Source organism: Nostoc sp. CALU 1950, from assembly GCF_051172895.1.
In the GTDB taxonomy this organism is placed as follows: domain Bacteria; phylum Cyanobacteriota; class Cyanobacteriia; order Cyanobacteriales; family Nostocaceae; genus Nostoc; species Nostoc edaphicum_A.
The window spans coordinates 1-52255 of sequence record NZ_JBDNJQ010000038.1 but is presented as its reverse complement, the minus strand read 5'-3'; the positions used below and the strand labels follow the sequence as shown (position 1 = coordinate 52255).

46 protein-coding genes are annotated in these 52255 nt (G+C 41.6%); 15 read left to right on the top strand and 31 right to left on the bottom strand.

Features of this window, described 5'->3' with window-relative positions; translation table 11 throughout:
- The 14 genes from ABF638_RS13170 to ABF638_RS13105 form a co-directional block, all read right to left on the bottom strand.
- A partial coding sequence (locus ABF638_RS13170) for a caspase family protein (protein WP_435023134.1) occupies positions 1-3061 on the bottom strand: 3061 nt, incomplete at its 3' end.
- Positions 3062-3188: 127 nt separating this feature from the next.
- Positions 3189-4109 carry a hypothetical protein gene (locus tag ABF638_RS13165; RefSeq protein WP_435023133.1) on the bottom strand — a complete coding sequence of 307 codons (921 nt, stop codon included), beginning with the start codon at positions 4107-4109 and terminating at the stop codon, positions 3189-3191.
- Positions 4110-4118: 9 nt separating this feature from the next.
- Entirely contained in the window at positions 4119-4499 is a 381-nt protein-coding gene (locus ABF638_RS13160; RefSeq protein WP_435023132.1) for a hypothetical protein, read from the bottom strand.
- 832 nt (positions 4500-5331) lie between these two features.
- Positions 5332-6162: a dienelactone hydrolase family protein gene (locus tag ABF638_RS13155; protein ID WP_435023137.1), complete on the bottom strand. Its 831-nt coding sequence runs from the start codon at positions 6160-6162 to the stop codon at positions 5332-5334.
- Positions 6163-6591: 429 nt separating this feature from the next.
- Positions 6592-7761, bottom strand: a complete 1170-nt coding sequence (locus ABF638_RS13150; RefSeq protein WP_435023131.1) for a PAS domain S-box protein — start codon at positions 7759-7761, stop codon at positions 6592-6594.
- A 1171-nt stretch (positions 7762-8932) separates the two neighbouring features.
- Positions 8933-10096 (bottom strand): DNA polymerase III subunit beta, encoded by a 1164-nt coding sequence (gene dnaN, locus ABF638_RS13145; RefSeq protein WP_435023130.1) that lies wholly within the window; start codon positions 10094-10096, stop codon positions 8933-8935.
- A gap of 160 nt (positions 10097-10256) precedes the next feature.
- The gene (locus ABF638_RS13140) at positions 10257-12095 is read right to left on the bottom strand and encodes an ABC transporter ATP-binding protein (protein WP_435023129.1); all 1839 of its coding nucleotides are present in this window, start codon (positions 12093-12095) and stop codon (positions 10257-10259) included.
- A gap of 112 nt (positions 12096-12207) precedes the next feature.
- The gene (locus tag ABF638_RS13135) at positions 12208-12717 is read right to left on the bottom strand and encodes a GNAT family N-acetyltransferase (RefSeq protein ID WP_435023128.1); all 510 of its coding nucleotides are present in this window, start codon (positions 12715-12717) and stop codon (positions 12208-12210) included.
- A 101-nt stretch (positions 12718-12818) separates the two neighbouring features.
- Positions 12819-13868 (bottom strand): aliphatic sulfonate ABC transporter substrate-binding protein, encoded by a 1050-nt coding sequence (locus tag ABF638_RS13130; protein ID WP_435023127.1) that lies wholly within the window; start codon positions 13866-13868, stop codon positions 12819-12821.
- Between the two features lie 52 nt (positions 13869-13920).
- Entirely contained in the window at positions 13921-14919 is a 999-nt protein-coding gene (locus ABF638_RS13125; RefSeq protein WP_435023126.1) for an aldo/keto reductase, read from the bottom strand.
- Between the two features lie 215 nt (positions 14920-15134).
- Positions 15135-16673 carry an amidohydrolase family protein gene (locus ABF638_RS13120; RefSeq protein ID WP_435023125.1) on the bottom strand — a complete coding sequence of 513 codons (1539 nt, stop codon included), beginning with the start codon at positions 16671-16673 and terminating at the stop codon, positions 15135-15137.
- A 154-nt stretch (positions 16674-16827) separates the two neighbouring features.
- Positions 16828-16953 carry a hypothetical protein gene (locus ABF638_RS13115; RefSeq protein WP_435023124.1) on the bottom strand — a complete coding sequence of 42 codons (126 nt, stop codon included), beginning with the start codon at positions 16951-16953 and terminating at the stop codon, positions 16828-16830.
- Complete coding sequence (locus ABF638_RS13110; protein WP_435023123.1) at positions 16950-18314, bottom strand: LLM class flavin-dependent oxidoreductase; 1365 nt, start codon at positions 18312-18314, stop codon at positions 16950-16952. Before ABF638_RS13110 ends, ABF638_RS13115 begins: the two co-directional genes overlap by 4 nt.
- A gap of 840 nt (positions 18315-19154) precedes the next feature.
- Entirely contained in the window at positions 19155-19919 is a 765-nt protein-coding gene (locus ABF638_RS13105; RefSeq protein ID WP_435023122.1) for a methyltransferase domain-containing protein, read from the bottom strand.
- A 440-nt stretch (positions 19920-20359) separates the two neighbouring features.
- Between ABF638_RS13105 and ABF638_RS13100 the strand changes: the two genes are divergently transcribed.
- The gene (locus ABF638_RS13100; protein WP_435023121.1) at positions 20360-21148 is read left to right on the top strand and encodes a PEP-CTERM sorting domain-containing protein; all 789 of its coding nucleotides are present in this window, start codon (positions 20360-20362) and stop codon (positions 21146-21148) included.
- A gap of 117 nt (positions 21149-21265) precedes the next feature.
- On the opposite strand, the gene ABF638_RS13095 is transcribed toward ABF638_RS13100, so the two are convergent.
- The 7 genes from ABF638_RS13095 to ABF638_RS13065 form a co-directional block, all read right to left on the bottom strand.
- Positions 21266-22216, bottom strand: coding sequence for a DMT family transporter (locus ABF638_RS13095; RefSeq protein ID WP_435023120.1), 951 nt, complete (start codon positions 22214-22216; stop codon positions 21266-21268).
- An 880-nt stretch (positions 22217-23096) separates the two neighbouring features.
- Entirely contained in the window at positions 23097-24008 is a 912-nt protein-coding gene (locus ABF638_RS13090; protein ID WP_435023119.1) for a TauD/TfdA dioxygenase family protein, read from the bottom strand.
- 77 nt (positions 24009-24085) lie between these two features.
- Positions 24086-24874: a CmcJ/NvfI family oxidoreductase gene (locus ABF638_RS13085; protein ID WP_435023136.1), complete on the bottom strand. Its 789-nt coding sequence runs from the start codon at positions 24872-24874 to the stop codon at positions 24086-24088.
- A 106-nt stretch (positions 24875-24980) separates the two neighbouring features.
- Positions 24981-25652 carry a glutathione S-transferase family protein gene (locus ABF638_RS13080; RefSeq protein WP_435023118.1) on the bottom strand — a complete coding sequence of 224 codons (672 nt, stop codon included), beginning with the start codon at positions 25650-25652 and terminating at the stop codon, positions 24981-24983.
- Positions 25653-26192: 540 nt separating this feature from the next.
- On the bottom strand, positions 26193-26858 hold the full coding sequence (locus tag ABF638_RS13075; protein WP_435023117.1) for a glutathione S-transferase family protein: 666 nt from the start codon (positions 26856-26858) through the stop codon (positions 26193-26195).
- Between the two features lie 74 nt (positions 26859-26932).
- Positions 26933-28054, bottom strand: coding sequence for an aryl-sulfate sulfotransferase (locus ABF638_RS13070; RefSeq protein ID WP_435023116.1), 1122 nt, complete (start codon positions 28052-28054; stop codon positions 26933-26935).
- A 60-nt stretch (positions 28055-28114) separates the two neighbouring features.
- On the bottom strand, positions 28115-29152 hold the full coding sequence (locus tag ABF638_RS13065; protein WP_435023135.1) for an NADP(H)-dependent aldo-keto reductase: 1038 nt from the start codon (positions 29150-29152) through the stop codon (positions 28115-28117).
- Between the two features lie 323 nt (positions 29153-29475).
- On the opposite strand from ABF638_RS13065, the gene ABF638_RS13060 reads away from it, so the two are divergent.
- On the top strand, positions 29476-30510 hold the full coding sequence (locus ABF638_RS13060; protein ID WP_435023115.1) for an isopenicillin N synthase family dioxygenase: 1035 nt from the start codon (positions 29476-29478) through the stop codon (positions 30508-30510).
- Here the strand turns inward: ABF638_RS13060 and ABF638_RS13055 are convergent.
- From ABF638_RS13055 to ABF638_RS13045, 3 genes are all read right to left on the bottom strand, one after another.
- Entirely contained in the window at positions 30478-30630 is a 153-nt protein-coding gene (locus tag ABF638_RS13055; RefSeq protein WP_435023114.1) for a hypothetical protein, read from the bottom strand. The genes ABF638_RS13060 and ABF638_RS13055 overlap by 33 nt on opposite strands.
- Before the next feature lie 107 nt (positions 30631-30737).
- Positions 30738-31961: a glutathione S-transferase family protein gene (locus ABF638_RS13050; protein ID WP_435023113.1), complete on the bottom strand. Its 1224-nt coding sequence runs from the start codon at positions 31959-31961 to the stop codon at positions 30738-30740.
- A gap of 3 nt (positions 31962-31964) precedes the next feature.
- Entirely contained in the window at positions 31965-32621 is a 657-nt protein-coding gene (locus ABF638_RS13045; RefSeq protein WP_435023112.1) for a class I SAM-dependent methyltransferase family protein, read from the bottom strand.
- Between the two features lie 286 nt (positions 32622-32907).
- Between ABF638_RS13045 and ABF638_RS13040 the strand changes: the two genes are divergently transcribed.
- The 4 genes from ABF638_RS13040 to ABF638_RS13025 all read left to right on the top strand — a co-directional run bounded on the left by ABF638_RS13040 (position 32908) and on the right by ABF638_RS13025 (position 39052).
- Complete coding sequence (locus ABF638_RS13040) at positions 32908-34020, top strand: precorrin-8X methylmutase (RefSeq protein ID WP_435023111.1); 1113 nt, start codon at positions 32908-32910, stop codon at positions 34018-34020.
- A gap of 151 nt (positions 34021-34171) precedes the next feature.
- Complete coding sequence (locus tag ABF638_RS13035) at positions 34172-36493, top strand: ATP-binding protein (protein ID WP_435023110.1); 2322 nt, start codon at positions 34172-34174, stop codon at positions 36491-36493.
- A gap of 52 nt (positions 36494-36545) precedes the next feature.
- Positions 36546-37019: a response regulator gene (locus ABF638_RS13030; protein WP_435023109.1), complete on the top strand. Its 474-nt coding sequence runs from the start codon at positions 36546-36548 to the stop codon at positions 37017-37019.
- A 290-nt stretch (positions 37020-37309) separates the two neighbouring features.
- Positions 37310-39052: an ATP-binding protein gene (locus ABF638_RS13025; RefSeq protein ID WP_435023108.1), complete on the top strand. Its 1743-nt coding sequence runs from the start codon at positions 37310-37312 to the stop codon at positions 39050-39052.
- 131 nt (positions 39053-39183) lie between these two features.
- Here ABF638_RS13025 and ABF638_RS13020 read toward each other — a convergent pair whose 3' ends face one another.
- Positions 39184-40197 carry an alpha/beta hydrolase gene (locus tag ABF638_RS13020; protein WP_435023107.1) on the bottom strand — a complete coding sequence of 338 codons (1014 nt, stop codon included), beginning with the start codon at positions 40195-40197 and terminating at the stop codon, positions 39184-39186.
- 273 nt (positions 40198-40470) lie between these two features.
- Positions 40471-40980 (bottom strand): hypothetical protein, encoded by a 510-nt coding sequence (locus ABF638_RS13015; protein WP_435023106.1) that lies wholly within the window; start codon positions 40978-40980, stop codon positions 40471-40473.
- A gap of 259 nt (positions 40981-41239) precedes the next feature.
- On the opposite strand from ABF638_RS13015, the gene truB reads away from it, so the two are divergent.
- Positions 41240-42124, top strand: coding sequence for a tRNA pseudouridine(55) synthase TruB (gene truB / locus ABF638_RS13010; protein ID WP_181929929.1), 885 nt, complete (start codon positions 41240-41242; stop codon positions 42122-42124).
- A gap of 216 nt (positions 42125-42340) precedes the next feature.
- On the opposite strand, the gene ABF638_RS13005 is transcribed toward truB, so the two are convergent.
- The 4 genes from ABF638_RS13005 to ABF638_RS12990 form a co-directional block, all read right to left on the bottom strand.
- The gene (locus tag ABF638_RS13005; RefSeq protein WP_435023105.1) at positions 42341-43120 is read right to left on the bottom strand and encodes a hypothetical protein; all 780 of its coding nucleotides are present in this window, start codon (positions 43118-43120) and stop codon (positions 42341-42343) included.
- Positions 43121-43286: 166 nt separating this feature from the next.
- Positions 43287-44123, bottom strand: a complete 837-nt coding sequence (locus ABF638_RS13000; RefSeq protein ID WP_435023104.1) for a CheR family methyltransferase — start codon at positions 44121-44123, stop codon at positions 43287-43289.
- Between the two features lie 615 nt (positions 44124-44738).
- Positions 44739-45269, bottom strand: coding sequence for a hypothetical protein (locus ABF638_RS12995; protein WP_435023103.1), 531 nt, complete (start codon positions 45267-45269; stop codon positions 44739-44741).
- Between the two features lie 185 nt (positions 45270-45454).
- Positions 45455-46021: an HD domain-containing protein gene (locus ABF638_RS12990; protein ID WP_435023102.1), complete on the bottom strand. Its 567-nt coding sequence runs from the start codon at positions 46019-46021 to the stop codon at positions 45455-45457.
- A gap of 806 nt (positions 46022-46827) precedes the next feature.
- On the opposite strand from ABF638_RS12990, the gene ABF638_RS12985 reads away from it, so the two are divergent.
- From ABF638_RS12985 to ABF638_RS12970, 4 genes are all read left to right on the top strand, one after another.
- Positions 46828-47568 (top strand): LmeA family phospholipid-binding protein, encoded by a 741-nt coding sequence (locus ABF638_RS12985; RefSeq protein ID WP_435023101.1) that lies wholly within the window; start codon positions 46828-46830, stop codon positions 47566-47568.
- 33 nt (positions 47569-47601) lie between these two features.
- The gene (locus ABF638_RS12980) at positions 47602-48153 is read left to right on the top strand and encodes a DUF2231 domain-containing protein (protein ID WP_435023100.1); all 552 of its coding nucleotides are present in this window, start codon (positions 47602-47604) and stop codon (positions 48151-48153) included.
- A gap of 206 nt (positions 48154-48359) precedes the next feature.
- Positions 48360-48776 (top strand): DUF2809 domain-containing protein, encoded by a 417-nt coding sequence (locus ABF638_RS12975; protein ID WP_435023099.1) that lies wholly within the window; start codon positions 48360-48362, stop codon positions 48774-48776.
- Positions 48754-48981 carry a DUF167 domain-containing protein gene (locus ABF638_RS12970; RefSeq protein ID WP_435023098.1) on the top strand — a complete coding sequence of 76 codons (228 nt, stop codon included), beginning with the start codon at positions 48754-48756 and terminating at the stop codon, positions 48979-48981. Before ABF638_RS12975 ends, ABF638_RS12970 begins: the two co-directional genes overlap by 23 nt.
- 126 nt (positions 48982-49107) lie before the next feature.
- On the opposite strand, the gene ABF638_RS12965 is transcribed toward ABF638_RS12970, so the two are convergent.
- Positions 49108-49719, bottom strand: a complete 612-nt coding sequence (locus tag ABF638_RS12965) for a glutathione S-transferase family protein (protein WP_435023097.1) — start codon at positions 49717-49719, stop codon at positions 49108-49110.
- A gap of 200 nt (positions 49720-49919) precedes the next feature.
- Between ABF638_RS12965 and ABF638_RS12960 the strand changes: the two genes are divergently transcribed.
- The 4 genes from ABF638_RS12960 (at position 49920) to ABF638_RS12945 (ending at position 52187) form a co-directional block, all read left to right on the top strand.
- Positions 49920-50621, top strand: coding sequence for an SOS response-associated peptidase (locus tag ABF638_RS12960; protein ID WP_435023096.1), 702 nt, complete (start codon positions 49920-49922; stop codon positions 50619-50621).
- Between the two features lie 145 nt (positions 50622-50766).
- Positions 50767-51288 (top strand): photosystem I assembly protein Ycf3, encoded by a 522-nt coding sequence (locus ABF638_RS12955; protein ID WP_069070822.1) that lies wholly within the window; start codon positions 50767-50769, stop codon positions 51286-51288.
- A gap of 77 nt (positions 51289-51365) precedes the next feature.
- Positions 51366-51656: an Asp-tRNA(Asn)/Glu-tRNA(Gln) amidotransferase subunit GatC gene (gatC, locus tag ABF638_RS12950; RefSeq protein ID WP_435023095.1), complete on the top strand. Its 291-nt coding sequence runs from the start codon at positions 51366-51368 to the stop codon at positions 51654-51656.
- A gap of 270 nt (positions 51657-51926) precedes the next feature.
- Positions 51927-52187, top strand: coding sequence for a MoaD/ThiS family protein (locus tag ABF638_RS12945; RefSeq protein ID WP_012412483.1), 261 nt, complete (start codon positions 51927-51929; stop codon positions 52185-52187).
- The last annotated feature ends 68 nt before the right edge of the window (positions 52188-52255 follow it).

Genomic DNA, 52255 nt, shown 5'->3' with positions numbered 1-52255 from the left:
GCCCGACAAAGGGTTGACCAATGGGCTGACCATTCACATCCCACAACCGTACTGTGTTGTCACCACTGCCACTGACAATCCACTGACCATCGGGGGAAAACGCCACTGAATTAACCCCATTTTCATGCCCCTGAAGGAACAATAAGACTCTGCCAGAGGATGCTTCCCAAACTTGTACAGTCCCTTTACTATCTCCAATCACCAATTTTTTGCCATCAGCACTAAATGCCACCGACAAGACCGCTCCGAGAATTGGCGCAAAGACCGAATTCGTGAGATCCGCTCCCATCAAATTTATCCACCGCAAGCTGGCATTAGCAAAGTTTACGTCTGTAATAACAGTATGGCTGAAATCAGATTTTTCCAGACTATAAGGATTTCTTGTTAGTAGTAATTTCACCAGGTTGCCACCCATATAACCCACCTGAGTCTGGTTTTTGCCACGGGTTGACTGAATTTGTGCGAGCAACCGTTGTTTAAATACTTGCTCATCTAACATTGGCACAGCTAAATCCAGCAAAGCTTTTGCCAAGGGAGCCGTACCAAAATAATTAGATAATTTTTCTAAAGATGCTTTGGCGAATGAATTTAGCGGTGTTATTGAGAGCGGTTGCCTATCTTCCCCGCACTGTCGTTGAAAGTATTCTGACCAAGTGTAATCTTGTGGTGGAACAGTATTTAAATGAGACTGTGCTTGAGCCAGTTCTGTGAAATCGTTGGCTAAAACGCCTAACTCTGCCACCAGCTTGTAGGCAGCAAAAAACTCCAATAATGAACGATGGGCAGGGCTGTAGTCTCCTTCGGCATTACGAATTAGCATTGTTTGCCCCATCATGTCGTAATGCCAGTGGTCTAAATCTTTTTCTTCTTGGACTACAGCAGGAAATAAACGCCGAATCCGGTCGGGAAATTCTTTGTAGTTCATGCTCATCTGGTCTGTTGAGAGCATTTCCCAGGACAACTCACACAAAAAATAGAGCTTATCTGCCAATGAGGTAAAGGTACGGTTGGTTTTGATATCTCTCTCCATCTTGTGCCGCACAGCATATAAATATACCCGTGATATATCTACTGGCTTGCCCGCTTCAATCTCTGGCAAGGCTTCTATAATCAGTTCCGTCATTACAGGACGACGGGCCAAATCCCGCAATGTCGGATTACTCATTATCTGTTCTACTGTCTCTGGTTCAGCACGAAACGCTAGTACCTGCCGAATTTGCTCGTCATCAAATTTTTCTAATTCCAGCACTTCAAAGCGCGGTGTCTCTAGAGGCAAGTTAATTGTAGAAGCTTGCAACTCTGCACTTAGCAAAGCCCTGCCTTCTTTAGCTTCGGGGAAATGTTCGGTGCGACAGGTGAGAATTACCTTTGCCCCTGGTACTACTACTTTGGCTAGTTCCCAGAAGTTGTTGATCATCTCTTGGCGATTGACTCTAGCTGCCATTTCATCAAAGCCATCAAAAATCAACAACACTTTACCCATGCGGTTGAGTTGTTCAAAGGCAGAATAACCAGGCAGTGGGATTTCATGCTTGCGGAAAAAGAATTCTGAAAATAGCGATTCTACACTGACTGCTTTGGCATAGTCCCGTAAAGGAATGACTAATGGTAGACGTGGGCGTTCTACTCCCCGGCGTTGAGCATCACGATAGCGTTGCAGGGCAGTCCAGGCATAATGCAACCCAAACCAGGTTTTACCAGTGCCAAATTCACCCAAAATAGAAAGGTGTTCTTTGGCAGGATCATCAAGCCAGCGCTCAACATAACCATCAATCCAACCATCAGCTTGAGCGTAATGGCTCATGCCCATTTTCTGCTTTGAGATGGGATCAAATTCCTCTTTGGTACAAGCTAGGGGTACATAAGTGCGGTCAATTCCCCGTTGCTTGATTTCATTTTCTAGCCATTTGAGGTAGCCACTAAAATCGGCATCTCGATCCAGCAGATCATCAAGGGTGTAGCAGAATAAATCCTGGTTTTCTTGCTTGCTCACCTCATCTTTGGCAGCGCGACTGACACGGCGATTGGTGATTAGCCAACCTATATCTGTTTTTCGAGTATTTACTGACTGTCGCAAGGCAGCAACATCTGCCATTCCGGCTTCTCCTGTGATGCCGCGTATCAAAACTCGGTTATATCCCTTTTTCTCTACAGGGTTATTGACATTAATAATCCACTCAAAATAATTTTCATTGTTAATTTCATACTTTTCAAAGCCATAGCGCAAGGCAGTGAACCAAGCCTGTAATTGCTCTGCTAATTTATTCGTCTGATTTGGTGGACTCGAAGTTTGTACAGGCGCAGATTGAACAGCTTGCTTATTCTTTGTTTCTTTCCTAAAAAAGAGATTAATACACCCCAAATTGTTGGAGATGAATTTTTGGGGTGCTGTTTCTAATTCCTGCCGTAAGAATGCTACTAGGGTTTCGTTGGTGACCCATTGGTTAGATAGTTCAGCCAAGTCAAATCCGCGCAAAATCGCGCTAGTGAGTACACTACTGGCTGTACGCACATTTTCATTGGCTAGCTCAAATTCTCTGCAAGCAGCAATAAAACAGCGATCGCGTGTATTTCCGCGATCGCCCGGATCAGCGTCTGTAAAATTGAGTAGTTCCCCACTGTAACAACAGTCCAACAAGATAATCTGCTGCCGTACTGGGCTGTCTTGCAATAAATCACGCAGCCACTTTAATCGCAGTCCCCAGTTCCCATCACAATCGGTATCACTAGTAGCTAGAAAACCTTCTTTGCGCCGACCTTTACGAAGACCATGCCCAGAAAAATAGAAGAGGGCTGTATCTGGAACGCTTTTACCTTCAGGATCAAATAGTTGCTCTAAAGCCTTCTCTAAATCTGCAACCTTGACTTCCTGATTCTTTGCGATGCGCGGTGCATGATCTTCACGCTGATCTAGGAATTCTGGCAATCGCTTGACATGAAAATTTCCAGCTTCACTGAGTCGCTTGGCGATCGCTTCTGCATCGTTAGCAGGCGATCGTAAGGCTGATGCTCCTGGAAAATTATACTTATTAATGCCAACAACTAAAGCATCTCTACTCATTTAATATGCGACTTTTTATAAAAATTCGGGAAAATTTCTCAAAATTCTAGCTATTGTTTGATTTTAATCGTATTTTCACAGGCAAGAATCGAGTAAATATTCCTGACTAAATATTTACCCATGAGAGTCACTTTTCTTTTAGAGGCGTAAATATTGGTCTGTCGCCATCTAAACCTCGTAATAAATAAGTTGTCAATTGCTGACCTAACTCTTGTTCTTGCTTAGGATTAATAGGTATTTGCCAACGAAGAGATTTGTAAAGTTCTAAGCGATACAAATCAAACGCAGATTCCAATAAGCTACAGTAAATACTTGCGGCATCAACTGCCCAATAATAAGCAAAGATTGCCCCCACTAACCCAGCAGGGATAGCCCACCAAGCCCAAAGAGTCCAAACGATAAACAGCAAACTCCACACCCAAAAACGGGCTGCTGTATTCAGATTTGACCGTGCTTCTTGTAATTCTTTCTTCACTCCATCCGGTAATAGTAGCCAGAGGCGAGACCAGCAAATTACAGCATCCAAGCCATATTTATCATAAGGGCGGCTTTCAGCGGCTCTGAGGATATTACCTAACTTTGTAGGCATTAACCTATTAGGTTGAGATGGAAACTGCATAAGTTGTCCATCCAGCGTTACATATTCCTCTAATTCCTCGTTAGTTATAACTTGTTGATCTTTTTTATCAGCCAGGGTTTGCCAACGCTTATCTTTTCGTTTCAAATCACGCTCTTTTTGCTGTATCATCCAGCGTCGTAAAGGTAGCAACCAAGCAGACCAATAGCCTTCTAAAAATCTTAAAATAAATAAATCGAACCTTTGAACCACAAAACCTGAGACAGCAATAATCAGCAAACCACTTACCATGACAACAATCAGCAAAGATTCTGGTTGCTGTTTAAGCCAGTCTTCCAAAGGTTTTCGACCAAAACGCCATACCCAAGCTAGTAGTCCCCCAATCCAGAAAACAAAGGCTGGTGTTAGTATGTTCGCAGCCCAGTTTTCTGCCAGCTTTCCACCCAGACTTTCCAAAAATTTGGTTGGCATATTTTGTAATTAATCAGCAGGTATTAACGGGACATTATGAGTAGGACAGTTTGGTATAGCTGTTCCGACAGAGCGACGATACCAACTATAATCATCCCCTTGAGGACATCTATATTTTGAAGCAGATATTGGTTGACCTTTACCTGGAAGTGGCTCAAAACCTTTTGTTATCGGTTTTTCACTCAGAAACTCAGCCATCCAGTCGTCAGTATCTGGGTAACTTTTGAAGATTTCCAAAATCTGGTCATGGACTTGCTGTCCAGCTTTAGCTTGTGCCAATAGTTCAGATAATTGTCGGTCTACTTGAACCGCATCATCTCCTAAAAGTTCTGGAAGAAAAGGACGAATCAAACGCGTTCCCTCCAGAATATCTTCAGGTTCAAACACCACAACTTAAAACCTCATTATGTAAGATTAATGGCTAATTATTTTATATATACACTGAAATAGATTAACATAATTAATTTTTGAGCATAGATGGAGCTTCTGCTAACATTAATGAATTTTTTACCCTTCTATAGAAATCATATAGAAATCCGCTTTGATTTCTGAACTAATTTGCGTAGGCAGGCAATCAATACTGCTCGCTTTGTGCATTTTTAACTCGGAATAGGGTTTGGGAAAAGGTTAAAGGTTAAAGGTTAAAGGTTAAAGGTTTTTTCTTTCCCCTTTCCCCCGCCCCTTATCCCCAGAGGGGGCCCCACCTTCCCCTTTTCCCCAAAACCCGACAAGTATTGGGCAGGCAATAGGCAATAGTCAAGAAGGCTTCTTAGTTGTTACCTGTTGCCTGCCTATCGCGCTTGCGCTGCGACACGATCCGCGAACGCACACCACGCAAATTCGTTCAGAAATCAAAGCCCCTATATCATTAAGTATTGTGAGCTTTCTTTGTGATATGAAGACTTGTACTAATAAGAAAGCGACATTAAATTTGTAAAGTTGATTAAAACGATAGTTTCTGCATCAAATAGAATAAGCGACATTTACAATTTGAAAATATTAGGTTTACGACCTTAAGTGTATGAAACAAGGTAAAATCACTATCGAATTTGAAAAACTTCTAAAAACTAGTTTGACTCTTGTATAGCAAGAGTTGTAAGGTTTAAAATTAGCGACATTTAATTTGTGAACATACAACATTCACGGTTGTTAAAAATCCTGGCAGATATAGCGCTAACCTTTGGGCCTCCCAGATCGGGAGGCTTTCCTATATTCCGCAGACTTACACGCCATTCTGCTTAAACCATGCCAAGAGACGTTTCCAACCTTCCTTAGCTTCTTTCTCGCGGTAGGAGGGACGATAATCGGCAAAAAATGCGTGGGGTGCATCTGGGTAGACGATGATTTCAGATTTACTGCTGCTGGACTTTAAGCGATCGCGCATCTGCTCTACTGTATCTAATGGAATACCTGTATCCTTCCCACCATAGAGTCCGAGAACTGGAACTGTCAGTTTTGATGCAATATCGACGGGATACTTGGGCTGAAGTTCAGTAGCATCGCCCACGAGTCTCCCGTACCAAGCCACACCAGCCTTCACCTTGGGATTGTGGGCTGCATATAACCAGGTAATGCGGCCGCCCCAGCAGAAGCCTGTAATCCCCAATTTGTCGGCATTACCCTTAGCTGATTTCACCGCCCAGTTTACCGTAGCGTCAAGATCGGATAACACTTGGGCATCTGGAACTTTGGCAACAATTGGGCGAATTTCGTCTATGCTGCTTAATTTTAAGACATCGCCTTGACGTACAAATAATTCGGGTGCGATCGCTAAATACCCCAACCGAGCAAAGCGACGAGCAACATCCTGAATATGCTCATGGACACCAAAGATTTCTTGGATTACCAGGACAATGGGAAAATTGTCACCAGTAGCAGGTGCTGCTCTGTAAGCAGGGATTTCGCCATCTTTAACGGGAATTTTCACCGCACCAGCTACCAGTCCCTTAGCATCAGTGCTAATGACTTGGGCAGAAATGGGTTGCACTGCCAAGGCAAAACCCGTCGCCAGAGTGGTTGTTGCGATAAATTTGCGGCGTGTTATTTCTTTCATCATCTCTACCTTGAATTGGCGAAAACTTTATTGTTGCTTATCCGTACAGTACTACAATGAGATATACTACGGTTTACCCATAAGTTTACTGCAATACTAGCTGTCTTTGCTACTTCAGTTTTCGCCATCAAGAGCGATCGCCTCATCTTTCCCGATTTATCCAATCTTTTCCACCAGCTAACTAACTGAGATAATCATCCATAATCGCTGGTAATTCCTTTAGCGAAGAAGTCTATGTTAAAGCCATCGACATCCTCTCAACGCTAATCAGGAGTAATTGATATAAGCTGCACTATAGTAATCCTAAATGAGTTGTGAAAATGCGCGATGTCCAGATTCCCGACTTCTCGAAGAAGTCGGGGATCTAATTTTTCCCCCAAATAATGAGATAAATTTTATGCCGTAAAGTTGAAATCTACAGCAAACTAATTAATCGAAATCTTTCAAGATAATATGTTTTTTTAAGTCAAAACTGATTACACCTTCCTCTTGTAATTTGCCCATCAATCGTGTGATTGTGACTCTCGTAGTACAGCAGGCACTAGCAATATCTTCATGAGTGAAGCGAACACTTAGGCGAGTACCCTCCGGCACAGTTTCACCCACTTCTCGTTTCAAAAGTTGTAATAGATGCTGCAAACGCTCTTGTACCCGTCGTTTTCCACAAATGACTAAAAAAGATTCTGTTTGCTGTAACCGCTGATTAATTTTTGGTAAAAGAGTATGACTCAGATTTGGAGAAGCTGCTATCTCTGACGCATAAATTGACACCAACTCAACATCCGAGAGGGCTGTTGCTTGGTAAATGTTTAAAGATGTCAAACTAGAACCAAAAACCATTCCTGCTGTTGCCAATCCTATTAGCAGTTCTTCACCAGTTTCACTGTAGGTAGTGAGTTTGACCAAACCCTGACAAACATACCAAATTACTAATGGGTTGAGGGGAATAGTTTCTCCTTTAGAGTGTTTATGTCTGGGACGAGTATTGAAAAGATCGTTGTCATTCTTAATTATTACTGATTCAAACTGCTGTCGGTCAGTAATATTACGCACTATCCAGCGCAGAGAAATTGCTTTACCCTGGTGATTGCGGACAACTGCCACTGTCAACGCTGCATCAAAAAACTCGCCATAATGTTGTTGTAAACGTACCAATAACTCTTTAACTCTGTCTGATTGGGATAGCTGGACAAGTTCGTTGCGAATCTGCTGACGTTCTTCTAAAACGACAAAATTAATCATTGGTTTGCCCACCAAAAAATGCTTTGAAACATTGAGCAACTTAGCTGCGGTAAGATTAGCTTCTTGGATGATTCCTTCTGTATTTGTTACTAAATAGCCGTCTGGAGCAAACTCGAATAATTCTTGATAGTGTTGGCGTTCCGCTTCTAACCAATCCCGTGTTTGTAATAGTTCCTCATTTTGCTGATACAGTTCCTCCGCCGCTAATTGTACTATCTTTGAAGTGTTATAGAGTTCCTTGAAAGCTTGTGGCAGCAGATCCGCGGGAATCCAAGGTAATACATTCGCAGTTTGGTATAAATCTGCTAAACGCTTATGCAATACTTCTGTGCGTTGGATAAATTTTTCTATGTTCACCTTAAATACCCGCTACTTGCTTGCAGAGGTTGAGCAAAAAATCTACTAAATAAATTCTTGGAAAAATTGCAGCATTCCCAATTTTGCTGAATGAGAAATTTAACTAGTTGTAAACTGCAATTGTTATTCAATTGAACTTATAAAATACATTTATTTTAGGTTTTTGACAATTTATGTCCTATAGCACTACAGATGGGCCAGTCTTTTAAATGAGACGTGTGGCATTCAACCTAGATGCTCAAAGTAAATTAAATCTAGGAAATTACAAGGTGTCCATTGAAAACTTTTCGCCACTCAGATGCTTTTTACAAAAAAGATTACGGCATATTGCGAAGTATTACTTCTACCTCTGGTGGGAAAAATTGCTTGACTTAGCTAAATAGGATCACCAAATCTGCTGCTCTAAGAATTATGCTAATTAGTGACTGAACTGTTCAGCCCGTCAAGATTATAACTAACAGATAAATTAGATAAGATACCACAGTCGGAAAACTCTGAATCTCAACCTTAATTTCTCATGATTGTTTAACCCGCTTTGTTATTTCCCCAATGAATGATTTAGTGTTAATGATAATTGTTTCCATTTTTACCTACGATAACTGATCAGACTTTCTCCAACTTCCATCACAAGAATCAAGGCACTACTACCAAAGATATAGAATCTAAGTTAAGTTTCTTTGTGATCCTGAATACGTTCATTATTAATAAATTTCATAACGAGATTCCCAATTTCTTTAAGAAGTTAGGAATCTGAGCCTTTCGATTTTCAATGACATAAAAAACTCCATCCCCTTGTAGGTGGAGTTTTTGGGCATGGGGAAGAAGTTACCAATGCCCTATTGCCTATTGCCTGCCCAATACTTGTCGGTTAAGGGGAAAAGGGGAAGGTGGGGCCCCCTCTGGGGATAAGGGGCGGGGGAAAGGGGAAAGAAAAAACCTTTAACCTTTAACCTTTAACCTTTTCCCAAACCCTATTCCGAGTTAAAAATGCACAAAGCGAGCAGTATTGATTGCCTGCCCACGCAAGTAAATTCAAACATCAAAGCGGATTCCTATATAGTAATCCTATTTGATTTGTGAAAATCCGCGGTGTCGAGATCCCCGACTTCTCAAAGAAGTCGGGGATCTAATTTTCCACGAATGATTTAGGACTCCTATATATACTATTTTTTTAACTTCTAAGTTGCACAGGCATAGCTAAATAGGTCATTTTCAAACCACCCAATGGTGTAAAAATAACTGGAGTTAGGCTTTGATTTAAATGCATTTGAATTTCGGAAGATGGTAACTCTTTCAAGCCTTCCATCAAATATTTAATGTTAAAAGCAATTTCAATGTTTTCCCCAGAAATCTGTGCCGGCATTGACTCTCTACCACTGCCCACATCTTGAGCTTCACATGATAAAGTAATTTCTTGAGCTTCGCTATCAATACTGACCTTGACAATATTATTTTTCTGATCAGCTAGTACAGCAATCCGTTCCAAAGTGCTGACGAATTGTCGCCGTTCAATTGTCACTTGCCGCTCAAATTGGCGGGGGATTAATTGTCGATAAGCAGGATATTGCCCTTCTAATGTGCGACTAGTCAAGCGTTGATTTTGCCATGCAAACACAACTTGACCTTGATCGAAATATAAAGCTACAGGTTCATCTGATGAGGCGCTATGAGCTAGCATTCGTTGGAGTTCGCGTAATGCTCTAGCTGGCACTGTCACTTCTAGTTGAGTAGTTCCGCCTAGAGGACGCTCGTTGCTAGTTTCTACTACTGCTAGGCGATGTCCGTCAGTAGCTGCAAATTCTAGGGTATCTTGTTTAACTGTTAAATGTACTCCCGTAAGTACTTGCTTGGTTTCATCACCACTCGTAGCAAACAATGAACCTCGTAATCCCTCAATTAATGCAGCAGTGGTGAGATGGATTACTTCGGTATTTTCAATTATAGGTAGTTCGGGAAATTCTTCAGGCCCCATTGCTCGGACTTGGTAATGTCCACTCTTGGGTGTGAGTGTCACTATTAAACCCTCTCCACCGGGTGTTGCACCTGTGAGGGCTGATTCATCATCTAAAGTGATTTCGCCTTCTGCAAGACGAGAGGTGATATCTACAAGTAACTTAGCAGGAAGTGCGATCGCACCTCCTTGCCATACCTCTGCGTTAAAGCTGGTGCGGATTCCTAAGCTGAGATCAAAGGCTGTTAAACTTACCTGGTTAGTTTCAGCATCCGCTTGTAGCAACACATTGGCAAGTACTGGATGAGTTGGTCGTGAAGGCACTGCACGACTTACGAGTGAGAGATTTGTACTGAGATCGCTTTGGGAGCAAACTAATTTCATAAGTCAGATTCAGCTGGTGAAAGATATCCTAACACCCTTATTGCTCATAGGCGATCGCAGTTTTTGAGTTAGGTACTTCTTAAATTTACTCAGCACTCAGCACTCAGCACTGAGTTGGTAAAGATAGTCCCACCTGGGATGAATTAATTCTTGCAGTTGTTCATACAGATACATTCTGATTATTAGCTTCTACAGGTAAGAATCCACCTGCCTGCATTTTCCATAACCTGTAGTAAGCACCGCGGCGTGCCAGCAGTTTTGCATGAGTACCATCTTCGATAATGCGCCCTTGATCAAATACCAAAATGCGGTCTAGATGGGCAATTGTAGAAAGTCGATGAGCCACCACGATGACCGTTTTGCCATCCATTGCTAAATCTAAAGTGTCTTGGATCGCTTTTTCGGTGATGGAATCGAGGCTGGAGGTAGCTTCATCTAGAATCAGGATCGGCGCGTCTTTGAGAATTACCCGCGCGATCGCAATCCTTTGTCTTTGCCCTCCAGAAAGTTTGACACCACGCTCACCAACCAAAGAATCATACCCTTCCTTAATCTGCGCGATAAAATCGTGAGCATAGGCCTGGCGTGCTGCTTCGACCACTTCCTCGTCGCTGGCATCCAGTCGTCCATAACGAATATTTTCTATTAATGTCCGATGGAACAAAGACGGATCTTGAGGAATCAAGCTGATCTGGGAGTGTAGGGCATCTTGCGTCATGTCTCGAATATCCACCCCATCAATGAGAATCTGTCCCGATTGGGGGTCGAATTGACGCAAAATCAGATTGACGAAACTGGATTTCCCTGAGCCAGAAAAGCCAACCAGTCCGACACGCTGGCCTGGTTGGATGGTTATAGACAGGTTGTCGAATACTTTTTTACCAAGGGAATAGCTAAAATTTACTTGCCGAAACTCAATTTGTCCCTGAGTGATTGAGTGAGCGATCGCACTATCCCGATCAATGATCTCGTGGGGTTGAACAATAGTGAAGACACCATTGGCAATATTGCCGATATGTTCAAAAAATTCTAAAAACCGTTTACTTAAATTGCGGGCTTCACTGATGATTAACAGCGACAGACTGGTTGCTACAACGAAATCCGCAGTTGCGATCGTCCCCTGACTCCAAAGTGAGAGCGAGTAATACAAAGTGCCAATTTTCAGAACTGCTGCTGAGATAAACTGAAACCAGCGGATTCGCTCCGAGTACCAGTTGGATTTTCTCACCTCTTTGAGTTCGTCCCTTAATTGCTCATTCAAATAGCGTCGTTCAAAACCCAGGCGAGCAAACAGTCTGCTACTAGTGAGATTTGTTACCGCATCTACAATGATGCCAGTTGTTTCACTTCTTGCTGCTGCGGCTTTGCGTGAGTAAATTCGGCAGCGAGTCGCCAGCCAGAACGAAATACTGATGAAAAGAACTGCCCATATCCCCACGAATCCAGCAAGTGGAGGATAGACGCGATACAGTAATATCGTGGTGACAGTATACACGATGATTACTGGCATAAATTCAGTAATCAGCATTTGCATCGTCTGAGTCACACCCAGAGAAGTTTCGCTAATCCGATGTGCCAATGCTCCAGAAAAACTGCTGCTGAGGTAACGATGAGAATGGTGCTGCAAGTAAGCATATAGAGAACGGACGATGTGCTGTCGGTGGAGCGGATGGAGGATTGTCTGTAAGAGTCCAGCCGATCGCCCGAATACTACTTCACCCAAACTCAAGGCGATGAACAACATCAGAGGTTGGCTCACGGCATCAAAAATCTGCTTACTGTCCCCTGGCGATCGCGTCACGCCCCGGATGATCTCACCAATGGCATAAGGTAACATGATGCCACAGGTTGCGTGTATTACCTCCAGAATCACCATTGCCACATACCACCAGCGAAACTGGTTAACAAAATAGCAAATGAACCTAAAGGTCGTCGCTGGCAAGTTGGGCGCGTCGGCAGCACGTTGAAAGGATTTCGATTGTTTGGACTTTTTCTTCATGAGAGTCGATCTTGTAGCATCTTTTTCGGCTTCTCTTTAACAACTCGATTGAGTGGGGACAAATAACATTGAAATAAAGCTAGAAGACTTTGTTCACAGTGCCAAAGCTTTCTTAAGTAGCAATATTCAAACGATAAATATCCATCTCAACTCCATGAAATATCGTTCTTCTTTCGTGTTTCATACCCAACTTCCCAAGCACTCTGATCGATGCTGTGTTTGCTCGTTCGACAATGCCGAGGATATATGGAAATTTGAGTTGCTCAAATCCGTATTTAATTGTTGCTAACGCGGCTTCACTTGCTAATCCCTTACCCCAAAACTCTGGATTTAGCCGATACCCAATTTCTGGTTCGTTTACATTTTCAATTTGTTCTATTGCAATTCCACAGTAACCAATCAATTGGTTGCTTTCTTTTAAAATGACAGCCCACTTTCCAAATCCGAACGCTTTATAAGAAATCATGAAACTAACTATTTTAGCCTGCGTTTGGGAAGCTGATAGAATTCCAGTAGGAGAAAATTCCATTACTTTTGGATTTGCAAGTATTGGCGCAAGTTGATGCACGTCTTTTTCTTGGAATTCTCGAAGGATTAGGCGTTGTGTTTCTAAGCAAAACATTCTTTCTGAAGGGGCTTAAGGGTGATAAAAAGACAACAATAAACTGCTAAAGCAACCGTCTGATTTTACACCTTAGCTCCTCATAACTAATGAAAAAAGTACTAGACCATAATTTCTGGCGGTGTAATCGCAGCATACAAATCAGGCGCAAGTAACGCATCCTGAATATTAATTTTCTTCGGTATGACACCCTCTTTAAAGAATAAATCTGCTACACGCTGTTGTTCCGCTATCAGTTCAGGACTTAGGCCTCTGCGTCCTGCGAAAGTGCGACGAGACATTACCTTATCGGCCACATCTTCATCGAGCTTTTGTGTTGCGATCATCAACTTTTTCACTTCATTTCGATTCGCTTCTGCCCACTTATCAAGAGCATGAAGTTCTTCAATGATAATTTTGAGTAAGCCAGGATTTTCTTGGGCAAACTTCCTATCAGCAATATAATAGCCCCCAGGAGAATCTAGCCCAACAGAATCTCTGAGAACGCGAATTCGACCCATCTTTTGAGCGATCGCATAATGCGGATCTCCAGTCATCCAAACGGGAATTCTCCCTTCGAGAAACGCACCCCGCGCCTCGATAGTCGCCATACTTTTGATTTTGATATCCTTAATTGTCAAGCCGATTGACTGCAAAGCTCTAAGAATAAAATAGTGCGATGCCGAGCCTTTTTGAAAATAAACTTCTTGCCCCTTGATATCCTCAAATTTCTGAAGGGGAGACTCTGGAGGTACAGCAATTACACTACTTGTTCCTGTTCTTTCGGTTCTTTGTGTACCGACGACATAAACAAGGTCTGAACCAGCGACTTGGGCAAAAATTGGCGGCGTTTCTCCTACTGATCCTACGTCAACTCTTTTCGCAGCCATACCTTCCATGAGTTGAGGCCCTTGGACAAATTGCGCCCATTCCACCTTGATTCCCAGTGGCTCTAAGCGTTTCTCTAAAACTTGCCGATTTCTGAACAGATCCCCTGCACTCTGATAACCCATGCGGAGAACTTTAGTTTTTATACCAAGAGAAATTGAATTGCCACTAGTACTTGCTACATTCTGTTGGCCTTGTTGGCTACAACTTCCCAACAAATATGCCATCGAAAAACCGCCCAGACTAGATGTAGCAACATTTAGAAAACGACGGCGTTTAATCATAGTTGTTTGATAGATGAAATAGTTTGGATTGGAAAGGTTAAAATTTGCAAAACTAACGCAGAGAATCTCCCCTGCGATATTCTGCGGTGATGTCGTCGAGTTTTTGTTTCAAACTGTCGTCGAGTTTTAGTTCTATAGCCTTGAGGGTGTCAGTCAGTTGTTCTGGACGACTAGCACCAATAATAGGGGCAGTAATAATCGGATTAGCCAGCACCCAAGCTACTGCTAGGGTAGTGAGCGACAATCCAGCAAATTCCGCCACTGTGCGTAATTCTTCCACAGTATTGAACTCGCGATCGCGCCAGTATCGTTCTTGATAACGTTCTGCGGCAGTACCCAAGGTGAAACGAGTCCCTGCGGCGGGGCCTTGAGTAAGATTGTGTTTGCCAGTGAGTAGACCACCTGCTAAGGGATTGTAAGGAATTACACCTAATCCTTCTTCTTTCGCCAAGGGCAAAAGTTCTCGCTCAATTTCGCGGAACAACAAATTATAGCGGGGTTGAATCGAGACGAAGCGAATTAAATTTCGCACATCGGCGCGGCCCAAGGCGCGGGCGAGTCGGTAAGCTAAGAAGTTAGAAACCCCAATGTAGCGTACCTTACCAGCCCGAACTATGGTGTCCAGTGCTTCCAGAGTCTCATCAAGAGGGGTTGAGGCATCATCAGAGTGCAATTGGTACAGGTCAACATAATCAGTTCCCAGTCTTCTGAGGGAAGCATCGATCGCATCCAAAATGTGTTTACGCGAAGCACCCTGATCCCAAGGTGCAGGGCCAACTTTACCTACAGCCTTGGTAGCCAAAATAAAATGTTCGCGTTTGCCTTTGAGCCAGCGCCCAATAATTTCTTCGGTATTTCCAGCCGTAGCAAGCCCACCCCCAAGTGGATACACATCAGCTGTATCAAGAAAGTTGATTCCCGCATCGGCGGCGGTGTCAAGGATTTGCCGGGAAGTTTCTTCATCTGTCTGCAATCCGAAGGTCATTGTACCGAGACAGAGACGGGAAACGGTCAATCCAGTTTGACCGAGTTTAGTTGTTGGTAATGTCATGTTAGAAGAGGAAAGGAATTCTATTTAGCGCTCTTTGCGGTAAGAGTAGAGACGGCGATTTATCGCGTTTCTCTAACCGTCAAAATGAATTTGACAGACTACTAATGGTCTGTCCCATTAGTTCTGAAGGGTTAGCGGTGGTCAGATCCCCGACTTCTTGAAGAAGTCGGGGATCTTGCAGCCCATCAAAATGAATTTGACAGACTACTAATCTCTTACGCCGTTACCAAATTTTTATCTGCTTGTGGAGATTGGATGTTAGCTACCTTAGATTCAACCGCCGTACCCTTAAAGAAGTCGGGATTAGCTTGAGTATAAAACTTGTAAGGATTATGGAATACATAAGCCTTAAAGTCCGCTTCAGAAATCACACCTTCTTGTACCAAATCCCAGCTTTCCGCTAGTGGATCGGTCAAATCTGGTACATCCCAGTGACCAACATCTGAGGAATAGATGGCATTGATTTTCACACCCAAGGGATTGGCTTTGTCGTTGAATGCTGCTGCAATGGTGCGATCGTCAGACTCGGAACCAAAGAAGAAACTATTTACCCAGCGATCGCGGATGTCTTCAATTGTTTCAATCCCGGCTGCGGCAAAATCTTCTAGTTCACTACCAACGGGTGAGCGGCTATGACGGTTGAAGGAAGAACCCAAGACACTCTTTGTTAGTTCCTCTTTACTCAGAGGATGTTCTTGCAGGAATTCGCTACCAAAACGCTCAAACAACACTAACAACTCATCAGCATTTGCGAATTCTGGGTTGTAGTTTTGCAGCCCTTTAAGATTGCGTTTGGAGAAACGATCTACTAAATGAATGTAGACGTGAGCGCCCCAATCTGCACCACCTTCGAGCATGGCTACGCGCAACTGTGGGAAACGTTTGGTAACACCACCAAAGAACAACGCCTTGGCAAATGCTTGGGAGCCATCGGCGAAATGACCGATGTGGTTGTTCATGTAGTTACTGATGGAGGAGCGCCCAGTCCAACCTTGACTGCCGTAATGGGTAGTAACGGGTACACCTAATTCAACTGCTTTTGCCCAGAATGGATCGTAGTCATATTCACTATCCAATCCGTAAAAGTCAATGTAGGATGCATACTTGGCGATTTCAGGATATTGATCTGCTGGATATTTATCAGCGATCGCCTTAATTGGCCGTTTCACACCACCAGGAATGTTTGCCACCTTCAGCCCTAGTGTTTTCACTGCAAATTCTAGCTCCTCAACGGCTTCTTGAGGATTACCCATCGGGATACCAGCTACCGGTGTCAAGCGATCGCTATATTTCCGGTACAAGTCAGCATGATAGTGATTGACCGCCCGTTGCAGTGCTTGACGGTTCTCTTTACTTGCTCCAGCTGGTGCAAGAACATTATTTGGAAACAACACCGAATAATCTGATCCTTGCTCTGCTTGACGCTCATAGAATAGTTCGGGAAGAGTGTAAGTAGCGAGATCCAAAGTATTGCGGGTAACTCTCGCCCACCAAGGCGATCGAATTGTCCGGTTGTATTGACGTTCTTCAGAAGTTTGTTGATACCAGTCTTTACCATTGCTCTTGGAATTGAGACGAGAAGCTTCTGCTTTCCGCAATTCATCTACGAGTTTTGAGCCACCGTATTTAGCAATATAATCCTCCAGCGCCGGAGTGAAATCATTAGTGTGAACATCGGTATCAATTATTGGATAATTAAGCTTTGCCTTGATTGCGGCGGAACGGGAAGTTTTCAATCTGCTATATTCAGTCATGTTTTTTCCTTTCCTATGGCACGCTATGCGAACAAAAAATTACAGGTTTTATCCAGCACTATTTGGATGCTGGTTAAGCTTTTAGCTACGATTTTCAGGCTACTGTAGAGCATCTGGCGGCGATCTACAGAACGTGGCTTTGACGAAGTATGGATTAATCATCAGTAAACAATTCATCTGGAGAAGGTTGATACCCCAACGCCACTTGCTTTATGCCGGGAAACCCGTCCACCGCAGTGGCTCCCCCTTGTCGGCGGTCTTTCAACTCAAGACTTTTCATGCCAAAACCAATCTCTCACCGACTTGTTTAGCGCTAAAACGATTACCCGGACGACGCAAACCCAAATTTTCCCGCAAAGTACTACCCTCGTATTCAGTACGGAACAGTCCGCGTTTCTGCAAGATGGGAACGACCAAGTTCACGAAGTCATCCAACCCTGTAGGCAAAATTGGCGGCATGATATTAAAACCATCTGCTGCACCGTTGTTGAACCATTCCTCTAGTTGATCGGCAATACTTTCGGGAGTACCAAGTATAGTGCGATGACCTCGTGCAGTAGCCAGAGACAGATACAACTGACGTAGTGTGAGAGTCCCACGAGTAGCCAAATCTCTAACTAGTTTCAGACGACTCTTGTTGTTGTTAGTGTCACTGGGCAGTTCAGGAGCGAGATCATCTAGAGAATACTTGGATAGATCCACACCCTTGTAATAGTTCTTTAAAATACCCCAAGCTACATCGGGATGAATCAACGATTGCAGAAATTCGTATTTTTCTTGAGCTTCTTCCTCAGTACGCCCAATAATTGGGAAAGCCCCAGGCATAATTTTCAGATCCTCTGGAGAACGCCCATATTGCGCCAACCTCCCTTTGATATCAGCATAAAATTCCTGGGCATCGGCTAGGGTTTGATTGGCGGTGAAGATTACCTCAGCAGTACGCGCAGCTAAGTCCCGTCCGGCTTCAGAGGCTCCAGCCTGTACAATCACTGGGTAGCCTTGGGGCGGACGACCGACGTTTAAGGGGCCTTTGACAGAAAAATGTTTGCCCTTGTGGTTGAGTATGTGCAGTTTGTCAGGCTCGAAATAGATACCAGATTCTCTGTCACGGATGAAGGCATCATCTTCCCAACTGTCCCACAATCCTTTCACCACTTCCATAAACTCTTTAGCACGTTCATAACGGTGGCTGTGTTCTGGATGATGCTCAAGACCGAAATTAAGTGCGGCATTCTCGTTACCTGTAGTAACTACATTCCAGCCCGCCCGCCCTTTACTCAAGTGATCCAAGGAAGCAAACTTCCGCGCCAGGGTGTAGGGTTCTTCGTAGGTAGTCGAAGCGGTGGCAATGAAGCCGATATTTTGGGTTACAGAAGACAAGGCCGAAAAGAGTGTGACTGGCTCAAAATGGACAAGTTTACCATTGCGTTTTTGAGTTTCTGGAGCACCACCCCAAACTCCTGGACTGTCCGCCAGAAAAACTGCATCGAACAAGCCGCGTTGGGCAGTCTGGGTAATTTCTTTGTAATGCTCAAAATTGAATCCAGCGTCTATCTGTGCATCTGGATGTCGCCAGGCGGAAACGTGATGTCCAGTGGCTTGAATGAATGCACCTAAACGAAACTTGCGTGTTTTACTCATTATTTTTTATTATTCTGTGGCTCTGGCTAAGTAGTCGTCATGAACTGTATACACTAGATGAAAGTCCACTTTACTGACTCATTGACTTTTACTCAGCAACGCCAATTGCTACAATTCGGGGAACCCACCCACGGCGCTGTCTCCCCAACACAGTGGCTACACCATGCTATAAGCCGCAAAAACGTCTACAGCACTCAGCACTTTAAACTAGATAGCCATGTGATAAATCACACAACGAGGGCATGAAAATATTTCTCTACCCAGTCATCCGTCATCAGTCCCTATTTTCAAGTCAGTCAGCCAGTAAATGAAATGCTGTAGTGTATTACTCAAAAAATACTATAACTCGATTGATTTACCGTATTTTGCTCTGTAACAAAGCTTTTCATACTTACAAGAAAAATGCAAGTGCCTTTAACACAAGTTTGCTAATAAATTCTTTTGAAACTATGTCTTAGGAGGATTGTTTTTTATTTGATTTTATGTATACACCCAGAATCAATAGTAAAAAATACAAAATACCGTGTCCATAAACCAGAATTCAGAATCGATGAAAACTTATAGAATGGGCGAATGCAATACTGATATTCTTCACTGCTAGTGCCGTGTTGTTCCTCATATTACTTGGGAACAACACGGCACTAGCAAAAAGTTAAAATTGATTGGCTGCCAGTTGAATTTTTTGGGCGACACCGATAGCAAATCCACAAGTATCATAGCCCGTCATAGACATCGCTTTTGTAAATAACTCACCTGCGATCGCCTACGATGCACGGAATGCGATCGCAAATCAATTACGAATTACGAATTACGAATTACGAATTACGAATTACGAATTAATTAAACGCGTCCCCACATTAAAATGCGTTTGTAAGGGAAAAAGAAAGGTTGTTCATCTTCCAATTTTTCAAATAACTTTTCCCTATACCGTTTTACAAATCGTTCATAAGTCTGAGTATCTAAGCGCGACTCGTATGCCGTTAGTAGCGTACCGCGATACCATTCCACTACAGATTCTCGTGACGGTAGAACATGATCATAGATTTGAAGTTTTACTTCCTGTTTAATAAACTCCAGACTATACAGTAGTTTGGCATAATTCGCTGGAGTCAGTACTTCCAAGCGCCGCACATATCCCCCCAATTCTTGACTAAAATCCTTGGCTGTTTCAAGCGCTAACTGATGTACTGGTTCATCGTCCATCGTTGGGATTTGTATAGCCAGTTGTCCACCTGGACGTAACTTGCGGCGTAATTTTTCAAATAAAGCTTCGTGTCCTGTTAACCATTGCAAAGCGGCATTAGAAAAGATTAAATCAAACTCTCCTTCTCCTGGGTTATCCTCTATTTTTCCTTGCTCAAACCGTAGTCCGTTACCTTCATATTGCCGTGCTTTTTGCAGCATATTTTCAGAAGCATCTATTCCCAGAGTTTCTTGTGCTGCTAGTGTATCGTGCAGATATTTAGTTAACTTTCCCGTTCCAGATCCTAAATCTAGAACTCGTAAGTTTTCTTGTCGATGTACCATGTCTACCAAATCATAAAATGGGCGACTTCTTTGGGATTGAAACCGTTCATATAATTCTGGATTCCATTTATCTGGCATTTTGTAACTCTACCTCCTAAATACACAATATAGGACTCATATTTGATTTCTGAAAAAACTCAGTACAACCAAGAAGCCTTCTTTCCTGTTGCCTATTGCCTATTGCCTATTCCCTGCCTATGCAAATCAGTTCAGAAATCAAAGCGGATTCCTATATCCTAAAGCTGCCACAGCCATATTCGCTTCTTGTGGTTTAGCAACATCAGTACTGAACATTGTTTAAATGAAGTTACTGTTAAGAACTAATTTTTAATCTAAAGTTCAGCTAAATTAAATTTGTTGAAAATTATACCAAAATATTTTGCAAACTTAATAATTCTTTTTTAAGGCAGTGCTAGCATCTGAGTAATTAGAATAACGAAGTGTTACGTAAATTCTAATTTTTACGAATTTAGTAATTAGGAAATGAAATTTAACTCACTACTTACTAAATTTTTCTCATGCTATCTACCACTAAAATCATGATTTCCAAAAAAATCTCCGCAAAAATTGCTTATATTACTGCTATTTGTGCAGCTATAAATATTGCAGCTATCACTAAAACTCCTACAGCAAATGCAGCAAGCTTAAGTATAGTTAATGCAGGTTTTGAAGAACCAATAATAGGAGAAGGAGAATTTACTACTAATGTGTTACCTGGCTGGACATTATATGATCCATCTAACCTGACATCTGCCAGTATAGGTGTTGGTGAGCCAATTTATGGTGCATACAATCCTACAGCAGACGTTTATTTTAACGAAGCTCCAGAAGGAAATAATGTTGGATATCTTTACCTCACTTATCCACCTGGAAGTGTTGCTGTGGGAATATCACAAACCCTTACCAGTCTATTGACAGCTAATACGAAATATACCTTACAGGTTGAAATAGCCAATATTCCACCTGTGAATGGTTTCACTATTTTAGATGGTTTCCCTGGCTATGCTATTCAATTATTAGCTGGAGGAACTTTACTTACTCAAGATTTTAATAGCCTGAGCATCATAGAAGGAGCTTTTGTTACCTCTAGCATTTCGTATACTACTTCAGCTAATAACCCAAACTTAGGACAAGCATTAGAAATTCGATTGCTGAATATTTTAGAGAGTGATGGTATAGAAATTAATTTCGATAATGTGAAATTAGACGCAACTCAAATTCCAGAGCCTGCATCGATTTTGGGTATAACATTAGGATTTGTAAGTGCAAGTTTAGCTTTGAAAAAAAGAAAGATGATTAGACAATAATGAGGATAGAATTAATGTAATTCTTCTTACATTTTTTTTTAATTCAAAACAAGCTATAAGAATTCACTATTCCAGAGCAATCGTATAACTTTTTGGTCTAGTGAATTTCTAAGATTTCTATGAAGTGCTACGTTTACGCACAAAGCCTTCTCCACTCAACAACGCGATCCCTAATGTGACAATTCCAATCCCCAAACTTTGAATCAAGTTTAAAGTTTCGCTAATTGTGACCCATGCGACTAATACTGTTAATGCTGGACTGCTAGCGCCGACGATTGAGGCTTTAGTTGCACCAATCATGCGAATTCCTACATTATTGAAAGTGTGTCCTATGAAACTCACTAAACCAGAAAAAATACTGCCAATCCACAGAGGTGTCCAATCCAGTTGAGTACTGAAAGGTGGACAGAACAGTAAGCTGACACCAGAAAACAGTAGGGTGCAGGTAAAACTAATCCAGGTGAAAGGAACTGGATGGAATTTTTCCAAACATTTTTGGGCCATAACCTTATAAAAGGCGTAAACAACTCCAGATCCAACGCTGGCGAAAATTCCATTGGTAATGATATCACTACTGTAAGCAGCAGAAGATTGAGGAATTGTGAGTACTCCACCCCCCAGAATAATCGCCATCACCAACCAACGGAAGAGTGTTGGACGTTCGCCAAAAAACCTCCAAGCAAGCAGCGCCGTAAACACGGGATAGGTAAAGAATAGAGTCATGGCAATTCCAGTAGGAATTAAGCCAATTGCAATGTAGAGTAACGCAATATACACAAACATCAAGACTCCACAGCCCAATGCTTGAAGCAAAACATCAGTGCGATCGCGCCTGAACAACTCTCGAAATTCTTTCAGAGCAGATGGATATAGCTTAAATGCTAGAGATGCCATAAGTGGAACCACCAGTAGCATTCGCATAAACATCAGCAATAATGAGTTCTGTAAATCCGGTTTAACGTATCCACCGAGTACAAATAAACCCAGTACGAGATGTTCTGAAAACAAAATTCGTACCGTAACGTTGTGAAACGTCAAGATGAAAGCGGATAAAAGAACCGTGAACATAATTGTTAATTCGTAATTATTATCCCAAGAGTAAACAAATCGTAATTGGAATCTTAACTACGAATTACTAATTATCTTTAGGAGTCTGGTTTCGTCGCTTGCAGGGAAGGTTGCCCAGAGAATCATACCATTGTGCAAGTTTGGGGTAACTTAGTCGCCATTGCAGTTCAGGTAGACGGCTCTCCAAGCCAAGTGCAGAGGCAAGGGTGATATGAGCAAGCTTAGGAGTTTAGAAATATCAGCAACTAATTTGATTTTGGGATTGAATTGATTTAATTGAAGAAGAATTCAGAAGTCAGAATTCAGGAGTCAGAATCAAGACGCTCTCTACGAGACGCTAAAAGCGAACGCAGACTCGCTAACGCTTCGCTATCAGTCGGGGATTCAGACCCGCGACTTTCTTGTTGACCACCAAGTTGAAAATTTGGTGGGGGTCTTAAACCCGGTTATTCAGACGCGACGCTCGAATACTCGCTACCGCTGCGCTATCGATGACTCGCTAACGCTGCGCTATCCGCCAGTCATACAGAATTCATTCTGAATTCTGACTCCTGACTCCTGAATTCTGAATTCTGTTCGATAAACGCATATTATGCGTGTTTCACTCAAAATAAATCCGTCATCAGTTGCTATCCGTGCAATGCGTACATACGTAGAGTTAAGTGTATAGAAGAGTTTCACAAAAAAGTGCAATCATTTTTTTGATACTTTCCCCTTCCTAAGTAATTATGTTGCAATGACTTTAATATTTGTAAAATTACGTAGCAGCCCCTACTAATTCAGGATATGCAACTTGAGTAAATTGGTTAACTGGACGGGGTAAAACAAGATTTTCTCGTAGAACCCGTCCTTCATATTTATTCCCAGTCCCTAATCTCTTTTAAACTAAAGCTGCCTCACGTCGGTTATATGCAGAAGAATCTCCCTTAATAGCCTCACTCTGCTTACCATCAATACCAACAGGAATGTCACCCACAAGTGTGACTCGTTGAACGTGGCGAGGTTGATTACCGTAGTCTGCGATCGCATAATGTTGAGTAGCACGATTATCCCAGAACGCCACATCGCCTACTTTCCAACGCCATCGGACTGTGTTTTCAGGACGTGTGATGTAAGCTTGCAACAATTTTACGATTTCATCAGATTCATTCTGTGATAAACCGCGCAGACGACGCACGAACCCACCAATAAATAACCCACGTTCACCGGATTCAGGATGGATGCGGACAACTGGATGCAGGGTTTCGTACACAGTCGAGGTGAAAACAGCCCGATACTCTAAGACTTCTTGTGGTAAGTCAACTGCTGCTGCATAATCGTAGGCGTTGCTGTGTACTGCCCAGAGTTGGCCAGCAAGATTACGTAGGTGAGTTGGTAAATCTTCGTAGGCAGTCACGGAGTTTGCCCAAATGGTGTCACCTCCTGATGGTGGGATGACAAGCGCCCGCAAAATAGAACCAAGGGGGGGACGATCTACAAATGTGACATCGGTGTGCCAGTTATTGGCGCGGCTCACAGTCTTGCCGTAATTCAGGTCAAGAACTGCTGGGTTTTCTGGCAATGAGGGAACAGTGGGATGGGCTGTAGTGACTTCTCCAAAGCGACGGGCGAAGGCTACTTGTCCTTGAGCGTCAAGGTTCTGCTCCCGGAAGAAGATGACTTTGTGTTTAACTAAAGCTTTACGGATATCACTGATGATTTCATTGCTGAGGTTATTGCTCAAGTCAACACCAATGATTTTTGCACCGATACGTCCGGCGATTGGTTTGATGTCAAAGTGTTGGGAAGTCATGATATTTGTGTCTCCAAGGGTTATTTTGTTTTATGCAGAGGTTCAAAGAGTAGGAGTTTGAAAGAAGTTTTTGCGATCTATGCGGGGTAAAAGACAAATGTCCTTAGTTCGATGCTTTCTCGTGGGGGAGCGTTGGCTGGGCTAGTGGGGTCTTCAAAGGCTGTATGGGCTGCAAAACGTGCATGTCCCTCTTCTGCGGAGTCGAAACACTTGATAAATAGTGCTTCGTCTCTGTGCATTTGCGGGAAGTAGAACCATTTATGTTTGGAGTTATACGTGACTCCGTATGTCTCACCGACGCGATCGCGGTACACTAAATCACCAGCTACAAGGTCTGTGGGTGCGATGCTTTGGGCGTCACACAGTGCTAATGATGACTCTTGAATTGGTTGTGCAATCGCTCGCCAAACATTAACGATGGCAAATCGTTGTTTTAGTAACGTATCAATATCATCTATGCCCTGCGCTGCTAGTTCCAAACGGGCGCGAGTATAGCCTGATTTAGCGGTGAAGTCGTTGTGTACACGCTTGGCAGGTTCTTTAATATTATTCTCACCTGGTTTGGAGTTCCCAGCATTACGAAGTGTGTGATCGAATATCACTACTTTCGTTGCACCTGTTACCTCTTTTAACAATTGCTCGGCTTCTGGATAGTAGACTCGGCGTACTTCGTCTTCATCGTAAAAGTTGCGGACATTGGTATTATGTCCAGTCAAGGCGAATCCTTCCCGATCTAATGAGATGTTCTCTGAGATAGAACGAGCATTGTAAATTGGCAGTTTGTGCGTCTGATAAGTTGCATTCGTGCGGGGAATTCCGGCTGGCGGTTCGTAGGTATAGTTGACAGGCTTTTCTGCCGTTGGAATCAGGTAACTGAGGTTAGCCTCTACGTATGGCAGTTCTGCGGAAATTGGTTATTTAAGCTCATAGGTTATCCCATTTTGGATTTTGGTTAATTCTTGGTCATGCGTCCTATTTTTGTGATGCACCAACGGGAAGAGGTTCACCGAGAACTTTGGCGAATCTTTGCAAATAGAAGTCCACAGGATTTGCAACTGCTTGAATTGAGGGGCGATCGCGTACCAGATTCCACCATGTCTGCAAACGAGGTGTTTCTGCTGGTAATGTGAATTTGCGGAAGTGTTCTAAGAGTGGTAAACGCTCAAACCAAGGATAGAAGCTGATATCAACTAGGCTAAACTGATCTCCTAACAAGTAATCACCCTTGCCTAATCCTTCCTTCTCAATATATAGAAGTGCTTCTGTGAAGTCTTTTCGTCCTTCTTCCTGTTCGGTGCTATCTTTACCGCGCAGAAATTTGTTAAAAGCTGGGACAAAGCGAGTATTGGCGTAGTCTATCCAAATCCGAGCGATCGCTTTAGCTGCCGGATCGCGGGGTAACAATGGTGGTTCTGGAAAAACTTCATCTAGATATTCATTGATAATAGCGGACTCGTAAATTTCAATATCCCCATGTTTGATAGCCGGAACTTTACCATAGCGCGAAATTTGCGTGTATCCATCTGGTTTGTTCTGTAAGTCAATTTCTATTGGGGTGAAGTCAATACCTTTTTCCAGTAAGACTACACGAGTCCGTTGAGAGAAGGTAGAGGCTTTGGCGAAGTACAGTTGTATGTTGCTCATGAAATCTTTTCCTTGTAATTATCGTGAATACAGACTGTTTGAGATTGCACAACTCAAACTAAAGCAATAAGACAGAAGTGAGATGTGTTGATTAGTGCAGTTAAATAATTGACTGGTAGGTATCTACATCAGTTAAATGACTATTACAGTTTATCGGTCGGTTTAGCGTAGTTTAAATATTATACAGTTTTTATGAAAATATGCATACCTAATTGTTAGCGTAACTAAATATTGAGGTTTTCATAAATTATAGGACTAGCCCTTTCAAGGTGGCCAACGAAGATACGCTTGAATCCTTCGCTCAGATTTTGGGCTTTTTGAAGGTTGAAATAACCAATTCTCGTTCTAAATCTCACCACCTTGAAAGGGCTGGTAGGTGGGAATAAACCAAACTATGTTAACACGTCTAAAACCCTTACCAATGAAGAATGACAAAGGACAAAGGACAACCCGTATATTTATTTTTTTGCCGCCCAAAATCTTTTTGGGCGGCGAAAACTTAGGGAAAGATAAAATTATTTTGACTACCAAAAAGCTGTGCTAGGCAGCTACAGGAGTAGCAAATCTAGCATATTGCTCTATGTAGAACTCCTTACTATTAGCGATCGCCACTACAGAATCACGTTGTTTTACAGCCTTTTTCCACTGACGTAGACGAGTAAATTCTTCTGGTATCCCAAAGCCTCGATAGTGCTTCAGTGCAGGCCAACGCTCAAACCAGGGGTAAAAGGTGAAATCAACCAGACTGACGGATTCGCCAAACCAGTAAGGGCCGTCTCCTGATAACTTCCCTAAAGCTTCATTCTCGATAAATTCCAGATGTTGGTATAGTTCTTTTTTAGCTGCTTCTTGCTGTTGGATATCGGAACTACGCAAGAGAGTAGAAAAAGCTGGAACAAATCGAGTATTAGCAAAATCAATCCAGATTCGAGCCTGCGCTTTAGCAATGGGACTGCTAGGCAAAAGCGGCGGATTTGGAAATACCTCGTTGAGATATTCGTTAATTACTGCCGATTCCCAAACTCGGTTATTATTATGTGCGATCGCAGGCACTTTTCCATAAGGAGAAATATCTGTAAATCCCTCTGGTTTGTTCTGCAAGTTAATTTCAATCAAGTCAAATTCGACGCCTTTTTCTTGCAATACCAAACGCGAACGGTGAGCATAAGGGCAAACAACCGCACTATATACCTTGATTTCAGCCATGTTGATTATTCCTCTATGAATAGGATTGGTTTATTAGCTTTGGAAATTAATTCAATTCAAAATCTAAAATTGAACTAGAGCCAAGGCACTTCTTCAGGCGCATACCGAAAAGCGCGGAATACTGAATTTTGCTCTCCACTAGCTACTGCTGACTTCTCTCCAAGATTCCGAACAGCAAAGTGAGGATTAACATATTCCCAAACAATCTCTCCTGTAACTGTCACCTCAAATATCCGACCGAAAGCACCTTCTGTAATTAAAGTGTTGCCATTCGCTAGACGCTGTGCGCCTGATATATACGAACTGAAGAAATTTTGAGGTGGGTTGTCAGTGTATTGCCAAACTATTTCTTTCGTTTGACGGTTGACTTCAATCACACGAGAGAAATTCAGCGCAGTGTGACGACGATGTGCGCCATTATCAAAAATTAGGATATTGCCGTTAGCTAATTCGTTAGGAAAGTGTTGCTGTGCTAAAACGTCATCTCCAAGTGTCCAGATAATCTCTCCTGTATTGCGATCGATAATTGCGACGGTAGAGATGTTACGAAAGCTAACGATAATATTGCCGTCAGCGAGTTCGCCTACAGTATTGCCATGAGTCCATTCGTGTCGTTGATCTTGGGGAGTGATAGTAAAAATATCTGGATCTAAGTGTTCGTGGGCGTGCCAAGTCCAAACAATTTCACCCCCAGGAGTAACTTCATAAAGTACATCAGCATAGATATCACCGTCTGCTTCTGTTCCCGCTACACCGCCTTTGATACGAGGAATCAAAGATTGAGGTATCTTTTCAATAGCTAATAAAATCGTGTTACCGTTGCGTAGTCTGCGTCCGTCGTGATGATGATCTGGATGTTTATATTCCCAAATAATATTTCCCTTGGGATCTACTTCTAAGACAACGCCACCTTTAAAGGCAGCCCACAAAGGAAAATGTGGCGGAACATCTAGTGTCTTACCATTATAAAAAAGGTTGCCATTGGGTAAAAGATAAGCATATAAACCCGGTGAATATGGCAGATTCCATTGATGTACTACTTCTCCTTCTAGATTCAGAAGATATACTTCTCCCTTGCTTGTAAGTGGTGTAAAAAGTGTATAACCCTTGAATGCCTTGTCAGGATTATAAGCTCTTAAACCAGTACCACGGCGACGAATAGTATTTTGGTCAACTGATGCTGTTGCGATCGTCATAGTTTTAAGGGGATTATGGATTGGGGACTGGGGACTGGGGAAAATAACTACTCAGCACTCTTATGGTGCTGGATTTGGATATTGAGTATGAACTGCGTCCAATTCTGCCAAGATATCTTTGTCGAGAACTACATTGATACTGTCTATATTTTCCTTAAGTTGTTCGAGTGTAGTAGCACCAATAATCGTACTAGCAACAAACCAACGACTCCTGACAAATGCGATCGCTAATTGTGCAGGACTTATTTGATGGCGTTTGGCAATTTCTACATAAGCTGCTACTGCTTTGCTAACATTTGGTTTTAAATATCGCTGACCAAAGTTTTCAAATAAAGTAACTCTTGCTTTCTCTGGTTTGTCGTTAAGGTATTTACCAGTTAAATAGCCAAATCCCAAAGGGCTGTAAGCTAATAAAGGAACGTTTTCGTAATAAACTGCTTCTGCAAGTGCGCCATCAAAAATTCGATTGATTAAATTGTAGGCATTTTGAATTGAGACGACTTTAGGTAATCCTAATTGTTTAGCTGCGTGACTAAATTGGGCAACGCCCCAAGGGGTTTCATTGCTTAAGCCGATATAGCGAATTTTACCTGCATTGATGACATCAGCAAAAACTTCTAGTTGTTCAGTGATGGAAACTGTTTCTTTTACCTGAGTGGGGTCAAAAACTGTTTGTCCAAAACGAGGTACATAACGATCTGGCCAATGGATTTGATATAAATCAATATAGTCTGTCTGTAACCTTGTAAGACTATCATCTACAGCTTGTTTGATATTATCCCGATCAATTGCTTTTGCTCCACCACGTACCCACTTAAAGCCTCGACCCGGCCCTGCAATTTTAGTAGCAATTATTAGTTGATCTCGCTGTTGATGTTTTAACCATTCTCCAATATAAGTTTCGGTTAAGCCATAAGTTTCACCACTGGTTGGTACTGGATACATCTCAGCCGCATCAATGAAGTTGATTCCTTGGCTAATGGCATAATCTAGCTGCTGGTGGGCTTCTTCTATAGTATTTTGTTGCCCATAAGTCATTGTGCCAAGGCAAATGTCGGAAACTTGGAGGTCACTATTGCCTATTTGGTTATACTGCATATTTTGGGATATGTTCATTATTGAATTGAGAATTTTTATTGCTCAGTTTGCATTGCTTAATAATTACTGCTTCTGCTGTGAAATATTTTCTCTTGAGAACCAATGATAATTATTTAGATAATACTACGGTATGTACATCAGTTTACTTGTGTTTAAAACAAAATTCACAAAATCATTTTAATAAACATCTATTTTGATACTTGACAAATGTCAACAATAGGCTAATTTTTTGTAGGCGTTTGCGATAACCATAATGTTGGTTATCGATATAATTTTCTGTGTAACCTAGTTATTAGGCTACACACGAATAGGAGAACCTGAACATGACAATCTTACAAGTTGTAGACAAAGAGTTTTCAAAAGTTCCCGTCATTGATATTAGTGCGCTGATTTCTCAAACTAACAACTCTTCTTCTGTAGTCGTTGCAGACCAAATCAGACAAGCGTGCCAAGATTACGGTTTCTTCTATATCATCGGACATGGAGTTGATGAACAACTACAAGAGCAATTAGAACATCTAAGTCAACAGTTCTTCGCGCAGGATGTAGAAACTAAACTAAAGATTCGTATGGCTCTTGGTGGTAGAGCATGGCGAGGATATTTCCCCGTGGGTAACGAGTTGACATCAGGTAGACCTGACTTAAAAGAAGGTATTTACTTTGGTGGAGAACTAGCAGAAGACCATCCACTTGTGAAAGTTGGTACACCAATGCACGGCCGCAATCTTTTTCCATCCAACATTCCCCAATTTAGGGAAACAGTACTTGAATACATATACTCAATGACCAAACTGGGACACACGCTAATGGCTGGTATTGCCCTAAGTTTGGGATTAGAAAAGTCCTACTTTGCAGACCGTTATACAAAAGATCCATTGATATTATTTCGGATTTTCAATTACCCTTCTAATTCATCATTACCTAAATCTGAATGGGGCGTTGGCGAACATACAGATTACGGTGTATTAACTATACTTAAACAAGATAATGTCGGTGGATTACAAGTCAAGTCCAAGTCTGGTTGGATAGATGCACCTCCTATTCCTGGTTCATTAGTATGCAACATTGGGGATATGCTCGATCGCATGACACGAGGACTATATCGCTCAACACCCCACCGCGTTCAGAACTTATCAACGAGTAATCGCCTATCATTTCCCTTCTTCTTTGATCCCAACTTTAACGTTGAAGTCAAACCCATTGAACTAAATGATGTAGTCGTTAATGATGATAAAAGCGATCGCTGGGATAAAGCCAGTGTTCACGAATTTCGCGGCACTTATGGCGAATATCTATTGAATAAAGTCTCCAAAGTATTTCCAGAACTACGTCAAAAAGTGCTTGAAAGTGCTGAATAAAAACTCACTCCCCAATCCCCAATCCCCTGCCCAGGCTGCCCATGCAGCGGCAGATCCACCACCAATTACCAGTACATCAGCAGTTAATTCTAGTTCATTTTCACTATTGACTGTTAGCAATTTCCTTTCCTCAATAAAGCTTCTACAGTACGGCAGAATTCAGGAGTCAGAATTCAGAAGCGCTCCAACTTTTCGCTGCGTCTCTGCATGAGTCAACGCCCACAAAATTAATAAACAGAAGTCAATAATTTATCGATCGCAGATCGAAACGCTGTTGCTGCACCAGCACTCATATCACGGGGGGCGCAGATGCGATTTCTCAAATATGCGAAAGTAATAGCACCCACAGCAGCGAAGATAGGATCAATGCTGCTATTTTTACCACCAGTCCTTCCACCCGGTAAAGTTGCACCATTGCCATGAATAAGATAATCAGCCAGTTGTCGCAGGTGAAAATCAACAGCGTCCTTAACTGTGCTAAAGTCACCATCTGCGGCTAAAGCTTGGACTCCAGAATTTTTGATAACATCTGCGATCGCAACTTCCCGATTATCGCTCAATCTCTCAGCGGCTTCGGCGCGATATTGAATTTTCTCACTATCTGCCACATCCAGAGGTAAAGGATTTCCAATCGGTTCAACACCCCATCTGCGACGCAACAGTAAATTATTGGTGATATTATCCGATTTCACCCTGTGATAAGCAGGACGCTGATTAAGTGCATCAAACCAAGCATTAATGCGAGGAAAGCGAGGATTTCCTTTGAGGTGATATCCCCGATATACAGGTAAATTAGCCGCCAATCTATCTAGATGGGGGCTATACAGAATGTCAACTAAGCTAAATGTACTTACAAAGTAAGGGCCGGGATATTTAGCCAAAGCTTGCTCAAGTTCATCTAACTTTGCCTCAAATGCTGCTTGTGAGTTTGCCAACTCATCAGCATCTACAGGTGCTTCTCTCAGAAATTTGTAAGTAATCTCTCTAAAACCATTAGTCTCAGCTTCCTCAACCAACTGCCTAGCAACAGCGTTTTCCTCTGAATTCTCAGGTAATAATGCTGGATGTGGAAACCTTTCTTCTAAAGCCAAGAGAATATCTTTAGATTCATATACTAACTTTCCCTCAATTTTTGCTGCTGGGACAAGGGTTGTAGGAACTAGGTCAGTGTACCATTTAGGTTTATTACTTAAATCAATAAACTCCGTTGCAAAGGGAATTTCCTTTTCTTCTAGAGCAAACCAAACTCGTTCACAGAAAGGACACCAGGAATTAGTATCTCGATAAAGCAAGACTGGCGGTTCTGTATTTGGGGGAAGTTTATGTAAACTGCTGGGTATTGGTGCAGTAGAAGGAGATTGTCCTGTCCTCTTTACCCTACGCGCAGAGGTATTTTTTTGAGCAGTTTCTAAAACTTCTTCCCAAGTTGACACTGTGTTTTGAATAGACATTTTTTACCTCGCTTTACTAGGAATGCCGGAAAACACAAATAACTGTTGTTCTTTGGGTGCAGCCAAGTTTTCACCCCTGTATCGATGAAGACCAACACCCATATCTCCCGTAGCGGTAAGCTTGAAGTTTACTTCTTCAAATCCAGATGCACTTAAAATTTTCCGTACATTGTCAGAGTAGGTAATACCGTTGGAGTGTCCACGAGTCCAAATGACAAAAGCACCTGGTTTACTCAGAAAACTCAGGTTATCTAATAACCGATTGAGTTCAGCTTCCTCAGCTAGATTGCCAAAGACACCACACACAATCACAATATCTGCTGGTACTGCTCCTACATAGTTAGTAGCAAGAGTTGCATCATCATTGATAAACTCAATTTGCTTGGCTAAACCTAAAGACTCTATAGTTGCTCGTCCACGCTCAACTAAATTTGAATTTATTTCAACCAGTCGTGCAGAAACATCTTTCGCACGGGGGTGATTTTTTAAAGTTCCTAGTAAATCTCGTCCATCACCCGCACAAACACTCACTATTCGGATAGCACCAGATGGAGACGCATTTAAGCTATAAGCAATATATTCCTGCACGATTTCTAGACGCTGCCGCAATTTTGGCTCAGTGTTGTAGAGATCGTGCCATTCATACCAATCTTTTGGCATAGGGGGTGATTCCCGTTTGATGCACACTGTATGTTCATAAACTACGGTTATTTTATCAAGTAACTGTAGTTTGTATCTAGAGGCAGAGTATCACAGAAATTTATATAAAATCAAGTCTTATTCCGTATAATCACTTCTAATCGAGTGGTTATACGGGAATTTTCCGTATAATAGATAGCTAGTACCGCAAGGCGGAAGTCAAAAGTCAAAAGTCAAAGGTAAAGGGAAAATTCCATCCCTTTTCCCTTTCCCCCTTCCCCTTTACCCCACTTCTGCAAGAAGTCTCATGAATGCTGATTGCTTAACCATTAAAGAACTCACTGATGCAGTAGGAGGCGGTTTAACTCCGCGGATGGTGCGCCATTACCATCAATTGGGACTGGTACCGCAACCAGTGCGATCGCCTAGCAATTACCGTCTCTATACCAAAAAAGATATTCTCCGGTTGCAACGGATTGTAGCATTGAAGCAGCAAGGGTTTCAGCTAAACCACATCCGCAATATTTTGGAGGTGGAACCAGAGGCGGATACAACTGCTAACCTCATGGGACAACTCCAGCAACAATATCGGGCGGTGATGCAACAAATTTCTCAACTGCGGCAAACTGCATCAGCATTAGAAGGATTATTGGGGCGCGATCGCCATTGTCAAATTATCCAGGCGGAAGTTTTGGCACAACTCAAGTTACTGGATGTCGAAACCCAAGCCGGATTGGGGGGATTGGAAAATCTGTGGAGTGGCTTGGATGCCGAAATTCATACCCATTCAGAAGCTTTTACTGAATCGCTACAACGTTTACTACCTGATTTGTCTCACCGTTCAGAAATTGAACAACACCTAATTTCTCAGTTGGTTTTGGCTTGTGGCGATGTCAGTTTGGTGTCCTTTGTCAAATTGAGTCGAGGTGCGATCGCAGCTAGTCGAGCAGCTCTATCTTCAAGTTGTCAAATTGTTGTCGATACCCAAACGGTTGCTGCTGCTTTAGATCAAACCCGATTAGTTCACTTGGGATGTCGCATTGAAACCTTGATTGATAACCCTCATATTACCACCGCCACAGAAGCAGAACTCGCTTTTTGGCAACATCGACAATGGCGAGAAAAATTGCAGCAAGTAAGTCCGGGTTGTGTGCTGGTAGTCGGTTATGCTCCCTCAGTACTTGTAGAAATTTGTGAAGCAATCGCTAACCAGAAAATTCAGCCTGCACTAGTAATAGGAATGCCCATTGGCTTTAGCCATGCTCCCGCAGCCAAGCGACAACTGATGCAACAAGGGATACCTTATATTACAGTTGAAGGAACTTTGGGAGGTGGCGCTTTAGCTGCAACTACCCTAAATGCTTTGGTGGAATCACTGATTGATAAGCCAGATTGTCATTGTTATCTAAATGAGTGCTGAACAATAGACAAAGATTTCTTGCTCTTTAAGGTAATAACCGTAATAAGTACAGTTGAGATGCGATCGCATTCATAACTTATCGGCATATACTTTAAAGAAATGTCACATTTAATTGCGCTATTGTAAAAGTCAGCTTTACATAAGTTCAGTTATGAGCCAGCCTGAATATACTACAGCCCAAGCAACAGCCCTGACTAACCACGATCGCAAACCTATTCACAGACCTGGCTCTATTCAACCTCATGGAGTTTTACTAGCACTCAGTACTCAGTTAGAGATACTGCAAGTTAGCAACAATACCCAAGCATATTTGGGCAAAGAGCCAGAAGATTTACTTGGTAAACCTTTGAGCGATTTACTTAACTCTTTGCAAGTGGAAACTGTTAAGCAGTGCTTGGTGAAAAAAATTGGCAGTGCTAATGCTTTTAAAGTATTAATAAATACCTTACATGGTGAACGATACTTTGACGCTATTGCTCATCGTACAGAACAGGCTGTGATTTTGGAGCTAGAACCGACTGACTCAAAATCGGAGTTGAGTTTCTTAAGCTTCCATTCTTTGGCGGGTGAAGTGATCGCAAAAATGCAAAGCACATCCAATCTGATAGAATTTTTGCATTTGGTAGCTGAAGAAGTCCAAAAAATAATTGGTTTTGATCGGGTGATGGTCTATCAATTTGACCAGTCAGAAGCGGGTTCTGTTGTTGCAGAAGTCAAACGGGAAGATTTATCACCTTATTTAGGACTCCACTATCCGGCTACAGACATTCCGGCTCAGGCTAGAGAGTTATACACGCGCTGCTTTCTCCGATTTCTCCCCGATTTGACTGTCGAACCTGTCAAACTAGTTCCAACGGAAAACCCGACAACACATCAGCATATTGACTTAAGCTACTGTCTGCTACGGAGTTTTGATTGGTGTTGTGCAGAATATCATCAAAATATGGGAGTGAAGGCTCTTTTGGTGATTTCGATCATTCAAGAGCAGAAGCTTTGGGGATTAATATCCTGTCACCATCAAACACCAAAATATATTTCTTACGAAGTCCGCAAGATGTGCGAATTTTTGGGACAAATCGTCTCTTCAGAATTAGCGCACAAAATTAGTCACTCAGAATGGGATTATAAGGTAAAACTCAAATCGCTACAGTCCGAGTTCCTTGAATCTATTTCCCAAGCAGACAATTTTATCGATGCTCTAATTAAACCTGAAATCCGCTTGCTCGATCTTGTTAGTGCCTCTGGAGCGGCAGTTTGTCTGGATAATGAAATTACCCTTGTGGGAACAACACCAAATATTGATGAAGTTCGAGCGCTCATTGAATGGGCGGATACCCAAGTTAGTGACAACTTGTTTTCCACTGATTCTCTGCCGAAGCTTTACCCAGAGGCGCTGAGATTTAAAGATACTGCTAGTGGTTTACTGCTACTGCGGATTTCTAAAGTTCGCCGCTATTACATCCTTTGGTTTCGTCCTGAAGTTCTCCAAACGGTACATTGGGCTGGAAATCCACAGGAATCCATTCAAACCAAGGCAGATGGTAGCCATACTTTATCTCCACGAAAATCTTTTGAACAATGGCAAGAAACGGTTAGATTAACCTCTCTACCTTGGAAAGCTTGTGAACTTGATAGTGCGATCGCTCTCAATAATGCGATCGTTGGTATTGTACTCTCAAAGGCGGATGAGTTAGCTAAAATCAACCTGGAGTTAGAGCGCAGCAACCAAGAACTAGCGTCCTTTGCCTACGCCGCTTCCCATGACCTCAAGGAACCTTTGCGGGGAATTTATAACTTCTCGACAGTGCTGCTAGAAGACTATGGTCAACTATTAGATGATGAAGGTATTGAGTGCTTGCAAACAGTAGTTTCATTGTCTGTACGCATGGAAACTCTCATTAATGCTTTGCTGCGACTCTCACAGTTAGGACAAGCGCACCTGCGAGAGCAAGCAACTAACCTCAACGAATTACTCACCCAAGTAATTGAAGTCTTTCGTGCTAGTCGCCAAGACTCTGGGCTGATGGATATTCGCATTCCTCGGCCTTTGCCAACAGTTCAGTGTGACCGAGTTCTCGTTAATGAAGTCTTCAGTAATTTGCTTAGTAATGCCTTCAAATACAACGATAAAGCGGATCAATGGGTTGAGATTGGCTACTTAGATGAGGGACTGGCGACTAGGGACTGGCGACTAGGGAAGAGTTTTCTTAACCCAATCCCCAATCCCCAATCCCCAATCCCCAATCCCCAATCCCCAATCTTTTATATCCGCGATAACGGTATTGGAATTCCACAGCATCACCTAGAAACCATTTTTAGATTATTTAAGCGGCTCCATTCCCAGGAAAAATACGGTGGAGGAGCGGGTGCTGGACTAGCTATTGTTAAGAAGATTGTTGAGCTTCACAACGGTAAAATTTGGGTTGAATCTACCCTCGGCGTTGGCTCAATGTTCTATTTTACGCTGGAATAGTTTAAGATAATGGCTAAATATGTATTTTTGTTAAGCTCTTTTAAGACCACGAATGACAAAAAAACTTCATGAACCGCTGCTCGTTGTTGAGGACAGCAATGAAGATTTTCGGATGCTGCAACGCCTCATGCGGCGCATGGCTGTCCAAAACCCCATACACCGTTGTACTAATGGAGATGAGGTTTTAGAGTTCCTCTATAAACTGGGGAAAGATGCCTACGCTAAGGGCGAAGACTTACCTAACTCTAAAGTAGCATTACGACCCTCTGTGATCTTGCTCGATCTCAATCTGCCAGGTATTGATGGCCGTGACATTTTAGATCGGCTCAAGCAAGACAAGAGTTTCAAGGGAATTCCCATCGTTGTTTTTACCACATCATCTAACCCCAAGGATATTGAATTGTGCTACCAAAAGGGCGCAAATGGATATCTGGTAAAGCCGATGGATGCTCAGGAATTAAAAAAGACGATCCAGGCATTTGTGGATTACTGGCTTGAAGCCAACACGCCGCCCGTCTTGGATTAATTTGTTTATTTTCTGCTGATGAGGCAGTAGGGACAATGGGATAACTAAGGAGACGGCTCAGAGGACACAGCGACATTTTCCTCTTTGAGTCACTGTGTCTGCTTGTCTCTGATAGATGTGTTTTCCCCATTTTCTTGTTTTTTACTGATGCTCGACTGCTTGTATTGCTTTAGAATTACTAAAGAATTTAGATTTTATTTATACTTATTTTATATTATTTTTAGAATTATGCAATAAAAACACAATCTGGATAAAAGGGATCTATATGGCTCCCTGATCCTCATAACCTTATGTTGGACATACGGACGCTACTCATCATCGATGATTGTGCCGCAGATCGAAAAATCTATCGTCGGTATCTTTTGAAAGATCCGCACCAGTCCTACCAGATTTTGGAGGCAGATTGTGCCGAAGATGGACTTGCTTTGTGCCGAAAAGTCCGCTGCGATGTCATTCTGCTGGATTTTTGCCTACCTGATATGAGTGGGTTAGAACTCTTCGATCAGATGCAGCAGGAGATATTTGAGACTTCTGTCCCCGTAATTATGTTGACAGGGCGTGGCGATGAAGAGGTTGCTGTGCAAGTAATGAAACGGGGTGCTTTGGATTATTTAGTCAAGCAACATTTGACACAGGATGTGCTGCAACTAGCAGTCCGCAATGCCATTAAGCAATCGTGCTTGCAAGCTCAACTCCAGAAAACTCAAGATAGACAGCGCCTAATTGCCACGACTGCTTTACGAATTCGCCAGTCTCTTAACTTAGAGCAAATTTTGAATACGGCTGTAGCCGAGGTACAGCAACTTCTGAAGTGCGATCGCGTGATGGTCTATCAGTTCGCCCCAGATGCAGACGGTAATATAGTTGCCTCATCAGTTGAATCATACCGCACTGTCGAATTGTGCGATCGCATTGGGGCGGGGACTGGTGAGCAGGGGAGCAGGGGAGCAGGGGAGCAGAGGAGCAGGGGAGAAGTTGCAGTAGGTCTTTCCCCTCTGCCCCTTTGCCCCTCTGCCCCTCTGCCTTTCAATTCCCAATCCCCAATCCCTTATATTTATGAGCTTGGCTTGTGTAATTGTGTCAGCCTAAAAGAGCAATTTAATACTAAGGCAAATCTGGTAGTTCCGATTAATCTGAGTAATAATGGGAACCCAACGCCCAAGCTTTGGGGTTTATTGATTGCTCACCATAATTCTGGGGAACGACACTGGCAAACTGATGATGCCCAAATGCTCAATGAAGTATCAGTGCAACTAGCGATCGCTATTCAACAGGCGGAATTGTTAGCCCAAACTCAAGCAGCCCTTGCTAAAGAAAAGCAACTCAATGTATTTAAATCCCAAATCATTGCAACGGTTTCCCATGAGTATCGAACGCCGCTAACTTCAATTCTGGCTGCTGCATCAACTTTGGTAAAACATAGTCAGCAACTAGATGAGTCTAAACAACAGAGGTTTTTGGGAATTATTGAACAGAAAGCAAGGTATATGTCCAAACTCGTGGATAATATGCTTCTGGTTAACCAATTTGAACTAGAAAAACCCAAGTTTAAACCAATCCCACTAGATTTGCTACATTTTTTCTCCGACCTCATAGAACAAGAACGAGAAACAGCAGGCGATCGCCACGAATTGATTTTTAAAATTACTGGGAAAAACCAGGAATTTTGGGGCGATCGCGGACTTTTACAGCAAATTTTTATTAACTTAATATCCAATGCAATTAAGTACTCTCCAGATGGAGGTACTGTAGAATTTCACCTCATCAGTAAAGAATCAGAAGTAATCTTTTACATCAAAGATCAGGGAATTGGTATCCCGATAGCAGATCAAGAAAATTTGTTTCAATCCTTCAGTCGTGGAAGTAATGTTGACACAATTCCTGGTACAGGCTTAGGGCTAGCGATCGCTAAAGGTTGTGTTGAGTTACATGGTGGTAATATTACCTTGTCTAGTGAAGTGGGGCAAGGAACTAAAGTTACAGTTAGCTTACCGAAGGCATTCCCAATCAGGGCAAACGCATCTAAACACTGACGAAATGATCGTTGTTTTTATACATATCTGCGGCAGAAATTTATAGCGATCGCTCGAAAGCGACTAATGCCCATACTGGACTAAACATATTTTTTGAGTCTCTTTGTTTTTTTGCAAAATTGGGATGCTCACTAGGAATCTGGATTGATGCATTTGAGATCCTCACAGCCAAAAGCTTGAGTCATCATTGCAGACAGCTGTTGAGAAACTTGCCTATCAAAGTTGAGTTCTCGCATGATTTGGTCATAGGCATGTCCCTGCGTGATCCGCGTTGCCATTTGCTCAAACTCTAGCCAAGTCAAATCACTCTCAACAAATGCTTTCGCAAGGGTAATTATCAGTTCCTCATAATCATTGTCTTCCAGTTTCGTCATCATTCGGTGTTCAATTTGAAGTGAATCATCGAAACAGTAATACCAAGATTTTGGTTGCTGCTTAAGTACTCTTCGGAAAAAATTTTGCTGTTTCGAGCGACTAACAGCATGATCTGCTTCACTACATACCATTAAGATAGGGGCAGAAACACAGCCTTGAGCCTTTTCTAAAACCTGATATCCCAATTCAAGAAATATCCGTAATGCCTTAAGACGAAAACCTTTATAACCAAAATTACCAGGTGCATCTTTGTTAAACCATTCAAAGTAAATTGGCAAGATTTTTATAAGTAAATCGAATAGTGAGTAGCGGCTACCTAAATAAGGCGTGAACAATAAGGTGCAATCAACCTCTTGAGGATGCTCTAAAGCTAACCAAGCAGCTAAAGTTCCACCAGTCGATAATCCACCAATCACAACTTCTTGACCTAACGTTTTTGCAATCTCTAACCATTTAATTACAAATTCTTGATAAATCTTAATATCTGTTGGCAGAGGTGGAGGGTTTTGATGCCTCCAGTCACCGGAGCGTCCATGACCGGGTTGTAAAGGAATTAAAACATTATACCCGGTGTTAAATAAGGCTTTACCGAGCGGCTCGAACTGGTAAGGGCCTGCTGTAAAACCATGCAAAAATAAAAAAACTTTTGATCTAAAGTCAGGGTGAATCAAAAATTTGGAACGACAGGCTTCATTCTTTAGACCCAGTGTAGATTCTAATTGGTGAACTTGCTCTAGGATTTCTGCTGTTTTTTGAATGCCAGTTTTCATTGATTCCCGGTCGTATTTACAGATATCAACTTATTTTATCAAGGGCAAAGTTGAAATCTTAACCAGTTTTAGCTGAGTCTGCGAACCTTATCTTGAATTCCCAGTTCACGCAGCATCTTTGCAGGAGAAGGGGTTGTGACCTCTGTTCTTGTAGCGAGAATAGGTCGATATTAGTCAAAGGTGCAATCGTTGTCATCTGCTCCAACCCCTACCCTATGAGTAGATTGAGGGTAGGGAGTGCCGCGGTGCGTTTAACAATAAATCTTGTGATTCTTAATCTTGAATTTCTATCTTGCTAATTAGCCATTCTTTGATTGTTTTCCCGCAAGGCTCAGAACTTTGGCAATCACTGACGTTTTCTATCTGATAATACATTCGTACTTTTTTATTGACGTATTTCTCTGGTTCGCAAACATCAAATGTTGCACCGACACCTTCATGTAATTTATCATTTTCGTCGATAACAGTAACGTAACATTTTAAGTCTCCATTTTGCATCTCTTTGATAGTACCCAATGTCGGTTTATCGTTAGGAACTTCATTAGTTTTATTATTTTTAATAGGTGTTTTTTCATTTGATGTTGAATTACTAGTATTTTTGCTAGCTTCGATATTATCTATCTTTTCTTTATTTGCAGAAATAGATTCAGAATTAACTGGAGTACTTGTTGCAGTCTTTGCTTGATTAACTTGATTTTGTTGAGAAGCAGTATTGCCATCGCCACAACTTGCAATCAAGATAGAACAAAGAATTAATGTAGTAGTGAAGATTGTTTTTTTCATTTTATTAATTTTATATAAAATTTCTTTATTGATTACAATAATATGTATTGTCACTTATAAGTGACATCGTGGTATTTACTGTACATACTCGGCGTTATCTGCGCTTTTTGTGCATTATTCGGTAAAGTGCTTAGAGAATGTATTTAACCTAGTTAATGTGTATAAATTAATGCTTAATTAAGCCTTGATTACCAAATATTAATGCTTTGGGCATTAAATGAGTATTTAATAGAGTTTAGAAGCTGTAAGTATTGATTTTGTGTTATTTCAAGGTTTTCTCAACTTAAACAAACCATCTGACTGGACTTCCCACGACTGCGTAGCGCGGGTGCGAAAATTATTGCGCCTCAAACGTGTAGGACATGCGGGAACCTTAGATCCAGCCGCTACAGGGGTTTTACCGATCGCACTTGGTAAAGCCACAAGACTATTGCAATATCTCCCAGAAAACAAAGCTTACAAGGCTACGATTCGCCTGGGTGTGCGTACTACAACCGATGATTTAGAAGGTGAAATCATCAATTCTCAACCTTGTGCTGGATTGAGTTTGGCAGAGGTGAAAACTGTACTGGCACAATTTGAAGGCAAGATTGAGCAAATACCACCGAGTTACAGTGCAATTCAAGTAGATGGTAAACGCCTCTACGATTTAGCACGTAAAGGTGAAATAGTGGAAGTTCCAGTGCGGACAGTGGAAATTTTTCACATAGAAATTTTGGACTGGAGAGAAGGAGATTTTCCCGAATTGGATGTGGCGATCGCATGTGGATCTGGTACATATATTAGAGCGATCGCTCGTGACTTAGGTGCAATCTTAAAAACCGGTGGCACTCTTGCGGCTTTAATCCGCACCCAAAGCAGTGGTTTCGATTTAACAGATAGTCTCACTTTGAGCGACTTAGAAACTAAACTGCAAGCCGGGACATTTCAACCTTTTGCCCCTGATGCAGCCTTGCAACATTTGTTGTCTGTTACTTTACCAGCAACATCTGCTCAAAAATGGTGTCAAGGTCAGCGAGTTTCTCTAAATTCTGATGTTACTGGGATGGTGCGAGTTTATGAAGAAGAGACTCGCTTTTTGGGTGTTGGAGAATTACAAGATGAAGTGTTGATTCCTCAAATGGTTTTTGAACCAATTTCTTGAAGAAGAATTCAGGAGTCAGAATTCAGAATTCAGAATTTAGGAATGGAGCCGGAGACGTTTCCGTTAGCTCCGGTAAGAATCAAGATGTTCTCTAGACACTGCGTGTAGCTAGCTTACTTTGTTAACTGTAAGGGTGGACTAGCTACCCTTGCGCTATCCACCGTTGCACATAATTCAATTCTGACTCCTGACTCCTGACTTCTGAATTCTTTCTTGTTAAACCAAATAACTTGTATTAGGTACGATCGCAAAAAAGGCATACTCATACCAAGCAGTCCAGATGAAACTGCGAATCCATCGCTGACGTTTTTCGGGACTCAACTCATATTCAAACGCCCCACGAGATACATCAATAGAAGATAGATGAGAGTTGCAACCGCAGCCATGTTGATAAGTAAAACCGTATTTAGAAGCAATACTTTGTACTTTCATCTGGATAGCAAATACCTTACCTGCATGGAGTATGGCATCCCAAGAACGTTTGTGTTCGATATCACGTTTATCAAATCGTAAGGCACGTTCTTCAAAAACATGATCGCGGTAAATTGGTGCTAGATGCACATGGTAGAAACTTGCTGGTAATTCATAACCAAACTCGTTGAACAAATCTATGCCAATACGAGCCACTTTTACTTCATCAGCATAATCTGTCCCCTTTGACTCCACATCATGGAGAATTTCTGCAAAGTTCGGATAGCTGTGTTTGAGAAAGTCTTGCCCAAAAAAGTCAAGAGTTTCCCATGCCAGTTGTGCAAATAGCTGGGAAAATGACGGTATCAAGTGAGCTAGTTGGGGGCGATCGCTAAATAAGTCAACATCGCCATGTTCTAATTTGTATAAGAACAACTGTGCCATCTCAACATAGTCTTGGGGATGGGAAAGTCCGATACTTGGGGTTCCTCTAGCAATGTCTTGCCATATAGAAGGTAGTTGAGAAACGTGAACGGCATTTTCTCCAGCAATGACTGCAACAGGAGGACATTCGAGAAGTTGCATCGACAATCTCCTTTAAGACGTTAATGTGTAATTTACCTTAAGCGATTGCTATATCTGTCTTCTGAACACAATTAAAAATGTTTGACAGACTGTCTTTTGACAGCAAACGCAATTTTATTGATAATTTTCAGGGCGCTGCTTATTTTACCCTATCAGAGCATTCTCTTCAGCCACCTGCAATTTTCTTATATATTTTCTCGCCTTTGATTATCTCCTCATAGTATTGCTCATAAGGGGTGAACCTGATGGATTCTTGTCGTCCTAAACCTAAAATACCAAAGGTACAGAGGCTATTATAAAACAGTTCATGTACCCGCTTTTGAAGTACCTGATTGAAATATATGAGAACGTTACGACAAAGGATGACATTAAACTCATTAAAAGAACCGTCAGTTGCTAAATTGTGCTGGGCAAAAACAACATTTTCTCTTAGGGATGCTCGGAAAATAGCATTGTCATAAGCTGCTGTATAATATTCTGAAAAAGACTTTTTGCCACCAGATTTTAGATAAAGTTGAGTATATTCCTGCATCAATTTCAGGGAGAAAATCCCACTTTTGGCATTTTGTAATACCTTCTCATTCGTATCAGTAGCATATATACGGCAACGGTGGTAAAGTCCTTCTTCTTGCAGTAAAATTGCCATTGAGTATACTTCTTCACCAGTAGAGCATCCAGCGTGCCAGATGCGAATAAACGGATAGGTTTGTAAGAAGGGGATAACTTGATTTCTGAAGGTGTTATAAAAGCTGGGATCGCGAAACATTGATGTTACATTCACGGTCAGAGCAAGCAAAAATCGTTCCAAATAGGCCCGGTTGTGGAGTAACCGCTCTTGTAATGCAGAAACATTTGCTAACCCCTCTAATTGCATGAAGCTATGAATGCGGCGCTTAAGTGAGGAAATAGCATAATCCCGAAAATCATAACCATAGTACTGATACACCCCTTCCAAAAGCAGATGTATTTCGATGTCCTCTAAGATCGGTTTGGGCAGAGGCATAATAATTCGTAATTTGTAATGACGCTCCTACGTCGCTAACGCTGTGCTAACGTAATTTGTAATTATTACTCCAGGCATGAATAGGCTTTTTGAAATAAGGATGCTGAGTTTTTGGTCATTTCCATAAATTAATTTAGTTGCTCATTAGCATCAATTAGGAATTATCAATTAATAATTATTAAATCATACAGCAGTCCTAGATAGGTCATAATAAAAAATAATGATAACAACTCGCCTACTTCTACAGAAAAGAGACCATTTATAAAGTAAACCTTAGATTTTCAGTTGCATTAAAGCAGCGCGTAACGCACCTAAAAATATGATGCCTTACGGCTAAATTAGACTTTCTCAAACCCTCAAATACTTACACAGTAATAACACACCCTACTTAATATTTACTTTACAAACAGGCTCTAAGTAAGCTAGTGTAGCAAATGCACTAAAACTACATAAAGTACAGATACTCCTGCAAAGAAGCAAGCTAGCCGCAGCAGAAGAAATAGAGAAGATTTTACAAACAATTTAGCGTTACGGTAAAACCCAAATAGATTTTATGTCTAAAGTAGCTTGCTGAATCCATTAAACTTGATTGCGTTGCTACTTATGGGTTTCAGTTTAACCAAGTGCTGCTACTCCTAAAACAGCGATCGCAATTATTGCAATCCCAGCTAGCCATCTGACTTGGTAACGCAGATTTTTAATCTCTTGGCTCAGATTTTCTGTCTGTGGTATGGAATATGGTTGTAGTTCTGTAACTTCGATTGGTACTTGTTGGGGTATATTTGGTAGATTTCCAAAAGACACCTGCGTATGTAACCAAGTAGTAATCAGTTGGGGACAGTTTTTCTTAAACCAATTAAAAGCTAAAGTTCTAAAAACTGGTTTGGACATTCTGGCTATTAATTTCATCACCCTGTTTAGAGGCTTTGAGCGAAGCTTTTGGTTGATCAGATTGACTGAACCAACATCATAGAGACAACCCAGAATTAGTTTTACAGTGGCTTCTTCACTGTTAATCAAGTTTTGCAGTAAAAGCAGAACATCATGCATACGCTCTGCTTCAATATACTTTTCTGCCAATTTTTCTGGAGGACTTACTGAAGAATTTACGTTTGTATTGAGGGTGTTTTGTCTTACTATCGTCATATTGGTAAAATAGCAGCCATAATCATGTAAGTACACCTATCTACCGAGAGAGAGATTTTTTATCTAGAGAGAGAACCTAAAAGCAAAAATTTATCTGTGAGAGATATGACTATATCGTGTCTGTAAAAAGGCTTTTTGTCTAGTTCCTATGAATTTTTTTTCTACTTCTCGGTAAATAAAGTTTTTTATGAAGATGCTAATACCTCAATTTGTGCAACTACCCGTTCTAATTCGTCAATGATTACAGTGCTTTCAGTCTTTTTGAAGGCATCTACAAGCGCCCGGTAATACCAAAGAGTTCCTTCTTTACGCCCCTGAAAACGTTCCCAAAGTGATTCACCTAAAACGCGATAATCTTTAAGAATAGATTGGGCATTGTATAGTTTATCTGCTAATGACACAAGCAGAACTGATGGAGAAGCAGTAGGAATATGAGCAATATAAGCTTCCTTGCGCTGTCGCCAAGGGGGTTTTGGAGTTGTATCAGCGTCAGTACAACCATCTACAATTGCTGTTACATTGTCACCAAAGCGGCGGCGAATTTCTTCCCGTGTTGCGACGCCACCCTGATCTTCGATCGCATCATGTAAGAGGGCTGCGATCGCTTCATCTTCATTTGCCCCGTATTCTAAAGCAATACTGGCGACACCTAATAAGTGGGCAACATAGGGGACACCTGAACCTTTACGAACTTGGTTAGCGTGCAGTTGGGTGGCATAAGTCAGGGCTGCGGTAAAGCGTTCTGAGAGCATTGTATAAAAGGAGTCAGGAGAACTCCACAAAATAAAGGGTTTATGTCAATTTTATAACAAACTGCTCCAGGCGAAGAGGTCGCAAATTTATTAACTTAGCACCCGACTTTGCAATTGAAATTCGGTCTAAAAATGATAGCTTGGCAAAACTCAGAGCCAATATGGAAAAACATATTGCTAATGATATTCAATTAGGATGACTAATTGATAGTAAAGATCAATAAGATTTCGTTTATCGTCGGGATGGTTCAATTACTCAATATTCATCTATGGAAATATTCAGCAGTGAACCATGTTGTATTTTGGTTCAAATTTACGTTGAAAAAATTATTTTAAAAGTTATGCCTACAGTTTGCTATCCCTACGTAACTCATATCAAATGAATATGACAATTGGATAAATAAAAATTATATTTAAAAATAGGTTGTAATTTTTTAGCATGAATTTCATACTAAAAAATCTTGTGATTAATTATATATTTGATATAATTATGTGTCATTCTCTGTAAAAAACTGCGCGAACAAATTCGTTTTTTCGTTATTGATTTTGTGTAATTTTGCTTGCATTAAAAAGATTTTGGCTAAAGTTATAAAATAGATACATTATTTATCTATTAAGTGTTTAATCTTTATTTTGAGTAAATCTGATGATAATCAATTCTTTATCGACGCCCTAAAAACCCTACTTCTACTTTTGGATAGACAAAATTTCAATCTATATTCCATCGCCAGATAGATAAAAATTTTAGCTTATTTAATTAAATTGATTCAAAGATATACATGTTTTCATTAGGAGTTAATTTAATAATGCCAGACAGTCCTGGATTAGGAGAGCAGGCGCTAAATAAAGCAGCCGAAATAGGATTATCTAGCCAATTAGATGAAGTAGAAAATTTAGATGTAAACATCAAATCTGATCCGTTAAAGCTAGTTCAGGGACAGGTGGATGCAGTTACGATTGATGGTGAAGGTTTGGTTATGCAGAAAGACCTCCGCACGGAGGAATTAGAAATGAAAATGACTAATGTTGCCATTAATCCTTTAAGTGTGGCTTTTGGCAAAATTGAACTCACTAAACCTACTGAAGCTAATGCAAAGGTTGTGTTAACCGAAGCTGATATTAATCGTGCCTTCAACTCAGAATATGTGCGATCGCAACTCCGAAGTCAAAAAATACATATTAACGGGCAACTGAGGACTATTGAGCCTCAACATGTGGACTTTAGATTACCGGGTGATCGGAAAGTAGCACTAAATGCCAGCATAAGACTAGTAGAAACAGGTGAAAATCAGCAAATTGCTTTTTCCGCAGTACCATCGATCAGTGCTAATGGAAAAACTGTAGCTCTGGAAAATGTTGAGTATGGTGAAAGTGAAGAAATATCGCCAGAATTGACAAGAGCTTTGATAGATCAAACTAGCGAAATTTTGAATTTGAGTAACTTTGATTTAGAAGGAATCAGTTTGCAAGTTAAGCAGCTAAACGTAGAATTAGGCAAACTAACTCTACAAGCTGAAGCTTATGTTGAACAAATTCCTTCCGGTTAAAAATAGGACACTAATAAATTCAGGATACTAATAATGGAAACAACAGAAACAACGCAAACAAGTTCAACACCTTTTCCAAATATTCCACCAGTTATTGAAAGTAACGACAGTGAGTATCGTGATACTGGTGTACCTAGCACAGTTGCGATCGCAGGACATCCTCTACACCCATTGAGTGTCATCTTTCCCATAGCCTTTTTAGCCGCCGCCTTGGGAAGTGATATCGGCTACTGGTTAACTGGTGACTTCTTTTGGGCTAGGGCTTCGTTATGGTTAATCGGACTCGGATTAGCTGGAGGCGTACTTGCATCTGCGATCGGCCTCAGCGACTTTTTGAAAATTGAACGAGTCCGCAAGCGTACCGCAGGTTGGACGCATTTGATACTTAACGTTTCTATTTTAGTTTTATCACTCATCAACTTTCTCCTGCGTTGGGGCGACGCTGAGTCCCGAATACTACCTTGGGGACTGTTAATCTCGCTTATTGTCGGTACACTAACTAGTGTTTCGGGGTGGTTCGGTGCCGAACTCTCCTATCGCCACAAAATTGGTGTGGTGGGTGCAGGTAGCAGAAGATATCCTTAACGTGTAATATCCCAAATTACGAATTATTGACAAAGGGATATAGGACTCATATTTGATTTCTGAAAAAACTCAGTACAACTAAGAAGCCTTCTTTCCTGTTGCCTATTGCCTATTGCCTATTCCCTGCCTACGCAAATCAGTTCAGAAATCAAAGCGGATTCCTATAGTAGAGGCTAAAATTTTGCTTAGTCTCTAGTCTGTAGAAAATGCGCCAAAACCGTAACCAAACAATATTTATTATTCTTTCTGTGCTCATCGTTATACCGATGGGCTTTTTGTTTAAGTATTATAATGGGCCTGCTGATCAGTGGTTTAATGACTACGGAGCAGCTGTATTTTACGAAATATTTTGGTGTCTGTTCGCATTTTGGTTTTTCAGAAGTCGGGCAGCGATAATTCAAATTCCTATATGGGTTTTTGTCATCACCTGTATACTAGAATTCTTGCAACTTTGGCATCCGCCACTATTAGAGGAGATTCGCGCCACCTTGATAGGTAAATTGTTACTTGGCACCACCTTTGTTTGGTGGGATTTTCCTCATTATGTATTGGGTTGTGTTTTAGGTTGGTTGTGGCTGCGACAATTACACGGAATAGGTTATGCAAAAAAAAGTCAAGGTTAAACCTAATTCAAAACAGCAAAAGATTGAAGAACAACCTGATGGCAGTCTGACTGTGTATTTAAAATCTCCCCCAGTTGATGGTAAGGCTAATGAAGAGTTAATTAAACTACTAGCAGAGAAATTTGATTTACCCAAATCTCATATCAGAATTAAGTCAGGTTTGTCCTCGCGGCAAAAGCTGTTAGAAATTGATACAGGTACTTAGTTGCTGCTTACTAACACCTTTTTTGAAAACTCTTCTACCTCTTGAAGAATGTGAGGCTATATCTCACCCAGTAAATGCTCTACTAGAACCAAGAAACGAGAGACAGAAACTCACAAAATCTAATTTTTATGCTTGTGTAATACTGATATACCTTGATTGAGCTTTGACTCTTTCTATCCACGCTTGGATAGCAGGAAATTGTGTCAAATCAAACCCACCTTGATCAGCTACATGAGTGTAGGCGAACAAGGCGATATCAGCGATTGTGTAACGCTCCCCTACAAAAAAAGTGTGAGAAGTTAAATGTTTGTCCATCAAGTTTAGTGCTGCATAACCTGGTTCACGGTTTTGATTGATAGCTTCACTATATTCTTCAGTTTTACCTAAAATAGAAATCCAAAATCTTGATTTAGCAATAAAAGGCTGAAGGCTATATTGTTCAAAACACAACCATTGCAGCACTTGCGCTCGTAAAAAGCGATCATAAGGTAAAAACTCTGTGCCTTCACTTAGATACACTAATATGGCATTTGATTCTGCCAAATATTTCCCTGGCTCGATTTCCAGAACAGGTATCTTACCGTTGGGATTTTTACTTAAAAATTCTGGTGTTCGAGTCTCGCCTTTCAAGATGTTAAGCTCTATTCTCTCAAAAGGCATACCTAGTTGTGTCAATAAAAGACGTATCTTATAACCATTGCCAGAAGGTAAAAAATCGTACAGACGCAGTAGTTTCATGCTAAAATGCAGTTAGGAATATGTTGATAACTGAAGGTTCAAAATACAATATCTTACCAAAAGATTTTCCCAAAACCGGATATTTTTTTTAATATTTAGCATCTGAGCGTACTACATAAAATTATCCGAGAAAATAAAAAAAATTATTATTTATTTCTAGAATGAGATGTTTAATACAGTCAACGGTCGAGAATAAAAGTATGTGTGGAAGATTTACTCTAAACCAGTCGTCAGAAGGATTATCTCAAGTTTTCCATGTAGAGTCAGTTCCAGATTTAGCAGCCGAATATAACATTGCACCTACGCAAATGGTGGCAACAGTGTTACAAAATCCCGAAAGCGAAAAGCGTGAATTTAAGCAGTTGCATTGGGGGTTAATTCCGTCATGGGCGAAAGATGCAGGAATGGGGGCAAAGCTGATTAACGCGAGGGCAGAAACTGTTGCCGAAAAACCCGCTTTTCGCTCGGCTTTTAAGCACAGACGCTGTTTAGTGCTAGCTGATGGCTTTTATGAGTGGCAACGCCAAGAAGGTAAGAAGCAGCCGTTTTATTTTCGTCTCCAAGATGGGCAACCCTTCGGCTTTGCAGGTTTGTGGGAGAAATGGCGTTCGCCTGCCAACGAGGAAATAATCTCTTGTACAATTTTGACAACGGCAGCTAACGAATTACTCCAACCCATCCACGAGCGGATGCCAGTGGTTTTGGAGCCACAAGATTACGATTTATGGCTAGATTCGCAAGTGCAAACGCCCCAAACCCTACAGCAGCTATTGCGTCCCTATCCAGCGCCAGCAATGGTTGCCTATCCAGTTAGCACCTTGGTAAACAACTCTCGGCATAATAGTGCGGAATGTATCATACCCCTAAGTGAGAAGAATGCACCCGCAAATCAGTTAAATTAGCTATTGAGTGAACTAAGGAATTGGGGAGATGAGGGAGATGAGGGAGATGAGGGGGACATAGAGAATAACCCATGCCCAATGCCCCATTCCCCAATGCCCCAATCCCCAGTCCCCAATCCCCAGTCCCCAATACCCAGAGACAAATATGCCAAGAACACAAAAGAACGATAATTTTGTTGACAAATCCTTTACAGTGATGGCAGATATCATCCTGAAGATCCTGCCAACCAACAAAAAAGCTAAAGAAGCGTTTGTTTATTATCGAGATGGGATGTCTGCCCAAGCGGAAGGGGAATATGCAGAGGCATTGGAATACTATGAAGAAGCCCTAACACTAGAGGAAGATACTAACGATCGCGGCTATATTTTCTACAATATGGGGCTAATCTATGCCAGCAATGGCGACCACGAAAAGGCTTTAGAACTATATCACCAGGCAGTTGAGTTAAACCCACGTATGCCCCAAGCCTTGAATAACATCGCCGTGATTTACCATTACCAAGGCGAAAAGGAAAAAGAATCTGGAGATAACGAGGCTGGCGAAGCACTCTTTGACCAAGCCGCAGACTATTGGATTCGAGCGATTCGCATGGCTCCCAATAACTACATCGAAGCTCAAAACTGGCTGAAAACCACCGGGCGATCGCAAATTGACGTATTCTTCTAAAAGTGAAGAGTTAGGAATTATTAACTCCTAACTCCTAACTCCTAACTTCTCACTCCTCACTCCTAACTAAAAAAAACATGATTGACCAAGAACAAGTTCACAGAGTAGCTAATCTTGCTCGTTTAGAATTGACTCCAGAAGAGGAAGAACAATTCACTACCCAGTTGGGAAGTATTCTGGACTATATCGAACAACTGAATGAACTTGATGTCAGTAATGTGTTGCCAACAACACGGGCAATTGATGTCAGCAATGTCACACGGGTGGATGAATTGCAACCCTATCCTGACCGCGAAAGCATTCTCAACAGTGCGCCTGAACAAGAAGGCGAATTTTTCAAAGTGCCAAAAATCCTCAATGCTGAATAATCAAACTGCAATGCGAGAGTCATTGGTCATTAGTCATTTGTCATTTGTCTAAGAGAAACCACGCCCAATTTTTAACGTGGTTTGAATTATTCCTATGAAAGACAAAGTTTTTACACCCACCATAAAAGCATAGCTACTGTTATCGCAAGGGCAGGTTATGCACCAATGACCAATGACTAATGACCAAAGTTATTAATGTATAATAAACCTCAAGAGTCAGGGTGCTTTTCAAGTATTAACCACTTGGTGGTACTGCCAAAGATATGTTGTATGTCTAAATCTGCAATCACTGTTACCGTCAAATTGTTCGCTGCTTATCAAGAAGCCTTTAAGGTTTCGGAACTGGTACTGGAATTTCCTAATAGTATGCCAGTCAAAGCAGTATGCGATCGCCTCATAGCTGAACACCCTGAACTCTCCCAATGGCGTGATATCACCCGTTTTGGGATTAATCTAATATTTGTTGAACCAGATACCCTACTGCAAGATGGGGATGAAGTCGTGCTAATTCCACCAGTCAGCGGCGGCTAGGACAATAGTTAGGAGTTAGGAGTTAGGAGTTAGGAGTTAGGAGTTAGGAGTTAGGAGTTAGGAGTTAG

Bases quoted from the DNA above. Each gene is read 5' to 3' on its own strand.
- ABF638_RS13165 (WP_435023133.1), bottom strand. From the start codon at position 4,109: ATGCCAACCAAATTTTTGGAAAGTCTGGGTGGAAAGCTGGCAGAAAAC.
- ABF638_RS13155 (WP_435023137.1), bottom strand. From the start codon at position 6,162: ATGAAAGAAATAACACGCCGCAAATTTATCGCAACAACCACTCTGGCG.
- dnaN (WP_435023130.1), bottom strand. From the start codon at position 10,096: ATGAAATTAGTTTGCTCCCAAAGCGATCTCAGTACAAATCTCTCACTC.
- ABF638_RS13140 (WP_435023129.1), bottom strand. From the start codon at position 12,095: ATGAAGAAAAAGTCCAAACAATCGAAATCCTTTCAACGTGCTGCCGAC.
- ABF638_RS13135 (WP_435023128.1), bottom strand. From the start codon at position 12,717: ATGTTTTGCTTAGAAACACAACGCCTAATCCTTCGAGAATTCCAAGAA.
- ABF638_RS13130 (WP_435023127.1), bottom strand. From the start codon at position 13,868: ATGATTAAACGCCGTCGTTTTCTAAATGTTGCTACATCTAGTCTGGGC.
- ABF638_RS13125 (WP_435023126.1), bottom strand. From the start codon at position 14,919: ATGACATTACCAACAACTAAACTCGGTCAAACTGGATTGACCGTTTCC.
- ABF638_RS13120 (WP_435023125.1), bottom strand. From the start codon at position 16,673: ATGACTGAATATAGCAGATTGAAAACTTCCCGTTCCGCCGCAATCAAG.
- ABF638_RS13115 (WP_435023124.1), bottom strand. From the start codon at position 16,953: ATGAAAAGTCTTGAGTTGAAAGACCGCCGACAAGGGGGAGCCACTGCG.
- ABF638_RS13110 (WP_435023123.1), bottom strand. From the start codon at position 18,314: ATGAGTAAAACACGCAAGTTTCGTTTAGGTGCATTCATTCAAGCCACT.
- ABF638_RS13105 (WP_435023122.1), bottom strand. From the start codon at position 19,919: ATGCCAGATAAATGGAATCCAGAATTATATGAACGGTTTCAATCCCAA.
- ABF638_RS13100 (WP_435023121.1), top strand. From the start codon at position 20,360: ATGCTATCTACCACTAAAATCATGATTTCCAAAAAAATCTCCGCAAAA.
- ABF638_RS13095 (WP_435023120.1), bottom strand. From the start codon at position 22,216: ATGTTCACGGTTCTTTTATCCGCTTTCATCTTGACGTTTCACAACGTT.
- ABF638_RS13090 (WP_435023119.1), bottom strand. From the start codon at position 24,008: ATGACTTCCCAACACTTTGACATCAAACCAATCGCCGGACGTATCGGT.
- ABF638_RS13080 (WP_435023118.1), bottom strand. From the start codon at position 25,652: ATGAGCAACATACAACTGTACTTCGCCAAAGCCTCTACCTTCTCTCAA.
- ABF638_RS13075 (WP_435023117.1), bottom strand. From the start codon at position 26,858: ATGGCTGAAATCAAGGTATATAGTGCGGTTGTTTGCCCTTATGCTCAC.
- ABF638_RS13070 (WP_435023116.1), bottom strand. From the start codon at position 28,054: ATGACGATCGCAACAGCATCAGTTGACCAAAATACTATTCGTCGCCGT.
- ABF638_RS13065 (WP_435023135.1), bottom strand. From the start codon at position 29,152: ATGCAGTATAACCAAATAGGCAATAGTGACCTCCAAGTTTCCGACATT.
- ABF638_RS13060 (WP_435023115.1), top strand. From the start codon at position 29,476: ATGACAATCTTACAAGTTGTAGACAAAGAGTTTTCAAAAGTTCCCGTC.
- ABF638_RS13050 (WP_435023113.1), bottom strand. From the start codon at position 31,961: ATGTCTATTCAAAACACAGTGTCAACTTGGGAAGAAGTTTTAGAAACT.
- ABF638_RS13045 (WP_435023112.1), bottom strand. From the start codon at position 32,621: ATGCCAAAAGATTGGTATGAATGGCACGATCTCTACAACACTGAGCCA.
- ABF638_RS13040 (WP_435023111.1), top strand. From the start codon at position 32,908: ATGAATGCTGATTGCTTAACCATTAAAGAACTCACTGATGCAGTAGGA.
- ABF638_RS13035 (WP_435023110.1), top strand. From the start codon at position 34,172: ATGAGCCAGCCTGAATATACTACAGCCCAAGCAACAGCCCTGACTAAC.
- ABF638_RS13030 (WP_435023109.1), top strand. From the start codon at position 36,546: ATGACAAAAAAACTTCATGAACCGCTGCTCGTTGTTGAGGACAGCAAT.
- ABF638_RS13025 (WP_435023108.1), top strand. From the start codon at position 37,310: ATGTTGGACATACGGACGCTACTCATCATCGATGATTGTGCCGCAGAT.
- ABF638_RS13020 (WP_435023107.1), bottom strand. From the start codon at position 40,197: ATGAAAACTGGCATTCAAAAAACAGCAGAAATCCTAGAGCAAGTTCAC.
- ABF638_RS13015 (WP_435023106.1), bottom strand. From the start codon at position 40,980: ATGAAAAAAACAATCTTCACTACTACATTAATTCTTTGTTCTATCTTG.
- ABF638_RS13005 (WP_435023105.1), bottom strand. From the start codon at position 43,120: ATGCAACTTCTCGAATGTCCTCCTGTTGCAGTCATTGCTGGAGAAAAT.
- ABF638_RS13000 (WP_435023104.1), bottom strand. From the start codon at position 44,123: ATGCCTCTGCCCAAACCGATCTTAGAGGACATCGAAATACATCTGCTT.
- ABF638_RS12995 (WP_435023103.1), bottom strand. From the start codon at position 45,269: ATGACGATAGTAAGACAAAACACCCTCAATACAAACGTAAATTCTTCA.
- ABF638_RS12990 (WP_435023102.1), bottom strand. From the start codon at position 46,021: ATGCTCTCAGAACGCTTTACCGCAGCCCTGACTTATGCCACCCAACTG.
- ABF638_RS12985 (WP_435023101.1), top strand. From the start codon at position 46,828: ATGCCAGACAGTCCTGGATTAGGAGAGCAGGCGCTAAATAAAGCAGCC.
- ABF638_RS12980 (WP_435023100.1), top strand. From the start codon at position 47,602: ATGGAAACAACAGAAACAACGCAAACAAGTTCAACACCTTTTCCAAAT.
- ABF638_RS12975 (WP_435023099.1), top strand. From the start codon at position 48,360: ATGCGCCAAAACCGTAACCAAACAATATTTATTATTCTTTCTGTGCTC.
- ABF638_RS12970 (WP_435023098.1), top strand. From the start codon at position 48,754: ATGCAAAAAAAAGTCAAGGTTAAACCTAATTCAAAACAGCAAAAGATT.
- ABF638_RS12965 (WP_435023097.1), bottom strand. From the start codon at position 49,719: ATGAAACTACTGCGTCTGTACGATTTTTTACCTTCTGGCAATGGTTAT.
- ABF638_RS12960 (WP_435023096.1), top strand. From the start codon at position 49,920: ATGTGTGGAAGATTTACTCTAAACCAGTCGTCAGAAGGATTATCTCAA.
- ABF638_RS12955 (WP_069070822.1), top strand. From the start codon at position 50,767: ATGCCAAGAACACAAAAGAACGATAATTTTGTTGACAAATCCTTTACA.
- gatC (WP_435023095.1), top strand. From the start codon at position 51,366: ATGATTGACCAAGAACAAGTTCACAGAGTAGCTAATCTTGCTCGTTTA.
- ABF638_RS12945 (WP_012412483.1), top strand. From the start codon at position 51,927: ATGTCTAAATCTGCAATCACTGTTACCGTCAAATTGTTCGCTGCTTAT.